This window comes from Heyndrickxia ginsengihumi, from assembly GCF_011008565.1.
Taxonomy (GTDB): Bacteria; Bacillota; Bacilli; order Bacillales; family Bacillaceae_C; genus Weizmannia; species Weizmannia ginsengihumi.
Genome location: NZ_JAAIWK010000006.1, coordinates 1 through 57,671, shown reverse-complemented (window position 1 = coordinate 57,671; position 57,671 = coordinate 1). Strand labels below are relative to the sequence as shown.

The 57,671-nt window shown below is 34.9% G+C and carries 49 protein-coding genes, 1 tRNA gene, 2 pseudogenes and 1 riboswitch (1 of these 53 running past the window's edge); of the genes and pseudogenes, 29 read left to right on the top strand and 23 right to left on the bottom strand.

The window, feature by feature from the left end:
• A protein-coding gene (locus G4D61_RS05875) for a PTS sugar transporter subunit IIC (protein WP_163173467.1) crosses the window boundary here: on the bottom strand, positions 1-875 show its 5' portion. It extends 163 nt beyond the left edge of the window; only the first 875 of its 1,038 coding nucleotides appear in the window; its start codon is at positions 873-875; its stop codon lies beyond the left edge, outside the window.
• A gap of 313 nt (positions 876-1,188) precedes the next feature.
• Here G4D61_RS05875 and G4D61_RS05870 point away from each other — a divergent pair, with 313 nt between their 5' ends.
• Together G4D61_RS05870 and rlmN are read left to right on the top strand one after the other, a co-directional pair.
• On the top strand, positions 1,189-1,929 hold the full coding sequence (locus tag G4D61_RS05870; RefSeq protein ID WP_163173465.1) for an SDR family oxidoreductase: 741 nt from the start codon (positions 1,189-1,191) through the stop codon (positions 1,927-1,929).
• A 172-nt stretch (positions 1,930-2,101) separates the two neighbouring features.
• Positions 2,102-3,163, top strand: coding sequence for a dual-specificity RNA methyltransferase RlmN (gene rlmN, locus G4D61_RS05865; protein ID WP_163173463.1), 1,062 nt, complete (start codon positions 2,102-2,104; stop codon positions 3,161-3,163).
• A 49-nt stretch (positions 3,164-3,212) separates the two neighbouring features.
• Here the strand turns inward: rlmN and G4D61_RS05860 are convergent, their stop codons facing one another.
• Together G4D61_RS05860 and G4D61_RS05855 are read right to left on the bottom strand one after the other, a co-directional pair.
• A complete protein-coding gene (locus G4D61_RS05860) occupies positions 3,213-4,406 on the bottom strand; it encodes a purine nucleoside transport protein NupG (protein ID WP_025731612.1) in 1,194 nt (397 codons plus the stop codon).
• A gap of 143 nt (positions 4,407-4,549) precedes the next feature.
• Positions 4,550-4,652, bottom strand: a riboswitch (purine riboswitch).
• A gap of 218 nt (positions 4,653-4,870) precedes the next feature.
• Complete coding sequence (locus G4D61_RS05855; protein ID WP_025731611.1) at positions 4,871-5,839, bottom strand: DMT family transporter; 969 nt, start codon at positions 5,837-5,839, stop codon at positions 4,871-4,873.
• Between the two features lie 536 nt (positions 5,840-6,375).
• Here G4D61_RS05855 and G4D61_RS05850 point away from each other — a divergent pair.
• From G4D61_RS05850 to G4D61_RS05825, 6 genes are read left to right on the top strand one after another with little or no spacing between them, the layout of a single operon-like run.
• A complete protein-coding gene (locus G4D61_RS05850; protein ID WP_025731610.1) occupies positions 6,376-8,421 on the top strand; it encodes a BglG family transcription antiterminator in 2,046 nt (681 codons plus the stop codon).
• A gap of 33 nt (positions 8,422-8,454) precedes the next feature.
• Positions 8,455-8,910, top strand: coding sequence for a PTS sugar transporter subunit IIA (locus G4D61_RS05845; RefSeq protein WP_025731609.1), 456 nt, complete (start codon positions 8,455-8,457; stop codon positions 8,908-8,910).
• Positions 8,911-8,934: 24 nt separating this feature from the next.
• Entirely contained in the window at positions 8,935-9,216 is a 282-nt protein-coding gene (locus G4D61_RS05840; protein WP_025731608.1) for a PTS sugar transporter subunit IIB, read from the top strand.
• A 53-nt stretch (positions 9,217-9,269) separates the two neighbouring features.
• On the top strand, positions 9,270-10,541 hold the full coding sequence (locus G4D61_RS05835) for a PTS galactitol transporter subunit IIC (protein WP_163173461.1): 1,272 nt from the start codon (positions 9,270-9,272) through the stop codon (positions 10,539-10,541).
• A gap of 25 nt (positions 10,542-10,566) precedes the next feature.
• On the top strand, positions 10,567-11,613 hold the full coding sequence (locus tag G4D61_RS05830; protein ID WP_025731606.1) for a galactitol-1-phosphate 5-dehydrogenase: 1,047 nt from the start codon (positions 10,567-10,569) through the stop codon (positions 11,611-11,613).
• A gap of 10 nt (positions 11,614-11,623) precedes the next feature.
• The gene (locus tag G4D61_RS05825; protein WP_025731605.1) at positions 11,624-12,655 is read left to right on the top strand and encodes a zinc-binding dehydrogenase; all 1,032 of its coding nucleotides are present in this window, start codon (positions 11,624-11,626) and stop codon (positions 12,653-12,655) included.
• Positions 12,656-12,727: 72 nt separating this feature from the next.
• Here G4D61_RS05825 and G4D61_RS05820 read toward each other — a convergent pair.
• From G4D61_RS05820 to G4D61_RS05810, 3 genes and pseudogenes are all read right to left on the bottom strand, one after another.
• Positions 12,728-13,606: pseudogene (locus G4D61_RS05820) on the bottom strand (IS3 family transposase); the annotation flags it as partial.
• Between the two features lie 95 nt (positions 13,607-13,701).
• Positions 13,702-13,839: pseudogene (locus G4D61_RS18455) on the bottom strand (hypothetical protein); the annotation flags it as partial.
• 217 nt (positions 13,840-14,056) lie between these two features.
• Positions 14,057-14,953 (bottom strand): DMT family transporter, encoded by an 897-nt coding sequence (locus G4D61_RS05810; protein ID WP_025730759.1) that lies wholly within the window; start codon positions 14,951-14,953, stop codon positions 14,057-14,059.
• A 204-nt stretch (positions 14,954-15,157) separates the two neighbouring features.
• Here G4D61_RS05810 and G4D61_RS05805 point away from each other — a divergent pair, with 204 nt between their 5' ends.
• The 4 genes from G4D61_RS05805 (at position 15,158) to G4D61_RS05790 (ending at position 19,319) form a co-directional block, all read left to right on the top strand.
• Positions 15,158-15,334, top strand: a complete 177-nt coding sequence (locus tag G4D61_RS05805) for a Rieske (2Fe-2S) protein (protein WP_205603218.1) — start codon at positions 15,158-15,160, stop codon at positions 15,332-15,334.
• A 171-nt stretch (positions 15,335-15,505) separates the two neighbouring features.
• Positions 15,506-16,558 carry a 2,3-butanediol dehydrogenase gene (locus G4D61_RS05800; RefSeq protein ID WP_025730756.1) on the top strand — a complete coding sequence of 351 codons (1,053 nt, stop codon included), beginning with the start codon at positions 15,506-15,508 and terminating at the stop codon, positions 16,556-16,558.
• Between the two features lie 385 nt (positions 16,559-16,943).
• Positions 16,944-18,296, top strand: coding sequence for a sialate O-acetylesterase (locus G4D61_RS05795; protein WP_163173459.1), 1,353 nt, complete (start codon positions 16,944-16,946; stop codon positions 18,294-18,296).
• A 183-nt stretch (positions 18,297-18,479) separates the two neighbouring features.
• A complete protein-coding gene (locus G4D61_RS05790) occupies positions 18,480-19,319 on the top strand; it encodes a formate/nitrite transporter family protein (protein WP_163173523.1) in 840 nt (279 codons plus the stop codon).
• A gap of 94 nt (positions 19,320-19,413) precedes the next feature.
• On the opposite strand, the gene G4D61_RS05785 is transcribed toward G4D61_RS05790, so the two are convergent.
• From G4D61_RS05785 to G4D61_RS05775, 3 genes are read right to left on the bottom strand one after another with little or no spacing between them, the layout of a single operon-like run.
• Positions 19,414-20,151 (bottom strand): amino acid ABC transporter ATP-binding protein, encoded by a 738-nt coding sequence (locus G4D61_RS05785; protein WP_025730750.1) that lies wholly within the window; start codon positions 20,149-20,151, stop codon positions 19,414-19,416.
• 48 nt (positions 20,152-20,199) lie between these two features.
• The gene (locus G4D61_RS05780; RefSeq protein WP_025730748.1) at positions 20,200-20,895 is read right to left on the bottom strand and encodes an amino acid ABC transporter permease; all 696 of its coding nucleotides are present in this window, start codon (positions 20,893-20,895) and stop codon (positions 20,200-20,202) included.
• Positions 20,882-21,685 carry an amino acid ABC transporter substrate-binding protein gene (locus tag G4D61_RS05775; RefSeq protein ID WP_025730746.1) on the bottom strand — a complete coding sequence of 268 codons (804 nt, stop codon included), beginning with the start codon at positions 21,683-21,685 and terminating at the stop codon, positions 20,882-20,884. The genes G4D61_RS05780 and G4D61_RS05775 overlap by 14 nt, the downstream gene beginning before the upstream one ends.
• Before the next feature lie 237 nt (positions 21,686-21,922).
• On the opposite strand from G4D61_RS05775, the gene G4D61_RS05770 reads away from it, so the two are divergent.
• Entirely contained in the window at positions 21,923-22,852 is a 930-nt protein-coding gene (locus G4D61_RS05770; protein ID WP_163173457.1) for a manganese-dependent inorganic pyrophosphatase, read from the top strand.
• A gap of 339 nt (positions 22,853-23,191) precedes the next feature.
• On the opposite strand, the gene G4D61_RS05765 is transcribed toward G4D61_RS05770, so the two are convergent.
• Complete coding sequence (locus G4D61_RS05765; RefSeq protein WP_025730742.1) at positions 23,192-23,815, bottom strand: MarC family protein; 624 nt, start codon at positions 23,813-23,815, stop codon at positions 23,192-23,194.
• A gap of 892 nt (positions 23,816-24,707) precedes the next feature.
• Here G4D61_RS05765 and G4D61_RS05760 point away from each other — a divergent pair.
• The 11 genes from G4D61_RS05760 (at position 24,708) to G4D61_RS05710 (ending at position 36,856) form a co-directional block, all read left to right on the top strand.
• The gene (locus G4D61_RS05760) at positions 24,708-24,935 is read left to right on the top strand and encodes a transposase (protein WP_025730741.1); all 228 of its coding nucleotides are present in this window, start codon (positions 24,708-24,710) and stop codon (positions 24,933-24,935) included.
• Between the two features lie 1,441 nt (positions 24,936-26,376).
• Entirely contained in the window at positions 26,377-26,922 is a 546-nt protein-coding gene (locus G4D61_RS05755) for an NADPH-dependent FMN reductase (protein ID WP_163173455.1), read from the top strand.
• Positions 26,923-27,213: 291 nt separating this feature from the next.
• Positions 27,214-27,287: transfer RNA gene (locus tag G4D61_RS05750), tRNA-Gly, on the top strand.
• A gap of 202 nt (positions 27,288-27,489) precedes the next feature.
• Positions 27,490-28,635, top strand: a complete 1,146-nt coding sequence (queG, locus tag G4D61_RS05745) for a tRNA epoxyqueuosine(34) reductase QueG (RefSeq protein WP_163173453.1) — start codon at positions 27,490-27,492, stop codon at positions 28,633-28,635.
• 60 nt (positions 28,636-28,695) lie between these two features.
• Positions 28,696-29,574 carry an amidase domain-containing protein gene (locus G4D61_RS05740; RefSeq protein WP_025730735.1) on the top strand — a complete coding sequence of 293 codons (879 nt, stop codon included), beginning with the start codon at positions 28,696-28,698 and terminating at the stop codon, positions 29,572-29,574.
• A gap of 33 nt (positions 29,575-29,607) precedes the next feature.
• Positions 29,608-30,081, top strand: a complete 474-nt coding sequence (trmL, locus tag G4D61_RS05735) for a tRNA (uridine(34)/cytosine(34)/5-carboxymethylaminomethyluridine(34)-2'-O)-methyltransferase TrmL (protein WP_025730733.1) — start codon at positions 29,608-29,610, stop codon at positions 30,079-30,081.
• Positions 30,082-30,345: 264 nt separating this feature from the next.
• A complete protein-coding gene (locus G4D61_RS05730; protein ID WP_025730731.1) occupies positions 30,346-32,241 on the top strand; it encodes an ATP-dependent protease PrkA in 1,896 nt (631 codons plus the stop codon).
• 269 nt (positions 32,242-32,510) lie between these two features.
• Entirely contained in the window at positions 32,511-33,680 is a 1,170-nt protein-coding gene (yhbH, locus tag G4D61_RS05725) for a sporulation protein YhbH (RefSeq protein ID WP_025730729.1), read from the top strand.
• Between the two features lie 530 nt (positions 33,681-34,210).
• Complete coding sequence (locus G4D61_RS05720) at positions 34,211-35,134, top strand: ABC transporter ATP-binding protein (RefSeq protein WP_025730727.1); 924 nt, start codon at positions 34,211-34,213, stop codon at positions 35,132-35,134.
• An 18-nt stretch (positions 35,135-35,152) separates the two neighbouring features.
• The gene (locus tag G4D61_RS05715; protein ID WP_163173451.1) at positions 35,153-36,298 is read left to right on the top strand and encodes an ABC transporter permease; all 1,146 of its coding nucleotides are present in this window, start codon (positions 35,153-35,155) and stop codon (positions 36,296-36,298) included.
• Positions 36,299-36,322: 24 nt separating this feature from the next.
• Positions 36,323-36,856 (top strand): HD domain-containing protein, encoded by a 534-nt coding sequence (locus G4D61_RS05710; protein ID WP_025730725.1) that lies wholly within the window; start codon positions 36,323-36,325, stop codon positions 36,854-36,856.
• Positions 36,857-36,866: 10 nt separating this feature from the next.
• Here the strand turns inward: G4D61_RS05710 and G4D61_RS05705 are convergent, their stop codons facing one another.
• The 4 genes from G4D61_RS05705 to nadB all read right to left on the bottom strand — a co-directional run bounded on the left by G4D61_RS05705 (position 36,867) and on the right by nadB (position 41,753).
• Positions 36,867-38,132, bottom strand: coding sequence for a right-handed parallel beta-helix repeat-containing protein (locus G4D61_RS05705; protein ID WP_025730724.1), 1,266 nt, complete (start codon positions 38,130-38,132; stop codon positions 36,867-36,869).
• A 99-nt stretch (positions 38,133-38,231) separates the two neighbouring features.
• Positions 38,232-39,338 (bottom strand): quinolinate synthase NadA, encoded by a 1,107-nt coding sequence (gene nadA / locus G4D61_RS05700; protein ID WP_025730722.1) that lies wholly within the window; start codon positions 39,336-39,338, stop codon positions 38,232-38,234.
• An 11-nt stretch (positions 39,339-39,349) separates the two neighbouring features.
• Entirely contained in the window at positions 39,350-40,186 is an 837-nt protein-coding gene (gene nadC, locus G4D61_RS05695; RefSeq protein WP_025730720.1) for a carboxylating nicotinate-nucleotide diphosphorylase, read from the bottom strand.
• Positions 40,155-41,753 carry an L-aspartate oxidase gene (gene nadB / locus G4D61_RS05690; protein WP_035355617.1) on the bottom strand — a complete coding sequence of 533 codons (1,599 nt, stop codon included), beginning with the start codon at positions 41,751-41,753 and terminating at the stop codon, positions 40,155-40,157. Before nadB ends, nadC begins: the two co-directional genes overlap by 32 nt.
• A 98-nt stretch (positions 41,754-41,851) precedes the next feature.
• On the opposite strand from nadB, the gene G4D61_RS05685 reads away from it, so the two are divergent.
• Together G4D61_RS05685 and G4D61_RS05680 are read left to right on the top strand one after the other, a co-directional pair.
• A complete protein-coding gene (locus G4D61_RS05685; RefSeq protein WP_025730716.1) occupies positions 41,852-42,976 on the top strand; it encodes an IscS subfamily cysteine desulfurase in 1,125 nt (374 codons plus the stop codon).
• 93 nt (positions 42,977-43,069) lie between these two features.
• The gene (locus tag G4D61_RS05680) at positions 43,070-45,217 is read left to right on the top strand and encodes a YhgE/Pip domain-containing protein (protein WP_025730714.1); all 2,148 of its coding nucleotides are present in this window, start codon (positions 43,070-43,072) and stop codon (positions 45,215-45,217) included.
• Between the two features lie 687 nt (positions 45,218-45,904).
• Here G4D61_RS05680 and G4D61_RS05675 read toward each other — a convergent pair.
• The 3 genes from G4D61_RS05675 to G4D61_RS05665 all read right to left on the bottom strand — a co-directional run bounded on the left by G4D61_RS05675 (position 45,905) and on the right by G4D61_RS05665 (position 49,100).
• A complete protein-coding gene (locus G4D61_RS05675) occupies positions 45,905-47,203 on the bottom strand; it encodes an NCS2 family permease (protein WP_025730712.1) in 1,299 nt (432 codons plus the stop codon).
• A 262-nt stretch (positions 47,204-47,465) separates the two neighbouring features.
• Positions 47,466-48,467 carry an inorganic phosphate transporter gene (locus G4D61_RS05670; RefSeq protein ID WP_025730710.1) on the bottom strand — a complete coding sequence of 334 codons (1,002 nt, stop codon included), beginning with the start codon at positions 48,465-48,467 and terminating at the stop codon, positions 47,466-47,468.
• 12 nt (positions 48,468-48,479) lie between these two features.
• Positions 48,480-49,100 carry a DUF47 domain-containing protein gene (locus G4D61_RS05665; protein ID WP_025730708.1) on the bottom strand — a complete coding sequence of 207 codons (621 nt, stop codon included), beginning with the start codon at positions 49,098-49,100 and terminating at the stop codon, positions 48,480-48,482.
• 314 nt (positions 49,101-49,414) lie between these two features.
• Between G4D61_RS05665 and G4D61_RS05660 the strand changes: the two genes are divergently transcribed.
• Together G4D61_RS05660 and G4D61_RS05655 are read left to right on the top strand one after the other, a co-directional pair.
• A complete protein-coding gene (locus G4D61_RS05660; RefSeq protein WP_025730706.1) occupies positions 49,415-50,245 on the top strand; it encodes an aldo/keto reductase in 831 nt (276 codons plus the stop codon).
• 438 nt (positions 50,246-50,683) lie between these two features.
• Positions 50,684-51,073, top strand: coding sequence for a DUF5365 family protein (locus tag G4D61_RS05655; RefSeq protein ID WP_025730703.1), 390 nt, complete (start codon positions 50,684-50,686; stop codon positions 51,071-51,073).
• Between the two features lie 57 nt (positions 51,074-51,130).
• Here the strand turns inward: G4D61_RS05655 and G4D61_RS05650 are convergent, their stop codons facing one another.
• From G4D61_RS05650 to G4D61_RS05640, 3 genes are all read right to left on the bottom strand, one after another.
• The gene (locus tag G4D61_RS05650) at positions 51,131-51,610 is read right to left on the bottom strand and encodes a thioredoxin family protein (protein ID WP_025730702.1); all 480 of its coding nucleotides are present in this window, start codon (positions 51,608-51,610) and stop codon (positions 51,131-51,133) included.
• Between the two features lie 21 nt (positions 51,611-51,631).
• Positions 51,632-52,060, bottom strand: coding sequence for a disulfide oxidoreductase (locus G4D61_RS05645; protein ID WP_025730700.1), 429 nt, complete (start codon positions 52,058-52,060; stop codon positions 51,632-51,634).
• 110 nt (positions 52,061-52,170) lie between these two features.
• The gene (locus tag G4D61_RS05640; protein ID WP_025730699.1) at positions 52,171-52,422 is read right to left on the bottom strand and encodes a YhdB family protein; all 252 of its coding nucleotides are present in this window, start codon (positions 52,420-52,422) and stop codon (positions 52,171-52,173) included.
• A 416-nt stretch (positions 52,423-52,838) separates the two neighbouring features.
• Here G4D61_RS05640 and G4D61_RS05635 point away from each other — a divergent pair, with 416 nt between their 5' ends.
• Entirely contained in the window at positions 52,839-54,248 is a 1,410-nt protein-coding gene (locus G4D61_RS05635) for a SpoVR family protein (protein ID WP_025730698.1), read from the top strand.
• A 63-nt stretch (positions 54,249-54,311) separates the two neighbouring features.
• On the opposite strand, the gene G4D61_RS05630 is transcribed toward G4D61_RS05635, so the two are convergent.
• The 3 genes from G4D61_RS05630 to corA all read right to left on the bottom strand — a co-directional run bounded on the left by G4D61_RS05630 (position 54,312) and on the right by corA (position 57,331).
• A complete protein-coding gene (locus G4D61_RS05630) occupies positions 54,312-55,292 on the bottom strand; it encodes an acyltransferase family protein (protein ID WP_025730696.1) in 981 nt (326 codons plus the stop codon).
• 282 nt (positions 55,293-55,574) lie between these two features.
• Positions 55,575-56,279, bottom strand: a complete 705-nt coding sequence (locus G4D61_RS05625) for an SGNH/GDSL hydrolase family protein (protein WP_025730694.1) — start codon at positions 56,277-56,279, stop codon at positions 55,575-55,577.
• A 101-nt stretch (positions 56,280-56,380) separates the two neighbouring features.
• Complete coding sequence (gene corA / locus G4D61_RS05620; RefSeq protein ID WP_163173449.1) at positions 56,381-57,331, bottom strand: magnesium/cobalt transporter CorA; 951 nt, start codon at positions 57,329-57,331, stop codon at positions 56,381-56,383.
• Between the last annotated feature and the right edge of the window lie 340 nt (positions 57,332-57,671).

Below are 57,671 nucleotides of genomic sequence, written 5' to 3'. Positions count from 1 at the left end.
TTTAATGGTCCGACTAAACCTGATAATCCAAAGCCAGCGCTGTAAGGCGTACCTTTAATATTTAATAGGCCAGCGAGAGCTCCGAGGATAGCTGCAGTAATTAACATAGGGACGGCAATTTTTGGCTTCATAAAAAAGTTTCTCATTTGAATCTTCGGTGAACCTAACACATGTGCTAAGGCAGTCCCAAGCGAATTGGCTTTATAACTGGCAATTGCTAATCCTACGCCTGCAGCACAAATTCCGAGATTAGCTGCACCTGATCCAATACCTGAAAGCATGATCACCGTAGCCACCCCAACTGTCGAGATCGGCGAAAGAATAATGACACAAAAGATAACAGAGATGATAGCCCCCATTACAATCGGTTGTAAGGCTGTTACATGTGAAACAACAATCCCTATAAATCCTGTACCAGTTCTAACAAATGGCAAAATTGAATAACCGATTAAACCGGGTATTAAAATACTTAATGTCGGCATTAATAGTGTAGAGTAAGATTTTAAACGGTTTCCAATTAGCTTAATAAATAATACTGTTAGGGCAGTGGTAATTCCTGTATTGATAACGATTCCAATACCGTTCAGAGCAAATAATCCATCGGCGGTCTTTTGAATATTCCCGCTTCCTACCATAGCAGCTATCCCTAAACTTGCTATTTGGATAGGAGTAAATTTAAAAGTGATTCCAACCATTACTCCGATCATAACCGGCAATAAACTCATTACAATGACGGTAATATCTAATATGGGCTTTAAAATTGGAAAATGTGGTATTAATAGTTTGAGCACTTCTCCAAGGAGAGCATTAGGGATTAATGACGCGACAATGCCAATACTCATTCCTGTTAACAACTTGTTGAAGAATTCTTTCATTTCGTTGGCTCCTATCTTCTATTTTGTGAAGATTATATTAAACATTCAGAAAATAGTCAACAATTTTTTTAATGCTTTACCGCAAACATGTAAAAAAGTGACGATTCATTTAAGTTGGCCCGGTTTTATGAATAAGATATAATTTTTAAAATGAGATAAAAGTTTAGTTTCTATGAAACTACATAGGAAGGTTTAAATATTTTCAATTTGTAAATCATAGTCATTTGTTAGTGAAAAACACGACCTTCGTGAAAGGGCTAGAAATTATGCTAGCAGGGAAAGTATATTTATGCTAAAAAAAGGAGTGATTGAAATGGGTTCATTAGATGGAAAGATTGCAATTGTAACAGGGGCTTCACGTGGCATTGGCCGTGTGATCGCTTTGAAATTGGCGTCACTTGGTGTCCAAGTTGTTGTTAATTATAGCCAGAGCAGTGATAAGGCAAATGAGGTTGTCGCACAGATTGAGGAACAAGGCGGGGCTGCGATTGCCATTCAAGCAGATATCGGCCGCATTTCAGAAATTGAAAAGTTATTTTCAGAAACGATAAACCGGTTTGGAAAAGTTGATATATTAATCAATAATGCAGGACGTATTCTTTATAAAGCGATAGCAGATGTAACCGAAGAAGAATTTGATACGTTATTTGCTGTGAATGTAAAGGGTACTTATTTTGCAATACAGCAGGCGATGAAATATATGGAAAACGGTGGACGCATTATTAATTTTTCTACATCTGTAAACGGTCAAATGTTCCCGACTTACAGCGTTTATTCTGGAACGAAAGGGGCAGTCGAACAGTTCACAAGACAATTAGCAAAAGAGTTTGGTCCAAAGCAAATTACGATCAATACTGTTGCCCCTGGTCCAGTAAATACTGAGTTGTTCAGCGCCGATAAAACTCCAGAACAGATAGAGGCACTTAGTAAGATGAATGCCTTTGGAAGAATAGGTGAACCTGAAGACATCGCTAATGTTGTCGCATTACTTGTAAGTGAACAGTCGCAATGGATTACTGGTCAAACGATTCGCGTGAATGGTGGCTTCATCTAATATAAATATGTTTTTCTTCTTATTAGTATAATTTTGCTATGTGCAGATGATGTGAAAAATTAATATCACAATGAATACAAGAGCTAGAAATAATAACCGTTGGAAATTCGTCGTCGATTCAGTTAAAATAGATCTTATGAGTATGAGTAAGTTTGAAGAGAGAGGGTTATGAATGAATAAAGAATCCATTTACGGATTGACAATAGATGAATTAGCGGCATGGATGATCGAGCACGGTCAGAAGAAGTTTCGAGCACAACAAGTATGGGAATGGTTGTACAAGAAGCGTGTTACACATTTTGAGGAAATGAGTAATGTGAATAAAGAATGCCTTCAATTATTGGATGAGCATTTTTATATTCATACGTTGAAGCAAGTAGTTAAACAAGAGTCAAAAGACGGCACTATTAAATTTTTATTCCGATTAAAAGATGGCAATTTAATTGAAACGGTACTAATGAGACAACATTATGGTTTATCCGTATGTGTTACAACCCAGGTTGGCTGTAATATTGGCTGTTCTTTCTGTGCAAGTGGATTATTAAGAAAGAATCGTGATTTAGTGAGCGGTGAGATTGTTGAACAAGTCATGTATGTTCAAAAACATTTAGATGAAGTTGGAAAAGACGAACGGGTAAGCCATATTGTTGTAATGGGGATTGGTGAACCATTTGATAACTTCGAAAATCTTGTGAAGTTTTTAAGAGTGGTGAATTCACCAAAAGGACTTGCTATTGGTGCAAGACATATTACAGTATCGACAAGTGGACTTGCTCATAAAATATATGAGTTCGCTGATCTTGACTTACAAGTGAATTTAGCAATCTCTTTACATGCGCCAAATAATGAGCTTAGAACAAAAATTATGAAGATCAACCGGGCATTCCCATTAGAAAAATTAATGCCTGCGATTGATTATTATTTAGAAAAAACGAATCGAAGAATTACATTCGAATATATTTTATTAAAGGATGTAAACGATCATAAAGAAGAAGCATTGCAACTTGCGAAATTGCTTCAAAATAAACGTCATTTAACTTATGTAAATTTAATTCCATATAATCCTGTAAATGAGCATATTCAATATGAAAGAAGCGAGCAAGCATCAATTATGGAATTTTATGATACGTTGAAAAAGAACGGAATCAATTGTGTTGTTCGTCAGGAACATGGAACAGATATTGATGCAGCATGTGGTCAGCTGCGCAGTAAACAGATTAAAAAAGCTAACTAAAAAAATAAGAAGGAGCTTGGATGCCAAGCTCCTTCTTATTTTTTGCACTTTACCAAACAAATAGTCCAACAATCATGGCGCTTAATAAAGATACAGCCATTCCACTCACTAATAGCTTCCACACATTTTTACCAATAATCCCGGAACTTTCTTCGCCAAAAATAGATTCATATGTGCCATAGATCATACCTACAGTACTAAAGTTAGCAAATGAAGTTAAAAACGTTACAGCAACGGCAGTAGTATGTGGTGCCATCGTTTTTAGATGTGTTTTTAAATCCATCATCGCAACAAATTCGTTTGTCGATATTTTAATTCCCATCAATGAAGCAACGTACATTGCATCGTGACCACCTAAACCGAGCAAGAAAGCAAATGGGCTAAAAATAATGCCAAATATTTTTTGTATTGTTAATCCATGAACAATAAAGCCTAAAATTCCATTTAAGCATGTTGTTATCGCAACATAACCAATAACCATGGCTAAAATGACGATGACCATCTTGATACCAACGAGCATACTGTTTGAAATAGTTGAAAAGAAGTCTTTCTTTTCTTCTTTTGGTGGAACATACACAATATCTTCTTCTTTGCTAATTTCAACAGGGTTTAAAATACTTGCGATGAGCAGTGCGTTTAAACAGTTTAAAGGAATAGCAGCAAATACATAGTCAGCAGGGACCATCGTTAAGTATGAACCAATGATGGAACCGCTAATGCTGCTCATACTCATAATTCCGAAAGTAAGCAGACGATTGCCTTTTAGTACTTTCAATTGCTGACGGATGACGGCAAGCGCCTCAGTATTGCCAAGAAACATCATTTGAATCGAGAAAAAGCTTTCTAATTTAGGCAAACCAGAAACTTTTGAAATTACCCAGCCCACTTTGTCAATAATCCAAGTCATAATGCCAAAGTAAGATAAGATATCGAAAAAAGTAACGATAAAGATGATAGGCATTAAAGCACTAAAAAAGAAATCAACTTGTTGATTCGCCATGACAGAAGGGAAGGCAAATGAAATTCCTGCATCTGCACACGAAACTAGCCATTTAAAAAAGGAGGCAATTTTATTAATAGTCCATGTTCCTACTGGTGTTGCAAGCATAAACCACGTTATTAGTAATTCAACGATAAAAAGACTAAGAATAGAACGCCATTTCACTTTTCTTTTTGCAGGTGAGCAAAGAAAGACAAGACCGCTAACGATGAGCACACCTAATATATTTAATATAAAATACATGTCATCTACTCCTACATTCATTTTTTCATAAATAAGAAACCCTTATTTTTCCATACCTTCAGTCTCGAGACAGAAAGCATGAAAAAATAAGGGTTTCATGAAATGAGATGAATTTCCTAATGGACATTCACTACTTCTATTCTTATCTTTTCATACTTCCTTGTAGTCTGACATTTTAACGGCTGTCAGGTAGAGACTATCAGGCCATGTAACTGATATTATACAAGGATAGTTATTTATGATCATTTTTTCTTTGGATAATGATCATTTTATACTAATAGATAAACTGAAACAATGCATAAATACAATGTTATAATATTGTTATTTATCCCAAAAGTAAAATAAATTACAAATTTAAATAATATACAAAAATAATGATTATAAAAGATTTAAAAACAGTGTTTTTAGAAAAGGACATTAAAAAAAGTCTTTCTCATTGTAAAAGAAAGACTAAGCGGATGTTATTAAGCACTGATTTCTTGGGTGCTCGATTGTTCACTTTTATGAGAGAAATAACTGTGTAAAATCATGCCAACCATAATGACGAACATTCCACCCCAAGACAAAAGCGATGGAAGCGGAGCAGAAAGCAGTACTAATTCACCAATAACAGAAAATAATACTTCCATAGATTGCGTCGCTTCAACAGCAGCAAGCTTCTGCATATTTCCTTTAACTAAATCAGTTGCTCTAAAAAATAGTACAGTGGCAATCACCCCTGAACAAATGGCAACGATAAAAGATTGAAAGGTTTGTTGCCTACTCGGTGCTCCTGTAGTAAATAGACCGTATAAAGACAATAGCAGCCAAAATGGTAAGCTCGCTAACGTCATCCCAAGTACACGTTGAAAAGTATCTAAGCGTTCACCGCACAAATCCATCATTTTACGATTGCCAAGTGGATAGGCAAAGGAAGCAATGATAACAGGCAATACTCCAAGTATGACATTTTGTATAGATAGGTGATTTGCTTGTTCGAGCTGGATAATGACAATACCTAGCACAATAATAACAGACATGAACAATCCTCTAATTGGCAATCTTTCTCGAACTTGTATTGGTCCATTCGTAGTTACAATTGTTTTTGAGAAAAAGGGGACGAGCAATGAACCAGATATGATTGTAATTTGCCAAGTACCTGCTATAAGCCATCCTGGGGCAAATGTAGCAGCAAAACATAAAGGTGCATAAAAAAGTACGAATCCTACAAAGCTCCAACATAACCAGGACAAAGGTTTCTCTTTCATAATCTTTAATAAAGCCAAGAAATTTTTTCTGGAGATCACGATAAGAATAAGAAATGGAACCATAAATATATATCTTAAAGATGCACTCCAAATCCAACTTCCTCCTGATAATTCCATTGCCCGATTAAGAATAAAAGTAAATGCGAAGAAGAAGGCAGCACAAATTCCTAAAAGTATTGGACGCAAGTGTTATTCACCTCGATTCATTTGTTATGTAAAAAGGCTTTCAAAAATGTTTTTATTAGTAAGGCGGCATTATTGTTTGTGAATCAATGATGATTGATTGAACCTGTTCAATGCTTGAAATCTTTCCCGAATTTGGGCTTTCGTTGATATCTAAAAGCAGTTTATGAAACATCTGATCTTTTGCAATTAAATTTTTTCATCTTTTATAAGAAGTTGCTTGAACAGAAAGAGCGAGACCCTCATATGAATGGGAACCTGCATGTGTGAAGACGTCGAAGCGGCTTCGCATTCGCCCGCAGGAAGCGAGCATCCTGGAGCGAAATTCAACTACTCCTTATGAAACCAGTGTTTATAGAACCAATATAACGTATTTATTTCGTAATTTCAAAAATAATTTTAAGATTCTGTATATATAATGAACTTTATATATTTTTCATCATCATGTTGAACAATTGCAAGACGATAAATGAATATGAAAGCGTGTTCATTTAGCGGATGGCGATTGATATACTAATAACAAACAAGGGGGATCTAATATGTATCTTGATGAGAGGAGTAATTTGCTATTACAAGAAGTCATAGGCAATCCTGAAATTTCACATGCAAGTTTAGAAGAGAAATATCAGCTCAGCAGAAGACAAGTAGGCTATAGCTTCAAAAAAGTCAACGATTGGCTAAGCGAAAATAATTATCCGACTATTAAAAGAACAAAGAGCGGCAAGTTTATAGTAAACCCAATCCTAATTGAATTGTTTGCGGAAAAAGTAGATATTTCAACTAGGAACTATATTCTATCAGAGAGAGAAAGGTCACAGTTTATTTTACTTATGATTTTAAGCAGTGATGAACAATTGTCGTTGTATCATTTTACATCGGCATTAAATGTAAGCAAAAATACAGTATTAAGGGATATAAAGTATGCCCAAAACATCGTTCACAAATATGATCTCGAAATTGTTTATTCAAGATTAAATGGATATGATCTTTCAGGGAATGAATGGAATGTTCGCAAACTTATGATTGATATATTGCATTCCATTTTCATTATCCATCATGACGAAGGGTATATTCACCATTTAACAGATTTATCGAAATATGAAATTGCCAATTGTAAACAGCGACTTGAGGAAGTTGAAAATCGTTTAGCACTAAAGTTTAGCGATGAGCGGATCAAAATACTCCCCTATGTTATTGCAATTTTATTAAAAAGAATAAGTAAAGGAAAATGGATTACCGATTCTTATCATATTGACTATGAGGAGCTCTCAGATACGAAAGAATTTGAGGCAACAGAGATCTTGATTCAAAACGTAGAACGTATTCCTAAAGTAGAGCGTTTATTTATCACACTCCAATTACTTACAGCAAATACATTGGAGGCCAACTTTTTAACTAAAAATGAACTTTCACACTTCATAGATGCACTGAGAGCAAGCTTGGATTTGTTTGAAAAAATAGCATGTGTCTATTTATTGGATAAAGAAAGCTTGTTAAAACGATTAATTTTGCACATGAAACCAGCTTATTATCGGATTAAGTATCACTTAACAACTGAGTATTCAATGCTTGAAAAAGTTCTCGATGAATTTAAGCCGATTCACTACATTGTGAAAGATTCAATAAAACCATTAGAAGAATATATAGGAACGAAAATACCTGAAAATGAAATGAGGTTTATTTCAATCATTATTGGGAGTCATTTAATTAATCATAGTGAGAGGATCCAGAAAAAGAAAAAAGCTGTAGTCGTATGCCCTAATGGGATTTCTATTTCTAACTTAATGGAAAGTAGTTTGAAAGAGTTATTCCCAGAATTATATTTTTATCGTGTTATGTCCATTAGAGAATTTGAAAAGAAAAATTTAGATATTGATATTGTATTTTCTCCAGTTCCACTTCAAACAGATAAGCAGCTATTTCTTGTAGATCGTTTTATTGCAGATTTTGATAAGTTTCAATTAAGGCAAAGGGTAATAAAAGAACTGTTTAACTTAAATTCCCCCATTATCAATGTAAATGAAATTATTCATATTGTTGAGAAATATTCAAAGATAGAGGAAAAGCAGCAACTAATAGGTGCCTTAGAAAATTATTTTTCAGTTCAAGAAACAACCAATTTGGAAAAAAAGCAAAACTATCATTTATCTGACTTAATCACCCCTGAGAGAATCGTTTTCAGAGACACAATTACCAGCTGGGAGGAAGCTATTAAAGCGGCATCTGAACCATTATTACATGGAGGATGTATTACAGAACATTATATTCAAAAAATGATCCAACAATATCCAGCCATTTCTCCTCACATTGTATTACGAATGAACATCGCTATTCCGCATGCCAGTCCAGAAGATGGAGTGAACAAAATCGGAATGAGTTTATTAAAAATTAATGATGGTATCTTATTAGATGATCGTCAAAGAGTACATGTTATTGTCGTCATAGCTGCCGTTGATAAAAACGAGCATTTTCAAGCATTAATGCAGCTTATGAAGCTGGCAGAAAGTTCGAAAGATATCGAGAAGATCATTCAGATGGAAGAAAAGGATGAAGTTCATAGACTTATTAATTATTATTCTCACTAATTTACTTTCATCGTGTTTTACGGAGGGATTTTAATGTCTTTAGAGGATTTTTTAGATGATGATTTCATTAAAATTGGTCTTGATTGTGTTAATCAGGATCAATTATTTCAAACATTATATCAGGAAGCATATTCAAAAGGCTATGTTAGCAAACAATTTTTAGAAAAAATAAAAGAAAGAGAGGAGAGTTTTCCTACAGGACTAAGTATAAATAATTATAATGTTGCAATTCCCCACACAGATCCAGAATATGTCTTTAAACAATTTATTGCCATTACGACGTTAAAAAGACCGATCCCATTTCAATTAATGGACGATCGTTCTAAAAAGGTAAATGTAAAAATTGTCATCCTTTTAGGTTTAAATGAGCCACATGATCAATTGAACGTTCTTCAACAGCTTATCCAAATGATACAGGATGAGAAAAAAATAGAACAAATTGCTTCTTCCACATCTGTTAAAGAAATACGTCATCTATTTATTCAATAATAAAAAATATGAGGAGTGTTGAAAATGAAAAAATATACGATTATCGTAGCATGCGGAGCTGGAATTGCAACGTCAACAGTAGTTTGTGAAAGAGTGGAAAAATTATTAAAAGAAAATAATGTGAATGCTGAAGTAGTGCAATGTAAAATTTCTGAAGTCGCATCTCGTCAAGAAGGAGCAGATTTAATTATTTCTACTACCATTTTACCGACAACATATAACATACCTTCTTTAATAGCTACATCCTATATTACTGGCATAGGGATGGAAGCTTTAGATAAAAAAATTCTTGCGCATCTTAAATAATTAGCTGCTCTCGTTCATTTGAAAAACTTAAAAGTGTCAATTGGAGGTAAAGTATGGATAAATTATTATCTTCTATACAGTATGTACTAAATCTGGGACCCACTGTTATTTTACCAATCGCGATCATCATTATCGGAGTTATTTTTAGAACAGGGTTTAAGAAAGCGCTTAAATCAGGTATTACAATCGGCATTGGCTTTGTCGGTATTAATTTAGTAATTGGTTTATTAGTAGATAACTTAGGTCCTGCTGCACAAAAAATGGTGGAGAGATTTGGACTGCATTTAACAGTGATTGATACTGGATGGCCTTCTGCTGCGGCATTGTCATGGGCATCACCAGTTGCAGCTATATTAATACCAATTTGTTTAATCGTTAACATTCTACTAATCTTATTGAAATTAACTAAAACACTCGATATTGATATTTGGAATTACTGGCATTTTATTGCTGCCGGAGCAACCGGATATATTATCACGGGAAGCTGGTGGTTTGCGATATTGTGCGCAATCATTTATGAAGTTGCAGTGTTGTTCGTCGCAGATAAAACAGCTCCTATGGTTCAAAAATTTTATGGATTAGAAGGGATTTCCCTGCCGACAGGTTCTACAGCAGCATTTGGACCTATCGGGATGCTTGTTGGTTGGTTAGTTGCAAAGATTCCAGGTATTAGAAAACTGCATGCTGATCCAGAAAGTATTCAAAAGCGTTTTGGCATTTTCGGGGAGCCGATGATGATGGGAATCATTTTAGGACTCATTATTGGGATATTAGCTGGCTATGATGTTGGGAAAGTTTTGCAAATTGGCATCTCAATGGGGGCTGTTATGTTGCTCATGCCCCGAATGGTAAAAATTTTGATGGAGGGCTTAATTCCGATTTCAGAAGCTGCTAGAACTTTTCTCCAAAAACGTTATGGCGATCGGGAGCTTTATATCGGATTAGATGCAGCATTATCTGTTGGGCACCCTTCTGTAATGGCAACTGCACTATTACTTGTTCCAATTACATTATTTTTAGCAGTCATTTTACCCGGCAATAAAGTATTACCTTTTGGTGATTTATCAACGATCCCGTTTTATATTGCATTCGTTGTTGGCTCGCGGAAAGGGAATATTATTCATTCATTAATAGCGGGTACGATCATGATTGCGTTAGCACTTTATATGGCAACAGATTTTGCAACAGTTCATACTGCTATGATGTCAGGTGCTAAATTCAATATGCCAAAAGGGGCAACACAAATTTCTAGTTTAGATCTAGGCGGGAATTTATTCAATTGGCTTATTTTAAAGTTTGCAGAAATATGTCATGCCATTTTCTAATTTAAAACAAATTAGGAGGAAACATATGAAGGCAGCTGTTTTATATGAAAAAAATCATATTGTATATAAGGATATGGAAATAAGAAAATGTCAACCAGATGAAGTAAAGGTAAAAGTAATGGCAGCGGGTATTTGCGGATCAGATACACATAAAATGATCCAAAAATGGAAATATGACTTACCGGCAATAATGGGGCATGAATTTTCAGGCTATGTTGTAGAAAAAGGGAGTAAAGTAACAGATGTGAATATTGGTGAACGTGTTGTCGGTATTCCATTTTTACCATGTCGTAAATGCGAATATTGTTTGCGGGGACAATATTCATTATGTGATCATTACGGAATGATTGGCTCGAAATCATATGGTGCGTTTGCTGAATTTGTCAACATAAAGGCTACAAATATATTATCAATAGGGAATATGGATTTCGAAGATGCTGCAATGATTGAACCATCGGCTGTGGCGCTTCATGGGGTACTAAATATAAGACCGCAAATAGGTGATGTAGTTGCTGTATTTGGTGTTGGAACGATAGGAATGTTAGTCATTCAATGGCTAAAGATTGCTGGTGTTAAAGAAATCATTGCAATTGATATATCAGATAAAAAATTACAGGACGCAGTTAAAATTGGCTGTGAAAAGGTGATTAATCCGTTAAAAGAAGACTTAGTGGCGAAAATTCACCAATATACAAATGAAATGGGGGTTGATATTGCCCTTGAGTGTGCTGGCTCAAAAGTTACTCAGGAGCAATGTTTATTAGTGACTCGGAAACAAGGAAAGGTAGGGTACTTAGGAATTGCATACTCGGATGTGACACTTTCAGAAAAAGCGTTCGAAAATATTTTTAGAAAGGAACTGATATTAAAGGGGTTTTGGAATTGTTATTCATCACCTTTTCCCGGGAAAGAATGGTCGAATACGATCGAATTTGCTAAGGCAGGAAAAATTAAGTTAAAAGACTTTATTTCTCATAGATTTGCATTAAGGGATACACAATATGCTTTCAATATGATGATCGAACGTCAAGAGGAGTACAACAAAGTAATGATAATTCCAAACAAGGAGTGAATGGTGATTAATGAGATCAGTCATGAAAGTTGAACAAGGATACGATCATATGATGGTAAAAAACATTCCTGAACCCCAAGTAAAACATGATTTAGTGAAAATTAAGGTGGCATATACTGGAATTTGCGGTTCAGATATCCATACGTTTAAAGGTGAATATAAAAATTTTAGACCCCCCTTAGTATTAGGACATGAATTTTCGGGTGTTATCGTTGAAGTTGGAAAAGATGTGAAAACGGTGAAAGTTGGGGATCGGGTTACAAGTGAAACGACTTTTACTACATGTGGAAAGTGTCAATATTGTTTAGAAAAAGATTACAATCTTTGCTCAGAGCGAAAAGGGATTGGTACACAAGTAAATGGAAGTTTAGCTGAATTTGTTATTTCAAGAGAGGAAAGTATTCATGTCCTTCCTGATGAAGTGAGCCTGCTTGCAGCTGCATTAACTGAGCCATTAGCATGCTGTGTCCATGCAGCACTGGAAAAGACGACGATCAGGAAAGATGATACGGTTTTAATTTTTGGTCCAGGTCCAATTGGTCTATTATTATTACAAGTTGTAAAATCTCAAGGTGCATTTGTGATGATGGCAGGAATTACAAAAGATAGAAAAAGACTAGAATTGGCAAAATTGTTAGGTGCAGATATTGTAATAGACAGTTTGGAAGAGGATATAGAAAGAATTGTATTAGAACATACTAATGGTTATGGTGTAGATCGAGCTTTTGAATGCTCCGGGGCTGTTCCTGCCTTAAATCAAGGACTACCATTGGTAAGAAAAAAAGGTACATTTGTTCAAGTTGGTATTTTCGCCAACAAATTAAATGCATTGGATCAAGAATCTATTATTCAACGCGAAATCCAATATATCGGCTCTCGCTCTCAAAAGCCCAGTTCTTGGCATATTGCTTTGCAACTTTTAAAAAATGGGGAGATCGCAGTGGAAGAAATGATTACAAAGATTGTTCCATTTGATAGATGGAGAGAAGGATTTGAAGCGGCGTTAGCTGGCAGTGAAATTAAAGTAATGATTGAATCATAATATAAAAAACCAGCGAATCATTGAACTTACCCAGCTATATAAGACACATATAAGACACATATAAAACACCTTTTAGGCTGCCTTATTCCCAAATTCTTTTGGAGTGAGGTAGCCTAAGTTTTCTTGAATTTTTCCCTCATTATAGTGGTACATATAATTATCAATTTTCTTTACAACGTTAAAATTAGTTAGCGAATTAAATTTACAATACTGAAATTCTTCCGTTTTTAAATTAGAATGAAATGATTCAATAACTGCATTATCCCAACAATTTCCTCTTCTAGACATACTGCTAATTAAATGATGTTCATTTACGTAATCTTGAAAAGTATACGAAGTATACACACTGCCCTGATCAGAGTGAAGGATAATACCCTCAGGATAATTCCGCTTATTTAAAGCCTCCTCCAACGTATCAATTATTAAAGGGGTTTGTTGGTGAGGATAACTCTTGTAGGCGACGATTTCATTGTTGTATAAATCTATTATTGTTGATAGATACATAGTTTCACTACCGTATTGAATATATGTTATATCCGTTACCCATTTTTCATTGGGTTTCCTCGCATTAAAATCACGGTTAAGAATATTGGGCGCAATAACTTCGCTTTTTCCTTGTGATTTCCATTTACGCTTTGGTTTCACCCTACACTGCAAATGATGTTTTTGCATAATCTTTTGCACTCTATTTCGATTTAAACTTATGTGATATTTATGTTTTAACATGGCTTTAATCTTTCGATGACCATTCCGATAATTTGTCGCTTTACAAATTTCAATGATTAAATCCTCGTGCTCATTTTTATAATCTTCCTGCTCTTTCAACCAACGATAATAGGTGGAACGAGGAATTCCTAAAACGTTCAAGATAGCCGTAACAGTGTACTTTTTACGCATTTTCTCAACTAATTGTACGATTACTCTTTTATCAACTCCTTTTTCATGGCTAAATACTTTTTTAAGATTTCATTCTTCATTTTTAAATGTGTTAATTGATTATTCATTCGCTCCTCTTTACTGGCGAATTCTGGACCATGACCAAATGTTTACTGTTTGCCAATAGGTTGATCAAACCGATAAATCTCGCCATCTCTATACCATTTCATCCACGTTTTAATCTGAGAAGTATTTCTTATCCCATACTTCTCCATAATCTCTTTATTAGTCAATTTACCTTCAATTTTATCTCTGACTACCGCCTATTTTGTTTCTCCTGAATATACGTTTTTTTCCATGCAAAAACACCCCCGATAAATGTACTGTTTACAGTGTAACACTTAGGAGGTGTTTTATATTGTCTTATTTTTTTAGGTTAGTCCATCATAGCGAAGATGATTTGCTGATTTTTTCTTCGTTTCCCTATAAAATGATGAAAGAAAATAGCTATTCAAGGCCAGAAAATTATGAATCTATTTGGGCTTCTATCCCTTTTTGTTTAAATTTTATATTTACAAAACAAATACTCGTTACAATAAATAATAATCCAATGACTAATTTAATGGTGATAGATTCATGGAGAAAAATGGAACTCGCAATAATTGAAATTAATGGGATGAGAAATGTATAAGAGCCAACTTTACTTGCCTCTCCTGATCCAACAAGTGTGAAAAAGGCAAGCCAGCCAAAGGCAATAACAAAAATTGAGATAAATAATAGATTTGAAACGAATGGGATATTCCATTGAATGCTAGACCAGTTTTCCATATTTGAGCCAACACATAGTAAAAAGATACCACCAATAATAAGTTGGAGCGAAACCATCCATATTGAATCAACAGCATTGCCTATCTTTTTGATAAAAATTGTTCCAAGTCCCCAGCCGACTGCTGAGCCGAGGGCAAAAAGAATTCCTATTGATGAAATATTTCCTGAAAGACCGCCAGCGCTTATGATGGCTACACCGATAAAACCTAGTATTAACCCAATAATTTTTAATTTGTACATCGATTCTCCAAGCCATAACCAAGAAAAAATTCCTAGTAATACTGGCTGAATAAATACAATTGCTGAAAATAATCCTGCAGGCATATATCCAAGACCTACCGTTTGCAGCCCATAAAAAAGAACGATATTAAGAAATGCAGAAATGAAATAAAAATACCAAGTCTTTTTGAATTGCAGCTGCTTTATTCTAGGCAGCGCAAAAAAGAGTAAGATGACTCCGCCGAGAAGTGTCCGAATACCAGCAAAAAGAACTGGTGGTGTATAATTTAGGGCAATTTTCGACAACGGCCAATTGACTCCCCATAAAAGCACAAGAAATCCAAGCAGTAATGCTGCTCTTGTTCGTGAAAGCATTATTGAACCCTCCTCGATGAAATTAGTACTTTACAATCATACGTTATTTATATAAATATTCAACTGATTTGCTTCAAGAAAGATTAAGCGTTTGTTATGATGCTTTCTCTTTACCCTTTCAAGCATTTCAAATGGTTTTGTGTTAGCTTTATTTGTGATTTGACGGAATATTTAAAATACTTTTTTGCCATAAGATGTATAAATTTGAATGCAAGGGACGAGGTTTTAGCAGAAGGGATGATCAGCGGAGCGTATGTTTTCTGCCCGATGCATGATTGGAAGATCAACGTTGTGGATGGAAAAGGGCAAGATCCTGATACTGGCTGTGTTAAGACATATAAAACCGAAGTCGTAGATGGTGATGTCTTTATTGTTTTATAAGCGAAATCGAAGGAAGTCAGTGTGATCGAAAGCAATTTCTTTTTCGTAAAGAGATTGCTTTTTAATGGATTATTAACAAAATGTTCATATTTCTATACATATAGTTATTTTCTTATAATTCTAAAATGTTATAATGTAAGGGTATTCATAACAGTCAGAGGGGTTGGTAAAATGAAAGCAGCATTATGGTACAACCAAAAAGATATTAGAATTGAAGATATACCTGAACCGGTTATTCAGCCTGGAACGGTAAAGATTGAAGTAAAATGGGCAGGGATTTGCGGTACAGATCTCCATGAATATTTAGCAGGTCCGATTTTTATTCCGAAAGAAACGCCACATCCATTGACAAATGAAGTTGCTCCAGTCGTACTAGGGCATGAATATGCGGGTGTTGTAACTGAAGTAGGTGAAGGGGTAGAACATTTAGCGGTTGGAGATCGCGTCTGTGTGGAGCCGATTTATGCTTGCGGCAAATGTCCACAATGTAAAGCTGGCCGCTACAATGAATGTCCAAATCTTGGTTTCCATGGTTTAGCAGGTGGTGGCGGAGGTTTCTCCGAATATACAGTTTTTGATGCGGAAAAAGTATTTAAAATTCCCGATGAAATGACGTTTGAACAAGGTGCACTTGTAGAACCAACGGCGGTTGCTGTACACGCAGTACGTCAAAGCAAGCTAAAAGCCGGTGATAGAATTGCTGTTTTTGGGGCAGGCCCAATTGGACTGTTAACTGTTTTAGCCGCTAAAGCAGGTGGAGCAAGTGAGATTTATGTTGTTGAATTATCTGAGGAAAGAAAACAAATTGCAAGAGAATTAGGTGTAACAGCGGTCATTGATCCTCGTGAAACCGATGCTGTACAAGAAATAAACCGCTTAACAAATGGTGGAGTTGATATTGCATTTGAAGTAACAGGAGTAGATGTTGTTTTAAATAATGCAATTGAAAGCACTGTTTATGGCGGACAAACAGTGATTGTTAGTGTATGGGAAGGAAAGGCAAATATTTTACCAAATATGCTCGTACTTGCAGAACGTGAGATTAAAGGAATACTTGCCTATCGTGATATTTTTCCAGCGGTAATAAAACTCATTTCTAGCGGGCAAATACCTGCAGAAAAATTAATAACGAAAAAAATCAAATTAGATGATCTTGTTGAAGAAGGATTCGAAGCACTTGTACGTGAAAAAAATCATGTCAAAATTTTAATTCAGCCAAACTAATTTTTTCTACCCGTGTTAACCTATTTGGTAGCACGGGGTTTTTTTATAAAGGTTGTATTTATGAACAGCTTCAGTCATAGCTAAAAGATCGTTGATGGCTATGTGCATTTCATTTGATCCATTCCGAATTTAATGTCTAGGTGATATAAAAGAGAGATCTTTATGACATAAAGCTATATCTATAGAAGCAGAGCAGATCATAGGAGAGGAGTAGAAGATGAAAACACTGAATAAAGTCGCAAATATTTTTTCGGATGGAATGGTTTTACAACGACATCAAGAAGTTCCTGTATTTGGTACCGGAGCAGACGGAACGCATATCCGAGTGTAATTTGCTGAAAAGGAATATACAACAATTGTGAAGAATGGTAATTGGTGCGTGTGGATGGATCCCCAAGAAGGTGGTGTACGATCCGATTTAATCATTACATATGGTTCTGAGCAAGAAGTCATTCACTCTGTTCAAATCGGAGATGTTTATTTATTGGCAGGCCAATCGAATATTGAGTTTAAACTTTCTGAAGACCGCGACTTCTGTCAAGAAAAAGAGTCTATGAACAACATGGATGTCTACTATTATAATGTTCCAAAAATTATTTACGAAGATGAACAGGCACAAGTACCGAGAGAAATTCAAAAGAATAAGTGGGAGAAACTGTCTTCAGAAAACTGCGGTGATGTATCAGCAGTAGGCTTTTATTTTGTAAAACAGCTTGTTTCTTATATGAACCATGTGCCAATTGGTCTTGTTTCTATGAATAAAGGGGGAACATCCGCATCTTGCTGGCAATCGATTGATGCGCTAAAATCCGATTTTGAAGTGTATGGAACATATGTATTACCGCACAAAGAAGCGGTTAAGGATCAGACAGATGAGGAAGAAGAAAGATTATTACAACAATTTGAAGAAAAAGTTGAAAAGTACTTACAAACGAGAAAAGAGTTTGTAAGAACTCATCCACAATTATCTATTGCAGAAGTTAAAGAAATTATTGGCCACACGCCATGGCCACCGCCTAAAACAAGAAAAGGACTTCTTCGACCAGCAGGTTTATTTGAAACAATGTTGAAAAAAATTATACCATTTTCGATTAGGGGGATTATATGGTATCAAGGGGAAGAGGATGCTCAGTACCATCAAGTGTACGATAAATTGCTGTACAATTTAATAAAGGAGTGGAGAAAGCTTTTTTATCAAGAACAATTGCCATTTTATGTGATTCAGCTCCCTGCCTATGATGAAGCTGAAAAAGATACATGGGCATTCCTGCGTGAACAACAGCGAATGGTAACATCAAAGGAGCCGTTTTCTTTTTTTATTACAACTTTTGATACAGGTGAAGCCCATGCTATCCATCCTGCTTCCAAAAACATCATTGGCACACGGGCTGCCAATCTCGTATTAAGTCATAGTTACAAAAAAGATGAAAAAGGATATGCACCGGAAATGAAAACGATTGAAGTGAACGATCATGAGGTGATCATCACATATAAGTATGTTAAGACTTGGAGCGTAAAGGGAAAACCAGTTTGTACACTAGTTGACACCAAAGGGAATAAAGTTGAACGACGAATAAATGTAGCCAATAATCAGCAATTGCGAATCAATATTGAGGAATCAACAAGCTACATTTCATATTGCTTTGAAAATTTTTCGCATCCAACCATTTTTAATGAAGAACATCTCCCAATTCCAGCATTTAAAATGAATATCCGCGAACAGTGTAGGAGTACGTGAAGACCTATAGTTGGTTCTAGCAAATGGTTCAAACTATAGGTTTGATTGTAATGAAGAAAAAGTGTTTAGATATTGTGAAAAAGTTCACAAAATATCCATATGCAAATTGGAGAAGTCGATATATGATAATAAAGGATTAGTTATGTGAATGAATTCACAAAAAACACGGAGATGGTGAGTATTATGAATGAAGCTGTTCAGTCTGTTATCGGTATGGCTAAAAGTAAAAAAAGGATTTTAGAGAACTCTCTTTTACAATATGTAACACGAGCGGCTCTTGCAAGTATTTTTATTGGATTTGCCATTATTCTTTGTTATCGTCTTGCTGAGCCTTTTTTTGATGTGAAATCTCCTGGCACTTCATTTATGAGTGCAATATTTTTTGGTGCTGCCCTTGTCCTTATTATGTTTGGTGGGGGAGAGCTGTTCACTGGCAATACGATGATCTTTACGATGAGTACACTAAAAAAAGAAACGACATGGAAAGACACCGTTTCAAACTGGATTACATGTTATGCTGGAAACATTATTGGTGCTGTAATATTTGCAGTCTTCATTCATTATTCTGGCTTGTTTTCAGAAAAAGACTCTAGTAAGCTATTAATGAGTGTTGTAAGTACAAAGGTGAGTTTAACAACAACGCAAATGTTGATTCGGGCAATATTATGTAATTGGTTAGTTTGTTTAGCTTTTTGGATTCCTTTAAATGTAAAGGGAGATGGCGCGAAAATTGCTTCAATGATGCTTCTTGTCTTTGGTTTTGTTATTTCGGGCTATGAACATAGTATTGCCAATATGGTATTGTTTGCTCTTTCTCTTTCTGTATCGCACCCGGATACAATTACTATGGCCGGAATTGCCCATAATTTAATTACCGTTACAATTGGAAATATGATTGGTGGCGGTCTGTTTGTTGGCGGACTATACGCCTTTTTAACTTCAAAGAAAAAGGAGAAAGCACCCGTTCTTTTACTTGAAAAAAGAGAAGCCAGTAAAGCAGAAATAGCTGCTGAATCTAAATAAAGTGCAACAACATCAACATCGTTAAAATAAAAATGGTTTCCAGCATTATGACGAGCATGCTGGAAACCATTTTTATTAAGGCTTTTTTTCGTAATTAATCATGAAGAAGTTGAAGGAATTGTTTTGTTCGTTGTTCTTTAGGGGCTGTGAAAATCTCGTCAGGAGTCCCTTTTTCGATCACAATTCCTTGATCCATAAATATCACTTCGTCTGCGGCTTCTTTTGCAAAGCGCATTTCATGTGTAACAACAACCATTGTCATTCCTTCGTTTGCAAGTTCTTTCATGACATTTAATACTTCACCAACAAGCTCTGGATCTAATGCAGACGTTGGCTCATCAAATAGCATTAATTCAGGTTCCATTGCTAAAGCGCGAGCAATTCCAACCCGTTGTTGCTGCCCACCAGATAATTGAAATGGGTACTTATCTTTTTGCTCAAGCAGGCCAACTTTTTGTAGCAGTTTTTCTGCTTTTTGAATAGCTTCGTTTTTTGCCTGCTTTTTTACAACAATCGGCCCCTCTGTTACATTCTCGAGGGCTGTTTTGTGCGGAAAGAGGTTGTATTGTTGAAAAACCATACCTGACTCCCTGCGTAATGCAGCAATCTCTTTTTTAGAGACGGATTTAGAAAAGTCAATGCTTACTTTGCCAATTTGAATATTTCCTGCTGATGGAATTTCAAGGGCGTTAAGGCAACGGAGAAAGGTCGTTTTCCCTGAACCTGAAGGACCAATAATCACGATAACCTTCCCTTTTTCAATCGTCATATCAATTCCTTTTAATACTTCATGTTGATTAAAACGTTTGTGTAGATTATGAATCGTAATCATACGATAGTTCATACTCCTTTATAAAAGCTGTAAACAAAATTAAGCTTATTAATGGGTAACGTACTTTTCAAAATGGTTCTCTAATCTTTGCTGGATTAATGAGAGAATGAAACAAATAATCCAATAAAGCAGTCCTGCTTCTGTATATAATAGTAAAAATTCATATGTGGTAGCAGCAATTTCTTGCGCCTTTCTAAACATCTCAGTTACTAAAATAAGTGAAGCAAGTGAAGTATCCTTCACCAAGCTAATGAAAGTATTAGAGAGTGGCGGGATTGATACGCGAACCGCCTGCGGTAAAATAATTCTTCGTAAAATTTGTGAATAATTCATGTTAATCGAATAGCCTGCTTCCCATTGTCCTTTTGGAATGGAAAGAATCGCTGCTCGAACAATTTCTGATGCATAAGCACCAATATTTAATGAAAATCCGATGATCGCGGCTGGGAACGGATTGATTGTAACGTTAATGGAAGGCAATCCGTAGAAAATAATAAATAATTGCACTAATAATGGAGTTCCACGAATAATCGATACATAAAAACGAGCTAACCATTGGAGCGGTTTAATATTGGATATTCTTGCAAGTGCCGTTAAAAGTGCAAGGATGATACCAATACAGAATGTAATTAATGTCAGTGGCAGCGTATAATACAAAGCTCCCTTCAACATAGGAAGAAGGGAACTTTCAGCAATGTGGATGTAACGATTAGGATCTTGAATTTCTATATTATTTAGATACATCTTCACCAAACCATTTCTTAGAAATTTTTGTTAAAGTACCGTCTTTTCTCATATCATCCAAAGCTTTATTAACTTCATCAACAAGTTTGCCTGAACCTTTGCGGAACATAAAGGCACTCTTTGAAGCATCGCCGCTTTTAGCTACTGTTTTAATTGGAGCATTTGGCTTTTGTTTTTTGTAATCAAGATAAGATAACGAATCATTTAACGTAGCATCTACTCGATTAGATGATAGCAATTGAATAGCTTGTTCAAAACCATCAATACTTACAATTGTTGCTCCGTATTGTTTCGCCATTTTTCCGTAATTACTTGTTAATGTTTGAGCCGCTTTTTTTCCTTTTAGATCTTTAAATGAATGAATGTCTTTATTATTTTTGTTAACAATTACAACAGCACTAGAAACAGTATATGGTTTAGAAAAATCATATTTTTTCTGACGGTCGGGTTGAATTCCTACTTGGTTTGCAATCATATCAAATCGTTTTGAGTTTAATCCTGCAAACATAGAATCCCATTGCGTTTCTTTAAATTGTGTTTTTAGACCAAGACGTTTTGCTACTTCTTTTGCAACATCTATATCATAACCAGTTAATTTTCCGCTTTTATCGTGGAAAGTGAATGGAGCATAAGTTCCTTCCGTACCGATTACAAGTACGCCTTTATCTTTGATTTTACTGTAAAGATCTGATTTTGATGATTTGTTTTTGTCTGATGATTGGCCATTGCCACAAGCCGCTAAAACAACGACAAGCGTTGCAATCGCAAACCATTTTAAATATTTTTTCATCATTATCCCCCAATTTCTATAAAAATACTTTGGTATAGATAATATAAAGTTTTTATCCACCATTTTGTATTGTAACCGAAGAAATAAAATTCATCCACTAAAAAGATACAGGATTCCTTTTGTCCTTTAATGAAAGAATGTTTTGACGAGTGATTACATTACAAGTTAAAATATTGCAGAGAATGTTTTATAATGGAAGCAGCAACAAATGAAAATCTTTTGATAAGGAGCATGAACATGGAAAAAATTCTTGTTTTTGGACACAAAAACCCAGATACAGATGCAATTTGCTCTGCAATTGCGTATGCTGAACTAAAGGCAAAATTGGGATTTGAAACAGAGGCTGTACGTTTAGGGGATGTAAACGGTGAAACACAATATGCGTTAGATACATTTAAAATTGACGCACCGCGTTTCGTAGAGTCAGTTGCGAACGAAGTGAAACAAGTAATTTTAGTAGATCATAACGAACGTCAACAAAGCGCAAATGATATTGATGATGTCCGTGTATTAGAAGTAGTAGACCATCACCGTATTGCTAATTTTGAAACGAATGATCCTCTATACTATCGTGCAGAACCTGTTGGATGTACAGCAACGATTTTAAATAAGTTGTACAAAGAAAACGGTGTAGAGATTCGTAAAGAAATTGCTGGATTAATGCTATCTGCAATTATTTCTGACTCATTGTTATTTAAATCACCTACTTGCACTGATGAAGACGTAGCAGCTGCGAAAGAATTAGCTGAAATTGCGGGTGTTGATGCAAATACATATGGTTTAGAAATGCTTAAAGCAGGTGCGGACCTTAGCGAAAAAACAACAGAACAATTGGTTACTTTAGATGCAAAAGAATTTGACATGGCTGGTCATAAAGTTGAAATTGCTCAAGTGAACGCTGTTGATACGAATGATGTACTTGCTCGTCAAAGCGAACTTGAACAAGTCATCCAAGCTACAATTGATACAAAAGGATTAGATCTTTTTCTATTTGTTGTAACAGATATTTTAACAAACGATTCTGTTGGACTAGCCCTTGGAAAATCAGCTGATGTTGTTGAAAAAGCTTATAATGTAAAACTTGAAAACAATACTGCTACTCTAAAAGGCGTCGTATCTCGTAAAAAACAAATCGTACCTGTATTAACAGAAGCTTTTAATGGATAATGTTTAACTGATTGGGCAGGGAGAATGTCTGCTCTCAGAGATAGAAAAGCCAAGAGACTGGGACAAGACTTTAAAAGTGGTTAACTAAAGACGAACATTGCACAAATCGGCTCCAGAAAGCGAAAGATATTTCCGAAGCGGGGGAAAAGCGCAATATTCGGGGATTCTTTAGTTAATATACTTTCGTCCCAGTCTCTTTCCTGTTTTTAGCTGACATCCAAACCGGACATGTTTTGTTTATAGAAGCATTCACTAGAACTTCTGCGGAAAGCTTAGGGAGGAACGCAAAATTAAAAAAGATAGTCGGCAGTTTAAGAGGGAGGAGAATCTATCCTTTTTTTATAATTTTGGAAATAGGCCGTGAATACCGCTAGCTATCATTTGAACGGCCATAACTGCTAATATTAAGCCCATTAGCCTTGTAATAACATTTAGTCCCCCTTGACCAATTTTTGAAATGATAGAAGATGAGAAATAAAACAATAGAAATGTTAGGGCAAGGACAACAGTATACCCAATGACAACACTTAATAAATGAATCGGTGCATGTGAAGAAGAGTGGGCCATCACAGTAGCAATTGTACCAGGTCCAGCAAGTATTGGAAGTGCAAGAGGTGTAATGGAAATATCCTCTTTTTCATAAGCCTCTTTTTGTTCTGCAGCCTCCGGACTTTGTGCTTTTGAGGTTTTTGCGTGCAGTAGGTTAAAGGCAATCCCGAAAATTAAAATACCTCCAGCAATACGGAAAGCATGGATTGTTATGCCAAATAAATTAAATAAGACATTTCCTAAAACTAAAAAAACGGTCAAAATAATGAAAGAAACGATTACTGCCTTTTTAGCTGTTTGCCGTTTTTCTTTAATACTATAGTGATTTGTAAGTGATATAAAAATTGGAATGTTTCCAAGCGGGTTCATAACCGCAAAAAAACTAAAGCCTAGTTTTAAAATATATGCAATCATGGTTTCACATCCTTATACTTGTAGAATACCCCATTCAAGAAAAATGAAACCGACAAACTCATGCCTTTATGGATCGTGACAATGCAGTACTGTTCTTTAATTGGATGCCAATGCTGAATGTGTCCTCAGCCCCGATTAATACATCAGTTACTTTGGGCTAATTCCTTTTGTTTGAAAATCAAATTTTTTATACCGTTTTAATCATGATTACATTGTTATTCTACTCATATTCTTTTCACTATTTTTATGGTCGTATTTTTTATGGTTATATTATCGATTAATGATCTTTAAAATTAATAATTAAAAACAAGTGAGATAACTTTACTCCCTTATTTAAGAAAAATCTTTACCACGAATATCACAACATAGATACAAACTAGCATGAATCCCACGATACTAAGGAACCTAAATCATGGAAATTAATTGATGTTAAATATACCACTGACAACAATAGAGCAATAATATCCGATGAATCAAATCTTTTCATATGCTATAATGATGGATAGATAAGGGGGCATTGCCACTTATCCCTATTTTCGGTTGCCCTTAATTCTATCAATCATTCTTTTTTCAACGGCTATCGTTTCCAAGCATGTAATATTCACATTTTCATTAATTGTAATAAAAGATGCATCCATTAATGAATTCTGGCTTATCATATGTCTGATCGCATCACATTGGACATCGCAACATAGACAATCTATAAACTGATGAACAGCAAGAAAGGTACCATCCATGAAGATGCCTTTATCCACTCGGGCCAGGGTTGCCATTTTATATGGATGTGGAAGCTAAAGGAGCAACGTGATTTAAATCAATATTTTGAGCGATATCCCCCTTTAAAGCGATTATTCAGTCGTTTCGCAGAGCAATTGAAACGAAAAATTTGGACATGTTTTTACAATGGCTTCGTGAACAATTATCAAATAAAAAAATCCTTATTATTTATTATGCATTTAGATTACAGAGTGATCTTCAAGCAGTAAAGAATGCTTTTTTATCCCCGTACAGTAACGGCTTGTTTGAAGGACAAATCAATCGTTTAAGAACAATTAAACGGATGATATATGGAAGAGAAGGATTAGTCATTTTAGAAAAACGAGTTCTTTTTAGATTTTAAATGTTATTTTAAAAAACATTTAAAAATGATACTACCTCTATAAGCAAATTCATCAAAAATACGTAAAAATCACATATTATCCACTATATGTAAATCCATTTGATAAATTATATTTGAATGAAATAAAAACGACCCCAAACAAGGCCGTTTTTATTTTTTGTACGCTTTATTAAAACCAATGCTAAATAATATTGTCGGACGGTTCCACCTTCTTGTCTTTATGAAAGGAGGTGAGCCCAGCATGAAGAGCCACAAGCATAAATACAAGACCACATCAACTACCATAATTTAGTGCCACAATCCTGCATTAATGCGCTTTCACGAGGAATCGTAGAGGCAATCAAGCATTACCTTCATTGGTAGTAACCTGAAGGCAAAGCCTAACTCGTATCACCACCACACAACGGTACGTCCGACTTTAAATTATGGGACTGAGTGAAGGGCTCTTGCCTTCTTAATAAAGCAAAAGGAACTCCCGGCCACACACCTAAAGAGTTCCCAAAATCGTTTTCCCAGACATGAAGAACAAAAACGATAACCACATCATTTATAATTATGTCTGTTTCTACTTAAAGTATACCAAAATTTTAGAGCCTGTAAACAAATAAAAATGATGCGAGACCTTTATTTCTCACATCATCCTATGTATTCTATCCAAGTACCAGTTCTATATTGATAAACGTCTCCTAATCCTCATATCCTTACAAATAGCATCCCAACCAATATATTTTCGTAAACATTCAGGTTTCGCCTATCATTTCTATCCCATCATAATATTTATATGCTACACCCGACATATCATTGCAATTTTCAAATACCTCATATTATCCATTTCCTCGATTGCATTCATGAAATTTTCTGCAATCCCCTACTCAATAATTAATACAGAACAAATTCTACATGTGCAAAAGAAAGAGGTGGTGGTTTGACTAATTTCGTTTTTACGTGTAAATGCTCCTTCTTTTAAAACATCAAAATGCTTTTATATCTAGATCACGTAAAATGATATTCAGCGATATTCATACGCATTTCTTCATTTGCGTCCCCGATTTCTCTACGTACGTTTTCTCAAAAGGAACAAAAATAACAATGAACATTGCCACAATCATAATAATAAAAGAAGTACGATTTTTAATTTATGGAATCTTCTTTATTTTATTCAATAAAAACGATATTTTACGGGCTTATTTAACATAAAGCCTGTGCTTTCAATTGATTTAGTAGCACTAAAAGAGTGCATCATCTTTGCGAACATTGCAACATTGTCTCTAGAGAGAGGTGTTTCTTTAGAAAGAGCGATTAAAATAGTTACATTGGTTTTAAGTGATCTATATCTACCTAGTCATTATATAAAATGAAACAGAAAATGGTTGACAAATAAACAATTACAAATATATACTTGATTACATAAAGTAACTCAATGAGAAAAGGAGTATTTACAATGAAACAAATTGTCGCTTTAGTTGGAAGTATCCGCAAAGATTCTATTCATATGAATTTGGTGAAGCATTTGAAAGAACGTTATAAAGATCGTTTAAATATTGAAATATTAGATTTAAAACAACTACCATTTTACGATCAGGATATTGAACTTGAACCGCCCCAATCTGTTGTGGCGTTTAAAAAAGCAGTGAAAGAAGCTGACGGTGTAATTATTGCAACTCCAGAATATAATTGGTCGTTCTCCGGAGTTTTGAAAAACGCCCTTGATTGGTTATCAAGAGTAGAGCGCGAAATGACTGGTAAACCTACAATGCTTCTTGGTGCAAGTCCTGGTATTATGGGGACGATAAGGGCACAATTGCAATTGCGTCAAGTATTAGCAAGTCCAGGCATTCAAGCCCGTGTATTACCGCCTTCCCAAAACGAAGTTGTTATTACACAAGCGTTTGAAAAATTTGATGAAGCAGGAAAACTAATAGATCAATCAACGATTGAGTTTTTAGATAAAGTAATTGGAAACTTCGAAGAATTTATCGAAGAATAGAAGATGGGCTGGGACAAAACTCAAAAGTGGTTAGCTAAAGACGAACATTGTACAAATTAGTTCCAGAAGGCATCGGTGAGGCCTCGCAGTGCATTAGCATGCGGGCTCACCAGCCGCCTGCGGAAAGCAAAGGATATTTCCGGAGCAGGGTTGGAGCGCAATATTCGGGATTTTTTTAGTTACTATCCTTTTGTCCCAGCCTTAGTTATATAAAACATTTTTTTATATAACTATTTACAAAGCGTAAATTATTTTATATAATATAAATGTGCTTGAGAGACAAGTACTTATGCGGGTGTAGTTTAGTGGTAAAACTACAGCCTTCCAAGCTGTTGTCGTGGGTTCGATTCCCATCACCCGCTCCATTATACATAACAAATTTAACGCAGTGTTTCGTTCATTTCAGAATGAAGTATTGCGTTTTTTTATTGTTTGTTTGATATAATCTAACGATATTGTTGATACAATCTCGAGTTAACTTTTTTCTGTGAACGATTTGTTTCACAATTGACCTGAAGAACTACAATTATTTAATAAATGAATTAAACCGCTATGAGAGGTGAGAGAATGGACATCACGAAGCTAAAAAAAGAAGTTATTGCCTTTAGTCAATTAATCGGTATAGACAAAATTGGTTTCACAACAGCAGATCCTTTCACAGAAATGAAACAGCGGTTAATACGTCAGCAACAATTAAATTACCAATCAGGGTTTGAAGAGAAAGATATTGAAAAACGAGTGAATCCATCACTGATTTTTGATGGTCCACAATCTATTATCGCCATTGCACTTGCATACCCTGCAAAAATTGAAAATCCTCCTAAAGGAGTGAAGGGTGACCGTCGAGGCGTGTTCTGTAAAGCCTCTTGGGGGCAAGATTATCATCATATTCTGAAAGAGAAACTTCAGCAGCTAGAGACTTTTATTAAAGAGAAGGTAGAAGGTGCCCGGTGCAAATCAATGGTCGATACAGGTGAACTAGTAGATCGGGCTGTTGCTGAAAGAGCTGGTATTGGCTGGAGTGGGAAAAATTGTTCCATTATTACTCCTGAATTTGGTTCATACGTGTATCTTGGGGAAATGATTACCAATATTCCGTTTGACCCGGATGTGCCAATGGAAGATCAATGTGGTGAATGCCGAAAATGTTTAGATGTTTGTCCAACTGGTGCCCTTGTGCGACCGGGACAGTTAAATGCAAAACGATGTATTGCTTTTATTACACAAACAAAAGGCTTTGTTGATGATGAATTTAAAGAAAAAATCGGAAATCGGCTTTATGGATGTGATTCATGTCAAACCATTTGTCCAAAAAATAAAGGAATTGACTTTCACTTTCATGAGGAAATGGAGCCAGATCCGGAAATTGCCAAACCAAAATTAACGCCGCTTTTAAAGATCAGTAACAGAGAATTTAAGGAAGTATTCGGGCACGTATCAGGTTCATGGCGTGGTAAAAAGCCTATTCAAAGAAATGCGATTATTGCTTTAGCTCATTTTAAAGAGAAAAGTGCAGTGCCAGATCTAATTAAAGTGTTGCGGGAAGATTCTCGGCCTGTGATGCGGGGAACTGCTGCCTGGGCTTTAGGGAAAATAGGCGGAGAAGAGGCTAAAGTTGCACTAGAAGTAGCAGAATTAAGGGAAGAAGACTCTGAAGCTTTACAAGAAATTCGCAAAGGTTTGGCATTTTTTAAAGAAAACACCGCCGATTAAGGAATTGACTATTATAGACATTCCTTCCGACATATAGTGATAGGGGAAGGAGGGATTGCCTTGAAGGAGCAAATTCAAGCTCATTTAAAGAATCGAATTGAACAATTTTTTCATCGCGAGACTGACACATTTCCTGACGTTGAAATAAAGAAAGAGTTATTTGCACGCAGAAAAGCTGATTTGATAAAAGTAAAAGCCGATGCACAAGTTCTTCATATAAGCAGAGAAGGAAAGCACTGTTTTATTGAATATCAGGCCCATATGCAATATTTAATTAAACAAAAAGAACAATACTATATAGAAGAAAATGTTGAAAATAGAAAGGCTTCCTTTTATAATAATCGTTTATATGAGGATCAGGAAATGATAATGGAGTATCCCCTGTTTCAACGAGACGAAAGCAATGAGTCACTATTTGATGAACGTTCAGATGATACGCGCTTAGCGTTTGTTTATGACCGTATGAAAGCAGTACAATATGCGGAACGTTGGTGGAATGAATTTAATCCAGCCTACAAAAAGTTCACAGATGATTGTACCAATTTTATTTCGCAATGTCTTCACGCCGGTGGTGCACCGATGAGAGGTTATCCTAATCGCAGTCAAGGGTGGTGGATGCGGAATAATAATTGGAGCTATAGTTGGGCTGTCGCAAATTCATTAAAAACTTATTTATCTTATTCAAAAACGGGCTTACGTACAAATCAAGTTTCCTCTCCTGAAGAGTTAAAATTAGGAGATGTCATTTGTTATGACTTTCAAGGGGATGGGCGTTTTGATCATAATACGATGATAACAGGATTTGACGTATACGGAATGCCGCTTGTTAACGCGCATACATCGAATAGTAGAAAACGGTATTGGTCCTATGAAGATTCTTCGGCTTATACTCCAAATATTCAATATAAGTTTTTTTCTATTCAAGATGACCGCTCATAAAACATGCTATAATATGCTTGAGGTGACAAAATTTTGAGTTTACATGTCGTATTATATCAACCAGAAATTCCAGCCAATACTGGAAATATTGCACGAACTTGCGCAGGTACCGATACTGCTTTGCACTTAATCCGGCCACTAGGATTTTCAACAGATGATAAGATGCTAAAAAGAGCGGGATTAGACTATTGGAAACATGTGAATATTTTTTATTATGATTCATTAGACGAATTTTTTGAAAAACACGCCGGTGGAGAATTTTACTTTATTGAAACATTTGGAGAAAAGGCCTTTACGAATTTTGATTTTAGCGATAGCGAGAAAGATATTTATTTTATGTTTGGCCGTGAGACAACGGGCCTGCCGATGGAATTAATTGAACAGCATAAAGATCATTGTTTGCGAATTCCAATGACGAATAAAGTTCGATCTCTTAATCTTTCTAATACAGCCGCAATATTAGTATACGAAGCATTGAGACAACAAGGATATCCGAATTTGAAATAGAATGTTATGAGCAGATGTACATCTTACAATAGATGTTATGTCTGCTCTTTTTTATTACTTTGAAGGCTTTCGTTTTCTCCATCTTATCTATTTAACGAAATAATTTAGCAAAAATTCCTCCCTTTTGAAAATCGATCACACCTCGATTTACAAACACTTTTATTTGATTTCCGCATTGAAGTTGTCTCTTTTATTCATGTTCACCTGCTTGGGAGCATATCATATAGAAACGTCTCTTCAAAAGATGACAAGGGGAGGTTCTAAATGGATATTCTAAAAAAGCTGGAAAACTATCGTGAAGAAGAGGAAAAATTAAAGTGGGAAGGTACTTTTGCTGATTACTTAGACTTGTTGAAAGAGAAACCATGGGTGGCTCAATCCGCACATTCTCGTGTTTACAATATGATTAAAGACGCTGGTATAGAAGAAGTAGACGGAGTCAAAAAGTATCGTTTTTTTAGTCATCAATTATTTGGATTAGAAGAGGCGCTTGAGAAATTAGTAGAAGAATATTTTCATCCTGCAGCTAAACGGCTAGATGTTAGAAAGCGTGTATTGCTATTAATGGGTCCTGTTAGTGGCGGTAAATCAACATTAGTTACGATGTTAAAAAGGGGATTAGAGGCTTATACACGGTCAGATAAAGGCGCTGTTTATGCGATCAAAGGATGCCCGATGCATGAAGATCCGCTTCATCTAATACCACAACATTTACGTGCAGATTTTTATGATGAATATGGAATTCGCATTGAAGGAAATTTATCACCGCTAAACACGTTAAGATTGGAAGAAGAATATGGCGGCAGAATTGAAGATGTCTTAGTTGAAAGAATTTTCTTCTCTGAAGATAAACGTACTGGCATTGGAACATTTAGTCCATCAGATCCAAAATCACAAGATATTGCAGACTTAACGGGTAGTATAGATTTTTCAACGATTGCAGAATTCGGTTCAGAATCGGATCCACGCGCATATCGTTTTGATGGTGAACTGAATAAAGCCAATCGTGGTTTAATGGAATTTCAAGAAATGTTAAAATGTGACGAAAAATTTCTCTGGCATTTACTATCATTGACGCAAGAGGGCAATTTTAAAGCAGGAAGATTTGCGTTGATTAGTGCAGATGAATTGATTGTTGCTCATACGAATGAAACAGAGTATCGTTCATTCATTTCTAATAAGAAAAATGAAGCTTTACATTCTCGTATTATCGTGATGCCTGTACCATACAATTTAAAGGTCTCAGAGGAAGAAAAAATCTATGAAAAAATGATTCGTGAGAGTGATGTTGCAGATGTGCACATTGCACCGCATACATTGAAAGTGGCTGCAATGTTTACGATTTTAACGAGATTAAGGGAGCCGAAACGTGCGGATATTGATCTCTTGAAAAAGATGAGATTATATGATGGAAAAACAGTAGAAGGCTACAATTCACAAGATATTAAAGACTTGAAAAACGAATATCAGGATGAAGGAATGTTTGGAATTGATCCGCGTTACGTCATTAACCGTATTTCTTCAACGATTATCCGTAAAGAGATTAAAAGTATCAATGCTTTAGATGTCTTACGGTCATTAAAAGATGGGCTTGATCAACATCCTTCTATAACAGAAGAATTAAAGGAAAAATATTTGAACTTCATTTCGTTGGCACGAAAGGAGTACGATGAAATTGCCAAAAAAGAAGTTCAAAAGGCATTTGTTTACTCGTATGAGGAATCGGCTAAAACATTGCTAGATAATTATCTTGATAATGTTGAAGCTTATTGCAATAAAGTAAAACTTCGTGATCCGCTTACTGGCGAAGAAATCAATCCAGATGAAAAATTAATGCGTTCGATTGAGGAACAAATTGGTATCTCTGAAAATGCAAAAAAAGCATTCCGTGAAGAGATTTTGATTCGCATTTCAGCGTATGCTCGTAAAGGGAAACGTTTTGATTACTATTCGCATGATAGACTTCGTGAAGCAATACAGAAAAAGCTGTTTGCTGATTTGAAAGATGTAGTTAAAATTACAACTTCTACAAAAACACCAGATGAACAACAACTGAAGAAAATTAATGAAGTTGTAGCACGACTCATTGATGAGCATGGTTATAATTCAACTTCTGCCAATGAACTTTTACGCTATGTTGGAAGCTTACTCAATCGATAATATGAATCGGTTTGCGGGTTAGGTTCTTAAATGAGCCTACCCTTTTTCATATCAATTCTCGTCCTAAAAATGAAAAAATTTAGGAAAAAAGATTGTTTTCCACAATTACTGTCAATCATTTAGAAAGTTTGCATAAAATGAAGTAATTCACGTAATAAGAAGACATTCATTTTGAAAGCCAAGATAATGTATGCAGGATTTTTCATTTTGGTGACTATTTGCTTGAAAAGTAGGTGCAGTTTCTAGGTTTAAGATCGAGGAGGAGTTATATGGAAAAGTCAGGCCAAAAGCATTTTGTAATTTCAGAGGAAGATTGGTCTCTCCATCGCAAAGGACATGATGATCAAGTTCGTCACCAAGAAAAAGTCCAAGAAGCTATTCGAAATCATCTACCAGATTTGATCACAGAAGAGAGTATTATCATGTCAGATGGCCGTGATGTTGTAAAAATTCCAATTCGCTCATTAGATGAATATAAAATCCGTTATAACTATGATAAAAATAAACATGTTGGCCAAGGAAATGGAGATAGCCAAGTCGGTGACGTCGTAGCAAGGGACGGAGCACCAGAACCTGCTGCTGGTACAGGGCAAGGAGCTGGCGACCAGCCTGGGGAAGATTTTTACGAAGCAGAAGTATCTATGATGGATATTCAAGAAGCTTTATTTAGTCAACTTGAACTGCCAAATTTACAAAAGAAAGAACGAGATGAAAATATTGTAGAAGATATTGAGTTTAATGATATTCGCAAAACAGGTTTGATGGGAAATATTGATAAAAAACGCACGATGATGTCTGCTTTCAAACGCAATGCGATGAAAGGCAAACCAAGTTTTCATCCAATTGTTCCAGAGGATTTAAAATTCCGTACATGGAATGAGATCGAAAAGCCAGAGTCAAAAGCAGTTGTATTAGCAATGATGGATACAAGCGGAAGTATGGGGATTTGGGAAAAGTATATGGCGCGCAGTTTTTTCTTTTGGATGACCCGATTTTTACGGACAAAATATGAGACTGTTGAAATTGAATTTATCGCCCACCATACAGAGGCAAAAGTTGTTTCTGAGCAAGATTTCTTTTCGAAGGGAGAGAGCGGAGGAACGATTTGTTCATCTGCTTATCGAAAAGCATTAAGCCTAATTGAACAGAAATATGATCCGTATCGATATAATATTTATCCTTTCCACTTTTCTGACGGAGATAATCTTACTTCTGATAACGCTAGATGTGTGAAACTTGTGGAAGAGATTATGAAAGTTTCCAATATGTTCGGCTATGGAGAAGTGAACCAGTACAACCGTCACTCCACGTTAATGACTGCCTATAAAAATATTAAAGATGAGAAATTTCAATATTATATTCTTAAGCATAAAAATGACGTATTCAATGCGATGAAGAGCTTTTTTAAAAGGGATGAAAATACAAAGACATATGCGTGATCTTATAAAGCCAGACATAACAGCGAATCTTATATAGATGGTATAAAGCATTTAAGTTATCAATCTATATAGTGCAATGCAGTGTCTGGCCTTTTTATGGCCTTTTCAGGCGATCAATGGACATGCCTCTTCTTAAAAGCTTTTTAGACTTATGATTAACAATCAAATTTCAACTCCTTTTTGTAAAGAAGAGGATTGGAGCGGGAGGATGCGAGAATCCTGTGGGAAAAACGGAATCCGATGAGATCCCGCAGGTGTGAAGCGCCGAGGAGGCTCAGCATTCGACCGCACGGAAAGCGAGCATACTCACAGTTCCTTTTTATAACGTATAAGCAAACAAATATTTTTTAATCGTTATAACAATCATTTTCAAATACATTTTTTTTGAAATATTACAGGTATAAAATAGATGTTATACAGCATCTATTTTTTATTTTGTGAAAATGCAGTTTAATTGTGAATCTATTCATATCTTTATTCGTATATAAAAAAGTAAGTGTTAGAACTATTGCAATTATAGGAGGAAGCTGATGGGAAATGTATTAGAGATTCACGAGCTGAGAAAAAAATATAGTGGGAAAGCGGCATTGGATCACGTAAGTTTTTCTGTAAAACAAGGGACATGCTTTGGACTATTGGGACCAAATGGAGCGGGAAAGTCAACTACTATGAAAATTTTAACAGGAATCATAAAAGCTGATAGTGGAAGCGCGACTGTGTTAGATATGGATATTATAAAGCAGCGTACAGAGGTGCAAAAAAATGTGGGCTACGTGCCGCAGGAAATCACTTTGTATGATAAATTATCGGCATATGATAACTTGCTTTTTTTTGGAGAAATGTATGGTGTTAAGGGAAATGTGTTAAAAGAAAGGATTAAGGCTGTATTAATACAAACAGGTCTTTTAGACCGTGCTAAAGATACGATTAAAAGCTTTTCCGGAGGAATGAAGCGGAGAATCAATATTGCAGCTGCGTTATTGCATGAACCGAAATTATTAATTTTAGATGAACCGACAGTTGGAATTGATCCGCAATCCCGTAACCATATTTTTGAAATGATTCGCCAGCTGAAAAAAGAGGGAATTTCCATTATTTATTCCACTCACTATATGGAAGAGGTGGAGGCTTTATGTGATGATATTGCAATTATTGATCAAGGAAGAGTGATCGCACAAGGCAATTTGGATGAATTGTTAACACAATATGGACAAAAGGCTGTTTATTTAGAAACACGAATAAATATTGAAGATCCATCGATATTTAAGTATGTAACAAAGTATACAAAGAAGCATAATGGATGGATTCTAGAAACAGCTTATCCGTTAGAAACAATGGAGGATATTTTACAGGAAGCAAAACAGCAGAATATGGAAATTATTGGATTAGAGATTATGAAGCCATCTTTAGAAACGGTATTTTTATCTTTAACAGGAACGAGTTTGAGAGATTAAAGAAAAGGGGGGAACAAGATGAAAAGCATGGTAATGAAAGAACTAAAATTAATGGTCAAAGAAAAGGGAAACTTATTTTATCTAATTTTAATGCCAGTATTGTTTATCATCATTTTCGGTTCTATTTTTAATCACACTGATTCGTCAATAACGATTCATGTAAAAGATGAGGATCGATCTGCAGTATCTAAAGCATTAATTAAGCAACTTGATAAAATGAAAGGTTTTGAAGTCAAAACAAATAATCAACAAACAGAGAACAAGCAAATTGCTCAAATTAAAAGCGGAAAATTAACTTCGTTAGTTGTTATACCGAAAGGATTTGGAGATACATTAAAAACAGGGAATGGCCAAGCGAACATTCATTTTTATCAAGATGCGGCATCTGTAAGTTCAACGTCACCAATTGAAGCAGTGCTACAAAATGTAGCGAATCAATATCGTGAACAAAAACTCGTGACAACACTTATTCATGAGGGGAATAATAAAAAAGAGGCAGAAAAGATTTTACAGCCGCCAATGGAGATACATAGTATTACAGAAAATTCGAAACATGTAGATATGGTCTCACAAATTGTTCCAGGCTATACTGTTATGTTTGTGTTTTTTATTATGATTTCAATGGTCAGACGGTTTTTCCAGGAAAAAGAATCGGGCATGATTTCTCGGCTGCGCGGTACACCAATGAAATCTTATGAATATTTACTCGGTATGTGGATCCCGCCATTCATTACAGTTCTAGTGCAATGTACGGTTCTTTTAGGTTTTGGTTATGTGTTTTATCATTTACATTTAGGGAATATATTTGCCATCTCTTTAATTGTCCTTTGTTTAGCTTTTTGTGGGACGGGAATTGGTCTGGCTTTATCTTTAATATCAAGAAGTGAAAATCAAGGGATAGGTTACACGCAACTAATTTCTTTAGGAGGAGCAATCGTAGCAGGGCTATGGTTTCCATCAGACATGCTGCCGAAAATTGCCCAGACGGTAGGATATTTTACACCGCAATATTGGGCGCTTCACGGTCTTCAAGATATTATGGTCCATAATGCCAGTATCGGAGATCTTTGGAAATCATTTCTTGTCTTGCTGTTGTTTGGATGTATTGGCTTTATCATTGCAATAGTCAGATTTAAACCATTTTTGAAATCGGCAAGTCATTAATAATAAGTGAAAGGAGAATGTTATTTGGATATTGTTGAGCATGCTATTCAGTTTGCGACAAAAGCACACGACGGTCAATACCGAAAAGGCTCGGATATTCCGTATATTACGCATCCATTTGCAGTTGCGATGTTACTGCGATCAGAAGGATGCCCGGATGAGGTAGTTGCCGCAGGGCTTTTACATGATACGGTGGAAGACACAAATGTAACATTGGAGGATATAAAGATCAATTTTGGAGATACGGTTGCACATATTGTAGAAGGGTGCTCAGAACCAAATAAATCATTATCGTGGGAAGAACGAAAACGGCATACGATTCAATACTTGAAAACGGCTGATCAAAGCGTTCGATTAGTTGCATGTGCTGACAAGTTTCACAATCTCCGTTCCATTCGAGATGATCTTGAACATAATGGGGAAGAAGTATGGAAAAAATTTAAGCGAGGAAGAAGGCAACAAGAATGGTATTACAAAAATATTGTTACAAGCTTAGAACAAGGTCCATCATTTCCTTTGTTAGAAAAACTGCGAAAGGAAATTGAGCTAGTATTTTAAAAGACTGAGTTTAAAAAAGGTCTCCTGTCGTAAATAAGTACATGATACGATGGAGACCTGCCTGTAACATATGATTTTTCAAATAGATTTTTTGTGGATGATCGAAGACATTATATTTATGATTGATTCTAATGAAATTTTCATTTGTATGGATTGTTTTGTTGGTCATCAGCGCTTTTATATTGTTCTTCGTTAAACGGTTATAAGTGATCGCATATTGAGATCCGGGACCGCTGTTTTTCCAAGCCATAAACTGAATAGGACGGGATACATTTTCAATTACATTATGTTGAAATGTTGGATTTATAGCTCCGCTTGCTAAAATCGCACGAAAAATCCCTTTTCTATTTGCAACATTTGTTATCGTATTATTTTCAATCGTTGCATTCGACCAGTTCATAACGCGAATGGCATCATTTCTCATATGGTCGATTTTATTATTGCGTATCATAATATGGTCATGAAACTTACCGCCTGAATATTTATGCGTACCAATCGAGCGATCAAGATTGGAGAAAGTATTGTTTGCAATCGTAATGTAACGATTCGCTGTCTTATCGAATGTACTCCATTGTTGGCTCCATCCTCTTGTTGAACGGTCGGGTGTATCTAAGTTTATAGCTTCTTTATTTTTATTCGCAGATGCAATTGAATTTCTAAAAACATTATTTGTAATAGAGGCATGATTAGTTGCATCCATTTCAATAAAATGTCCTGAATACATATTTTGAAAATGAATATTGTTGATTTTAATATTTTCGTTATGACCAGCAATAATCGCAATACCGTCTTTTTTGAACTTCATATCTATCGTCGCATTTCCTTTTCCTATGAATGCGATATTTTTTTCACCAGTATACTTTCCGTAAACATTTTTTTTAGCAGCGCGAGAAGGACGGACAAGCTGGAAAATAGAATGAGACGGTATGAGGGTTTTAATACCTGTTTTATTTCCTTTTATAATTTTAACGCCGTCATTTAAAATAATTGTGACGTTTGACGGGACATACAGTGTATTTGAAATAGTATACGTACCTTTTGTTAATATAAGGGTACCGCCTTGTGTTTCTTCTAAATGTTCTAAGTAAGAACGCAGTGAATAATATTGTTTTGTATATGCATTATAAGTATGATAATGCGTATAGTGATTTTCGTATGGTTCACTATTAGGAGAAAGTGTAAACGTCTGATTTGTGGCGGCAAAGGAAAGAGAAGGGGAAATAAAATAGAATCCCAATATACATATGATAAAAAAGAGTATATATTTTTTATTCATTTTCATTCCCCCTTGCAAAACTTTGTGTTTTTTATTATACCCGTCTTAATAAAATGAACACAGTTTTTTATAGAGAAAATTTTTTCCTATTATAAAATGTTATGCTCTTTTTAACATCCGTTCCAACGCTAAAATGGCTTCGTTTGCTGTTGTATCATCCACTTTAATAATATTTGTTTCCTTTCCTTCAACGATATTTTCTAGAGACCAAAGCAGATGAGGGAGGTCAATTCGATTCATTGTCAAGCATGGACACATCATTGGATTTAAAGAAATAATTTTTTTATCTGGATGGTCGTTAATAATACGCTGAACTAAATTCATTTCGGTTCCAATTGCCCATTCACTTCCAGATGGCGCTTTTTCGATTTCTTCGATAATATATTTTGTAGATCCACTTTTATCTGCTAGCTCGACTACTTCATGGTTACATTCTGGATGGACAATAATGTTCATATTAGGATGATGTTTCCGTACAAATTCAATATTTTTTGCCGTAAAGTGTTCATGGACAGAGCAATGTCCTTTCCATAAGATAACTTTAATCTTTTCTAATGGTCCTTCATACAAAAGTTCATGTTGGATTGGATCCCATACGGCCATGTCTTCTAGACGAATGCCTAAATCATAAGCAGTATTTCTTCCTAAATGTTGATCAGGTAAAAATAATATTCTTTCTTTTTGGGTAAAAGCCCATTTAACCATTTGGTTGGCATTTGATGATGTAACAGTTGCACCGCCGTTGCGTCCTACAAATGCTTTAATTGCAGCTGTTGAATTGACATAAGTAAGCGGAAGAATCGTGTCCCCGAATAACTGCTGTAATGTATTCCATGCTCGTTCTGTTTGATGAATATTTGCCATATCTGCCATTGAGCAGCCTGCTCTCATATCCGGTAAAATAACTGTTTGATCTTCAGATGTTAATATATCAGCTGTTTCAGCCATAAAATGGACGCCACAGAAAACAATATAAGATGCATCGCGATTTTTTGCAGATATTTGTGCAAGCTGCAAGGAATCACCTGCTGCATCAGCAAATTGATATACTTCTTCTTTCTGATAGTGATGGCAAGGAATGAATAATTTGCTGCCTAATTGAGATTTTATTTCCTTTATTCTATTTTCCATTTCTTCCTGTGAAAGGGAATAGTATTTTTCTGGAAGAATATGATCGACTGTTTGTAATGTTTGCAAAAAGCTCATAACCGTTCCTCCTAATTGTTTTGTACAATTGCACTAATATCGAGCGCTTTAACCGAATGCGTTAAAAATCCTAAAGAAATCCAATCAACACCTGTCTGAGCATAATCATTAATATTATTTAATGTGATTCCGCCTGATGCTTCTGTTGCAATGTGAGAAGGGACAAGAGAAATCCATGCTTTTATTTCTTCAGGAGTCCGATTATCAAACATAATAATATCTACATTTGCGTCAATGGCCTCTAATAATTGTTCTTTCGTTTCAATTTCTACTTCGATTTTTACAGTGTGGCCGATATGTTCCTTTACTGTGCGAATAGCATTTTCGATACTCCCTGCAAATGCAATATGATTGTCTTTAAGCATGACAGCATCATATAAACCTCTTCGATGATTAAAACCACCGCCACATTTTACAGCGTATTTTTCAAGCATACGTAATCCTGGAGTTGTTTTCCTAGTATCACAAATTTTTGCTGCTGTTCCTTCCGTTTGCAGTACGGCTTCATTTGTGATCGTGGCAATTCCGGACATTCTTTGAATGAGATTTAACACAACTCGTTCTGTCGCTAATAAGTTTGCTATTGGACCTTGTATTTCTGCTAAAGTATCCCCTTTATAAATAGGTTCCCCGTCGTTTAAGAAGACACGAACATTGATGTTTTCATTCATGAGATGAAAGCCCTCTTCAATGATGGACTTGCCACAAAAGATTCCATCTGCTTTTGCAATAAAAGTTAATACTCCTTGCTGTTCAGGAGGAAATATAAACTCGCTATTGATATCTCCATCGCCAATATCTTCTATCAAAAATTGTTTAAGCATGGAGTGTAACTTGATGTTGTTCATGAAAACCGCTCCTTATTTCAATTTCTTTGTTGATCGAGTGTACAATATGCTTTCCTTTCCAATTATCCAGTTCCTTATGGAAGTCCGTTCTGATATGGGCTCCTCTAGATTCTGTTCGCATTAATGCCGCTTTTGTAATGAGATAACTATTCGTGAACATCGTAATTTTTTCTATTTCATCTTTCGATAACTGATCAAGTGGGCAATCAAAAAATGACGTAACATTTAAATGGCAAAGCCAGTCTAAATGGTGCTTTAATGTTGATTGTTCGCGAATGATACCAACATTCTCTAACATGTTTTGCTTTAGTTCTTGTATAGATAAGTTTGCTAAGGCTTGCTGTGTAAGTGGTTTATCATGTTTTTTATCTTGATCTTGATTATCGGCAACCGTATAACAATCGGACTGATTAATAAACTGGGCCACTCTTTTTCCGAAAACAAGTCCTTCTAATAATGAATTACTTGCCAAGCGATTTGCGCCGTGAACACCGCTGCAAGCTACTTCCCCAATAGCATATAGACCTTGAACAGTCGTTCTCCCATAACAATCTATTAAAATACCTCCCATGAAAAAATGGCTTCCAGGTGCAATAGGGATGAGACCGTTTTCTAAATTGATGCCACTTTCTTCACATAAACGTGTGATCGTTGGAAATTTTTTTTGAAAGTCTTTTATTTGTTTAATATTTAAATAGACGTTTTTATGTTGTTTTAATGTTTGAAAGATTTGCTGTGCCACGATATGTCTAGGTGCTAAATCTTTCAAGGGGTGAATATGTTTCATAATTTCTGTACCATTTTCATCTATTAAAATGCCACCTTCACCGCGAACGGCTTCAGAAACAAGTCCTTTTGCTTTGCCATTGACAAATAAGAGTGTTGGATGAAATTGGATAAACTCTAAATCTACTAGTTCAGCACCTGCACGATACGCCATTGCAATGCCATCGCCAATCAATTCAGCATGGTTGGATGTATATGGGTATAGGCTGCCAATGCCTCCTGTTGCTAGGACAATATGCCGGCCAAAATATTTTTTTATATCGTCATTTTCTGTCTTTGTCTTTACACCAACTACTTTGTGGTGGTCCTTTGCTAAAATTAATTCATAGGCGAGCTCGTTTTCGACAATCGTAACATGAGCGCCGAGCTGCTGAAATAAATGTTCCATTACAAACTTCCCTGTTGCGTCACCACCGCAATGTACAATTCTTTTATGGTGGTGCGCACCTTCTAATCCTAAAGCGATTTCTCCATTTTTATGTCTATCAATTAATAAACCATTTTCTATTAATTCTTGAACAGCTACAGAACCTTCTTTCACAAGCTTTTCCACTTCTTGATAAGAATGATGATATCTTCCTGCACTTAAAGTATCCTCAATATGTGATTGATAATCATCTTTGTCTGATATAACAGCGGCAATGCCACCTTGTGCCTTATAAGAATTACTAATGTTTTTTAATGACTTTGTGATAATGATCACATTCATATGGTTTTGAAGATGAGTTGCTAACTGTAAGGCAGCAATTCCGCTTCCGATGATAATGACATTTTCACTCATTGTTCTCCTCCTGAGTTTTTGAGTTTACATCTGTCTTGACACCTATATTTACATAAAATTAAACTATTTACAAGTACTTTTTTAAATGGGGGACGAATATGTATTACTTCGATTATGCAGCAACAACAAGAATGGGAGAAAGAGCATTAGAAGCGTATATAGAAACAGCAAAACATTTTTATGGGAATAGCGAAAGCCTTCATGATATTGGTTCAAATGCTCATGAGGTTGTAGAAAAAGGTAGGAAGTTTTTAGAAGAATTTTTACAAGTACCTGCGCATAGCATTTATTTTACTTCTGGCGGAACAGAAGGAAATTTACTTTCAATCATTTCATTAGCAAAAGGAGCAAGTAAAAAAGGAAAACATATTATTTCATCAATGGCGGAGCATACTTCTGTTCATTCTGCTTTATCTTACTTAGAGGAAAATGGTTACGAAATTACTAAAATCCCGTTTTTAAATAATGGGACGGTTGATTTAGAACAGCTAAAGAAGGCGGTAAGACCGGACACGATTTTAGTAACAATCCAGCACGTCAATCAAGAAATAGGTACTATACAGCCGATAAAAGAAATTTCGAATATGATTAGAGGCGAAAAGATTCTTTTTCATACAGATTGTGTTCAATCATTTGGAAAAATCGATGTTAAGTCTATCATTCCTTACGTGGACAGCATTACAATTTCTTCACACAAAGTTTATGGACCTAAAGGTGTAGGTGCAGTGTATATGAATCCGTCATCTATATGGAAACCTGTCTTTCCAGGTCTGACCCATGAGAATGGATTTCGCGGGGGGACTGTAAATATTCCGGGAATTATTAGTTTTATTGTCGCTGTGGAAGAAGTGCCGTCTAGCGACCATTTGAAACGCGACTGGGAATTGAGGAAAGCATTTCAAGATATTGTTCGTGATGCAATGATGTTTATTGAGGGAGAAGCAGAATCACAATTGCCATCCATTATTGGTGGGATGATATCTCATATTGAAGGACAGCTCGTTATGCTTGAATGTAATAAGCGTGGATTTGCCATTTCCACTGGAAGTGCTTGCCAAGAGGGGCAAGAGGGCGGGGTAAAAGCAGTTGAGGCAATCGGTTATTCTAGCAGTGCTGTTAATCAATTTTTTAGAATATCTTTTGGCAAACATACAACTGAGGAAGAAATCATTTATTTAGGAAAGACAATAAAGGAGATCGCCTATCAGTATAATAAGAAATAAATCGATGTACGATTAGATCAATCATTCACTCTGCCAAATATTATGGTTTTAATAGGGGAAAATAACCATAATCATATTGCAGGGGTTGATTAAGTGAAGAGGATTTTGCAAATATATCGAACGGATATACATCATATTGTAACAAATTGGGCGGCTCTTTTAATGATATTCGCTTTAATCATTCTCCCATCTTTTTACGCATGGTTTAATATAAAAGCATCTTGGGATCCATATGGGAATACGAAAGGAATAAAGGTTGCGGTTGTTAATCATGATAAAGGTTATAAGGTAAATGGGAAAGCCATTAATGTTGGAAATGAGCTAGTTCAAATGTTAAAACAGAATCATAAATTAGGGTGGACGTTCGTCTCGGAAAAAGATGCAATTCATGGTGTGAAAACGGGAAAATATTATGCCAGTATTTCGGTACCGCCAGATTTTTCGAAAGATTTAGCTTCGATCACAACTCAGCATCAGACTAAACCGAGCATTGAATATATAGTAAATGAAAAAATTAATGCAGTTGCCCCGAAAATGACTTCATCTGGGGCTTCTTCAATAGTAGAAAATATTAGTTCGGAATTTGTCAAAACAGTAAGTAAAGCGATTTTTTCCATTTTTAATAAACTAGGCATTGAACTTCAACAAGATTTACCAGATATAGAGAATTTCAAAATGTGGGTCTTTAAGTTAGAACACGATATTCCTGTTATTAATCGGCTTGTCAATACTGCCGATAAAGATATAAAGGAAGCAGATAGTATTGTAAAAAAAACCCAAGGAGCAATGCCAACAGTATCGAGAATTGTATCACATGGACAAACAGTTTCAAATGAGTTAACAACATTTTTTACTGATATAAATAATAAATTAAATAATGTTGAGCCAATTGTCCGAGATCAATTAATGATGCTTGCTATAACAGCAAGTGATGTAAGTCAATTTGTAAATGGGGTACAAACGAATAATTGGTCGATCACAGATATAGAGGAGTCAGCTAATCGTCATAATATTCAATTGCAGCAAGGGATTAGCATCATTAAGCAACTGCAAACATTGCTTGCAAATATTGATCAAATGAATGGGAACAATACACTTAACGTGCTGAATAATCAATTTTCAAATATAAAAACACAGCTTCAAAAAGATATTGATGTAAATAATCAACTATTAAATGTTTTACAGAATAATGAGCAACTGTCAGATAGTCAAAGAAGAAATTTATCTGAACAAGCAAATGAAGTAGCAAGCAATTTGCATCATATAGTCAATCAATATGATACAACTTTTGCTCCAGCAATTCGGAAAGCAATCACACAAGCAGAAAGAGATAATGCTGATGCAAATAGATTATTAACTGCTACACATCTAACAATTCCACGAGTGGAGAGTATTCTAAATGACACGGAAAATGGCTTAATGTTTGGTAAGAGAGAAATCAAGAATATCAAAGCCCATTTGCCGACTGTTGAACAAAAGGTGGTACAGTTAGCAAAGAAAATTCGTACGTTTGAAAAGGAAGAAAACATCAATCAATTAATCGCTTTATTAAAAAATAATGTAGAGGAAAAAAGTGATTTTTTGAAGCAACCAGTAGTATTAAAAGAAAAAACATTTTTTTATGTGCCAAATTATGGTTCAGGAATGACGCCTTTTTATACCGTGCTCTCTTTTTGGGTAGGTGCAATGCTTCTCGTATCATTAGTTTCAGTTGAACTACATGATGAAGTCCATTTAAAAAGTGTGCAGATCTATTTAGGAAGACTTTTATTATTTTTAACAATCGCCATATTACAATCGGCCATCGTTACGATTGGTGATATATTTCTGCTCAATGTATATGTAAAGGAGAAGCTATGGTTTATTTTATTTGGAGCTGGTATTAGCTTGCTGTTTATGTTCATTGTATACACACTCGTATCAGTATTTGGCAATATAGGAAAAGCCTTTGGAATTATTTTATTAGTTTTACAAATCTCCGCTTCTAGCGGTACATTTCCAATTGAAGTAACACCGGCATTTTTTCAGCGCATTCATCCATTTCTGCCATTTTCATATGCGATTAGTTTGATGAGAGAAGCGCTTGGTGGCATGTTAAAGGAGACTGTACAAACAGATTTATTTAGATTATTGGTATTTGCACTGACCACTGCTGCAATTGGAATTGGTCTGAAAAAACCACTCAAAGCATTCATAGAGAAGTTCGTGAAAAAGGCGAAGATGAGTAAGCTTTTTGAATAGCATCCACTAGAGTAAAAAGCTACGAAAGATTTTATTTTTTATGTTTGCACAATGCTTATGGCAAAAGGAAAACCCAATCATTTAGTGGACTATTACAAATTAAAAATGCAACCTCAGAGAAGCCACATAAGGTCGCGATTATCGTGTGTATCAATAAATTTCTGAAAGTGACGTTTCAAGCTACTGACATACGGCATACTTTACGATTATGAGTCCGCACTACCAGCTCAGAAATCGTAATCGAGTTTATATTCTCTATAACATACTGACCTTTCGAAAAAATCGTGAGGTCTTTTCGTCATGCGAAAATTTAGCTTTAGTTAGGAGAGGGACCTCTCCTAACTAAAAAAGAAATTACTGAAAGATATTTGACTAATCGTCAGAAAGTATATAACTGAAGAGAACCCGAATATTGTGCTCCAAACCCGCTCAGGAATATACTTTGACTTTGCTTTCCAGAGCTGATTTGTGCAATGTTCATCTTTCGCTAACCATTTCTGAGTTTTGTCCTAGCTTCTTTTAAGCTTACACTAATCAATTTCTTTTCACTTTATGGCAACGAAAGTATACATCGCTCGCTCGTGAAAAGCGAGTAGTAAGCGGTGAAGAACCACTATCTTTCTAAAATAAAAAAACTGCCGATAAACTCGGCAGCTTGAGCGTCAAAGCGGTTAAAGGTTTATCATTCTATTGTAAAAAGGCTAATTGAATAAAGAAAAGAACAGCAAATAAATAAACGAGAGGATGAACTTGTTTCCATTTTCCTTTTACAATTTTTAAAATTGGATACGAAATAAAGCCTAACGCAATTCCTGTTGATATACTGCTTGTCAATGGCATCGCCAAAATAATTAAAAACGCTGGAAATGCTTCATCAATTTCATTCCATTTAATATCAGCAATGCTGCCGATCATCATACTTCCAACAATAATTAATGCAGGAGCTGTAATAGCAGATAATCCTGCAACTGCGCCTACTAACGGACTAAAGAAAGCAGAAATGATGAACAGAATGGCTACTGTTAAAGTTGTTAATCCAGTTCGTCCACCAGCAGCAACTCCTGATGAAGATTCAATATAAGCACTTGTTGGACTTGTCCCAAAAAGTGAACCGATTGTAGTAGCGATAGAGTCAGCAAGCAACGCTTGACGAGCACGTGGAAGTTTGTTGCCCTTCATTAAGCCCGCTTGTTTTGCGACGGCGATCATAGTTCCTGTTGTGTCAAAAATAGTTACAAGCAAGAATGAAAAAACAACCGCATACAAACTATGTTGAAACACATCTATAAATGCATGGATCGGATGATTCACTACAATCCCTTCAGATAGATGAGGGATGGATACAAAACCTTTCTTAAAGGATAATTGCCCAGTAAAGAAAGCGACGATTCCTGTTACAATCATACCGATAAATAGTGCACCATTTATGTTCAAAGCCAAACAGATAAGTGTTACAGCTAATCCGATGATTGTAAGTTCTGCAGAAATAGAGTGCAATTCACCTAATTTCACTAAATTGCTTTTATCAGCAACGATAATGCCGGAGCTGCGAAGACCGATAAAGGCTATAAATAAACCGATTCCTGCCGTAATAGCAGAGCGTAAATTATCAGGAATAGCTTCAATTAATTTTTCACGAAAAGCAGTTAAAGATAAAATAACGAAAATTATCCCTGCAACAAATACAGTGCCAAAAGCTGTTACATAGTTAATGTCACCATGTGTGCCAACAACTGAGAACGCGAAATAAGCATTTAATCCCATACCAGGGGCAACAGCGATCGGATAATTTGCACATAAGGCCATCCATAAAGTACCAATAACAGTACCGATAATAGTAGCCATAAAGACTTGATCAAATGGAACGCCAGCACTTGAAAGGATCGCTGGATTTACCACAATCACATAAACCATTGTCAGAAATGTTGTGATCCCTGATAAAATTTCCGTTTTCATCGTTGTTCCATTTTCAGTAAGTTTAAACATGAGGTTACCTCCAAAATACGAACGTTTTAAAAACACATATTATATAATATTCGTTTAAAAGCTGTATCGCAACCTTTTTTTGAAAAAAATTAACAAATTCATACAAAGTTCGACAATTTTTGTACGAACTGAAGAACGATACATTGTAATTAAAGAACTGTCTATCTTAAGTTTCAACTTTTATGTAAGCTTTCATTCATGATAATGGCAAGCAATACATAAAAATAGAGCAATCTGATAAGATTTGCTCTATTTTTATGTATTAAAATATTAGATTTAAGATCGAAAAGATGACAGCAGAAAGGATTGCTGAGATGGGGAGAGTAATGATCCAAGTAATAATCATTCTCTTTGCAGTGTCCCATTTAACCCCTTTAACTCTGTGACTTGTGCCGACACCTAGTATAGATGAGGATATAACATGCGTAGTACTTACAGGTAGATGAACATAAGTTGCACCAAAAATGATAAAGGCGGAACTTAAATCAGCGGCAACTCCATTTATAGGGCGGATTTTCATAATATTTCCACCGACTGTTTTAATAATTCTCCAGCCTCCAATGGAAGTTCCCATTCCCATTGCAATCGCACAGCATAATTGTACCCAAAATGGTATACCAGCGTTAGCAGACAAATATTGACCAGACATTAATGCCATTGTAATAATCCCCATTGATTTTTGCGCATCATTCGTTCCATGTGTATAAGATTGAAGTGCAGCTGTAAAAATCTGTATTATTCTAAATCGTTTATTTGTCTTACTTAAGTTAAAGTTTTTAAAAGCCACCTTAAAAATACTATACAAAATAAAACCAATAGCAAAGGCAAGAATTGGTGATATTACAAGACCTTCAATAATATTTAAAAAACCATGATATTTTATGATGCTAAATCCTGCAGATGCGATAGCAGCACCGGCAACAGAACCAATAATAGCATGTGAAGAGCTACTTGGAATTCCGAAATACCATGTAATTAAGTTCCATAAAATAGCTGAAATTAAAGCAGATAAAATGACAATATGACCATTTGGAATGGTAAATGGATCTACAATATCTTTTGTTATTGTTTTTGCAACCCCTGTAAATGAAATGGCACCGAGAAAGTTCATAGTAGCCGCTATAATAATAGCATGACGAGGCTTAAGTGCTTTTGTTGACACAGAAGTTGCAATTGCATTTGCTGTATCATGAAAGCCATTAATAAAGTCAAAAGCAAGGGCGCAAAATACGATCAAAATTGTGATAATCAAAACGCTACTCATTATACAGACTCCTTAAGCATTTTTCATAATAATCGTTTCAAGAATGTTCGCAACTGATTGACAATAATCTGCAACATCTTCTAAATTTTCGTAAAGATCTTTATATTTGATAAGGCGAATTGGATCTTTTTCGTTTTTAAAAAGGTTAATAAGAGATTTTCTTAAAATATCATCGCATTTAGATTCGTATTCTTTAATTTTTATCGCATGAGGACGAATCTTATCAAGCTTTTTCGTGAAGACAATATCAATTGCTATTTCAATTTCTTCAACACATTTTTGAATCATGTTAACGAACTCAATCATAAAATTGTCTGCGCTTGTAATATTATACATTTCGAATAGACTGGAACAGCCTTCAATTCCATCTAGTACATCGTCAAGACTGTTTGTTAATGTGAGGAGATCTTCGCGTTCAATTGGAGTAATAAATGCATCATTTAATTCCAAAATCATATCATGTACAAGTGTGTCTCCACTTGTCTCATATTCCTTCATCTTATTTGCAAAGGTTTTTAAATCATCGGAATTTTGAAGTTTATAATCTACAAAATAATTTGTGGCTTCACAGAGGTTTGACGAAATTTTCCCTAGTAAAACAGCAAATTTATCTTTTTTATTTTTAAATACCATTTTTTAGCCCCCTATAGACTTAAATTATCAAACGACTTTATTTTATCTGATTTTACAAGAATATAAAAGAAGAATGTCGAAAATTTTTTTATTTATCCTTATTTATATGTTTTCTCAACATAAAATCATTAAACATACATTTTTTACATAATTTCATTTTGGGGAAGTACCAGGGCACATGTTACAATTATCAAAATAATTAAGCAATGTGTTAAAATATATAATATAAGTTACTACTTCCAAAGAAGTTTTGATTATTTTTTATTGTTGAAGGAAAAAAGCTTGAAATCATTAAAAATTGGAAGGTGAGATAAATGGTAAAGAGTTTTCATGACAAAAAAACATTACATAATGGTGTGCAAATTCCGTATGTTGGTTTAGGTGTATATAAAATGGAGGATAAGCGTGAAGCGATGCAGTCTGTTCTATATGCGTTGCAGTCAGGATACCGCTTAATTGACACGGCAAGTTTTTACCAAAATGAAGATAGCGTTGGGGAGGCGATTAAACAGTCAAGCATTCCGCGTGAAGAGTTATTCATAACAACAAAAGTGTGGAATGATGAACAGGGTTATGATTCAACTTTAAAAGCTTTTGAAAGAAGCTTAAAACAATTAAATATGGATTACATCGATTTATATTTGATACATTGGCCTCGACCAGATACATATTTAGAAACGTGGAAAGCATTAGAAAGACTTTATGATGAGGGAGTAGTTAAAGCGATAGGTGTTAGTAATTTTAAAGAACATCATTTAGAAACTTTATTTGCTCATGCGAATGAAAAACCGGTTATTAACCAAGTAGAATTACATCCATATTTAACGCAAAAGCCATTAATCCGTTTTTGTACTGAGCATGAAATCGCAATAGAAGCATGGTCACCAATTGCAAGAGGGCGCTTACTTAACCATGAACTTATTACGCAATTGGCTGAGAAATATGAAAAAAGCCCGGCACAAATTATTTTAAGATGGCATCTACAAAATGATGTTATTATTATTCCTAAGTCTGTTCATGAAAGTCGAATAGAGGAGAATAAGGATTTATTTGCTTTTACATTAACTAGCGAGGATATGAAGCAAATTGATCAATTAAATGAAGACCACCGCTTTGGTAAAGACCCAGATCATTTTGATTGGTAAACATTAAATGTGAGTTGCAACATGCATCTTACTGCTCAGTGCACAAGTTCCCTTATTGAATGTATATTCGGGGGGAGCTTTTTTATCGTACACAACCTGGGAAAGATTCTTTTCACATTTTCTTTAGATTATGCATTTGCCTGTACATTTCACTACACAAGCTGCTGACAAAGACTTCTATTAGACGGTAGTCTAAAAAGAGGCTTGGTGCTTGCCCGTGATAAGCTTTGGAGAACTGCTATCTATTTTATTTAAAAAGGCTACTTCTTTGTCACAATCAAAAGAGATGGTAATAGGCCCCACATGTAATAAGCAATATTGCGAAAATGCTTCATACAAGGTTGGTCACATTTACCATGATTTTATTGAATCTAAATATGTTAATCTTAAGTCAATGATATTAGATTCGTTAAGTTTCAAGTAAAGGGTGAAGTGTTTGTGAAAGTAGCATTTGCATCTACGGAAGATCAAATTGAAAAAATTGAGGAATTGGTCCAATATATGTATCAAGAAGTGTTTCCTACATACTTTACTGATAGACAGATTTTGGACTACAAATCAAAAAAAGTATTATATCTTGCTAATAATCCTTTCAAGCAAGTAAATACGTTAAAAGACGGCTATCAAATTATTTCTAGCCTGCAAACCATTATCTCGATTTTAGAGTTAAAAAGAGATTCGCATCATTACGAGCAACTTTTTCAATTTAATAAATATTTTTTAGAACAATATGATATATATTTTCCATTCGAATATGAACAGTTCACTAGGAAAACACGTATGTCTATTAGTATGTTTGAAAAGGCAGCAAATGATTTGTTAATTTAGCATGTTAAAAAGGAGTCAACATGGACATTGTCTATGCTGACTCCTTTTTTATTATGTTTATTTAACATGTTTATTGAACCATTGTTTAAATTCTGCTTTTGTATGTTCTCCAACAATCCTTGCATCTTCAACCCCATTTTTGTAGTGGATGATCGTTGGTGTTGCTTCAATTTTATATTGATCCCAACCATCATCAAATTCATACAAATTAAACTCCTTAAGATCAATGCCCATTTTTTTAGCAAGGGGCACAACAATTGGTGATGTTCTTTTACAATGTGGGCATGTCGGGCTGAAAAAATAGACAGTCACATCTTTTTTATCTTGCAACTTAGATTTTAATTCATTTGGTAAAATAATGTTTTGATACAATGGATCATCCAACTGGTCTTTTGTTTCTGGTTTTAATTCATTTACACTTTTGGCTTTTGCATAAGGATTATGTGTTGTATTTTTACTTTGTTGATATTTCGTAATAAATGCTATACCAGCAAATAAAACAACAATAATTGCTAAAAATATAATAACTTTTTTCATTTTATTAATACCTCCGAGTGATCATTGCTCAGCCCTTGTCCATTTCCAAACTAATACGCTTGATATAAAAATTAAGATAAAGGCGATAAGTGCTAAAAAAGGAATCGTAATAAAACCAAACCAATTTATATATTCCGCAGTACATGGGATTCGTCCGCATGCTGGTGCATGGTTTGTTAATAAAGATATCTTTTGTAGACTATAATGATAAAACGATACACATATTCCGATACAAGATAAAACAGCTGTATATAAAGATAATTTATATTCCTTTCTCACAACGGAAATGCCGATCAAAATAGTCATTGGGTACATTAAAATCCTCTGATACCAGCATAATTCACAGGGCTCATAACCTCTAATTTGTGAAAAATATAAGCTACCTGCCATTGCAATTACTGAAACAGTCCATGCGAAAAACCATAAATGTTCAATTTTTTTTAATTGCATATAGACCCTCCTGAAATCCTTTATTAAATTATAAGATTGATTCAGGGGGAAAGTAAAATGAAATTATCGTAACAAAAAATACAAAAGCTAAGGGAATGACCCCTTAGCAATTAACTTGTGAAATAATTTGGCTCAGAGATGCCTTCCTGTACCATTTCATTAGCATGATCTATATAACGAAACAATGAGTAGAGTCGGCGTTCAATAATCGAATAATCATGTGAAAAATAGTATGCGTGTAATACTTGTTCAATTTTCTTCGAGAGAAAATGATCTTTTGTCCGCACCATTAAAATTAGCAAATTGTCCCATTGAGACCGATGGGTGTAATATAATGCACGATCATAATCAAGGGGATTCATCAATAACCCTCCTTTATCTCATTCATATCACTAATGAGATTGGTTTAAAGAATGAAGCTCCTTACAAACGGATATATTTATCCATTCACCTTTTAAGTAGGTGTATCTTTAGTGTATGTTGTTTCACTTGTTTTGCTCACAGAAAAACTTGGTGTTTCAGTATGTTGTTAGGATTGGAAAATTACCTAAAAGAAGGAATGAATAAAACATAACTAATAAACCGTAACATGAAAGATTCAATCTTTTTTGTTGGTTAACATCGTTTTAAAGTTATTTGAGCGGAAATCAATGCTCTTCATTTAGAGAAAACATTTTAAAAAAAGTAAAAATCCCCTAATTACTTCATCTTTTTTTTCTTAACATCATACATTTAGATAAAAGGCAATATGTTCGTCTTATTAGGGGAGGAGAGTTATATGAGTGGTCATGATGATTTGCAATATGCTATCGAGGAAATTACAGAAATTGCAAGCGGATTTGGTCTTGATTTTTACCCAATGAGGTATGAAATCTGCCCAGCTGAAATTATTTATACATTTGGTGCGTATGGAATGCCTACAAGGTTTTCCCATTGGAGCTTTGGAAAGCAATTTCATAAAATGAAGCTGCAATATGACTTAGGTTTAAGTAAAATTTATGAGCTTGTTATTAACTCTGATCCATGTTATGCATTTTTATTAGATTCTAATTCACTTATTCAAAATAAGATGATTGTTGCCCATGTTTTAGCACATTGCGACTTTTTTAAAAATAATGTTCGCTTTCAAAACACAAAGAGAGAAATGGTGGAAAGCATGACTGCAACAGCTGAAAGGATTCGAGCTTACGAAAATAAATATGGAAAAAAGGAAGTTGAACAGTTTCTTGATGCCGTGTTAGCAATTGAGGAACATATAGATCCATCTCTCATGAGATCGAAATTAAATTGGAATATTGAAGATGATAGCAATGTGGAGGAAGAAGCAAGTCCTTTGCAAACTCCATATGATGATTTGTGGTCATTAGATGAGAAAAAAGTTGAACCAGCAGTAAAGAAGAAGACGAAAAAATTTCCACCAAGGCCAGAAAAAGACATTGTATTATTTATTGAACATTACAGCCGAGAATTAACAGAATGGCAGCGCGATATCATGACAATGCTTCGAGAAGAAATGCTCTATTTTTGGCCGCAATTAGAAACAAAAATTATGAATGAAGGCTGGGCTTCTTATTGGCATCAGCGCATTATGAGAGAACTTGATCTTACAACGAGCGAAGCAATCGAATATGCGAAATTAAATGCTGGGGTTGTCCAGCCTTCTCGTACAGGGATCAATCCGTACTATTTAGGGATTAAAATATTTGAAGATATTGAAGAACGTTGGAATCATCCAACGGAAGAGATGAAAAAAAGAGGCGTTAAAGAAGGAACAGGACGTGAAAAACTATTTGAAGTTCGTGAAATCGAATCAGATATTTCTTTTTTGCGAAATTATTTAACAAAAGATTTAGTAACCCGGGAAGACATGTATTTATTTCAAAAGCAAGGCCGCGATTATAAAATTGTAGATAAACAATGGACAGAAGTTCGTGATCAACTTGTAGGAATGCGGGTAAATGGAGGATTTCCTTATTTAACTGTTGTCGACGGGGATTATCAAAAATATGGGGAATTGTATATTAAACATTGGTATGAAGGCATTGAATTGGATTTGAAATATTTAGAAAAAGTGTTGCCCTATCTTTATCAACTATGGGGCAGAAAGGTCCATATTGAGACAGTTGTGGAAGATAAAATGATGTTATTTTCGTATGACGGAAAAACGGTTCAACGAAATCGACTTTAAACAATCAATAATGTTTAAAAAAACAAGCAGGGACTAAAAATCCCTGCCTATTTTTTATCATCCTTAAAGTCGTAATTCTATAATTGGACGCGTGTATTTTTTTGTAAAATAGCTTCCTAAAATGAGACATATTGATAAAGAAATAATTAATAATAATAAATAGTTACTTGAAATCCAGTCGTGTATGCTATCAGGGGCAAAAGTATCGATGCTTTTAATAATAAAGCCATGTAATAAATATACATATAATGTTCTTTGACCAATTACAGTTAGCTTAAATCCTTTCTCTGGTATGAGGAAAAGAAAACCGATAATAATGATGGTTGTAGCTACATACTGCCCGGCACGAAGGAAGCCGTCATGAAAGTCCTTTACACCCATTCCAGCATAAGATGTATCACCTAATAACCAAGGAATAGCATCTTTCGGAAAGGATACACTTAGTAAAACTGTAATCATTAAAATCGCTAAACCGATCGTTTTCGTATATTTAATTGATCTTAATTTCTTTAAATGTTTAGGCTCTAACAAAAATCCAAGCAGAAAATATGGGAAGAATACAAAAGTCCTTGATAAACTTAGGTAACTTCCAGCATTATCCCAATAGCCAATGGCAATGCCAATTAGTGAAGCAACTATTAAGCCGATCCAACGGAAACGGGCAAAAATAAATAAAAGAATATTCCAGAAAAACAGACTTAATAAGAACCATAATGACCAATGCGGTTCAAAAAAATTAATCGTAAACTTTGTTTCCACACCTGTATAGTAATAATAGATGGAGTATATGAATTGAAAAATCAAATACGGAACTAATATTTTTTTAATTGCTTTAATGATGTAACCTTTTTTTTGAAATCCTTTTGAAAAATATCCTGAAATTAAAATAAATGCAGGCATATGGAATAAAAATATAACAGTATATAAAGTAAATAAAACTCCGTCATTATTTTTATACGGGCTAATTAAGTGACCAAACACAACTAAAAAAATTAACACGAATTTGGCATTATCAAAATAAAGATTTCTGCCACTGGATGACATAAAAAAATGACCTCCCATTAATTAATATTTAACTTCATGTAAAAAGACCTCAAAATAGCTATTATTTTCTATTGTACTCTTGAAATATTACAAGAAAGTAATATTTCCTTTAAATAAAGATGAAAATAAATGGAAAATTACTAATAAAAATACAATTAAATGGAAATTTGTTATAAATAAAAAGACCTCTCCTTTTTAGGGTTGGTCTGTTCGTACAATATTATACGTTTAAAGAAAGAAATGGTAAAAGAGGCAATTTTTTAAAAATATCGCTTTCCTTTTTTATTGTTGCTTAAGTATTTTATCTTCAAAAATAACAGAAAAAAAATCCTCAAATATTTTTTTCCCCATTACGCTATATCCCGTTGATGTTAAATGAATGCCATCATCACTAATAAGTTCCTTTAAATCACCAGCCTTTTTTAAAGCGGTTCGGACATCAATCGAAGGAATGTTTATATTTTTAATTAAATCTTTAATACGGCGGTTATATAGACCATGCCAATGTTCAATTCCTCCGGTTTTACTGATCCAGTGAGCAATTTCTGAACCATGTCTTTGGCTTATTGTATGGTAATATCGTTTAGGATCTAACGGAGGCAGTGTAAGCAGGATCGGTACAATTCCTTTTTCATTTATTTCTTTTACCATTTCTCTTATATTATTTAAGTATCTTTCAAGCGGAACAATTGGTTTATGTTCTTCATAGGGGCGAGCAGCAACTTCATCCCATTTAAAATTACAATCGTTACCGCCAATACAGATGATAACTGCATCAGGCTGTTCTTTAAAAACATCTTTTTCTAATCGCTTTAATAATAAATCTGAATTATCATTAAAAACTCCTTTGTTTAAGACTACTGTATTTTGCTTTGTTGAACAAAGACTGTTTAGAATGGAAGGATAGTTTTCTTTTACAATGCGGAGTCTGCCTTTTATATATGAAACACCGCGTGTAATACTATCGCCAAAACATACAATTTTCAAATCTGTTTCCCCCTTTGTAAAGAGTCTAAAAAGTCGGAATCGTTATTCCTTGTTATTGTAAACCCAATCGGTAGGATACGACAAGTTTCTGCTTTTTTGTGTTATTTAAACCAGCCTTTTTTAATAAACCAGTAGGTCATACCAGCGCCAATTATGAACATGACAAATAAACAGGCAATATAGCCATACTTCCATGATAACTCTGGCATATATTTAAAATTCATCCCATAAACGCCTACAATAAAAGTAAGCGGCATAAAAATGGTTGTAAACACAGTTAAAATTTTCATCACTCGATTCATTTGATAAGAGTTTAAAGAAATATAGCTATCGCGAATATCCGCAGTTAGTTCACGATTGGCTTCAACGAGTACTGAAAGTTTTAATAAATGATCATGTATATCTGAGAAATAGGCGAGCCGCTTATGGATTCCCTCTAAACGATGAGAGTTGAGCATTCTGTATACTAAATCTGTCATTGGTGAAATCGTGTGCCATAATGAAAGCAATTCGTGTCTTGTTTTATAGAGGCTGTCAAGTAATTTCTCCATTGTTTCATGCTTCGAATGGTTTTCAATATCGTTTAAACGATCTTCAATTTTGTATATATATGGGAAATAATTATCCACGATATTATCTAATATTTGGTAAAAAATGAGTGCTGTATCATATTGTTTCAGTTTTTGGGAAGATTCAATGGTTGTCCACACTTTATTGATTTCTTCTGATTTTGAATAATGAAAAGTGGTGATGAAGCGCTCACTTAAAAAAATATTAATTTCTTCTTTTTTTAAATGCTTGTGAGCAATACTTTGTATGACAAAAAATGAATGATCTTCATAATAATCTAATTTTGGTCTTTGTAATTTATGTATACAGTCCTCAATTGCGAGCGGATGGTACTGAAGGGGCGTTCGTAACTTTGACACCTCATCTTCGCTCGGTCTATCAAAATCAATCCAATACCATTTCATATTGGCGGAAGGAATATCATCAATATTAGAAAGTTTGATTAACTTATTTTCTTTTGTTACGCCAATGATTCGTATCATCGAATCACTTCCTTTCACTGTATGAATAATAATATAAAAAGATAATTTTAGTTGTATTGTACAGTTAATAAAAGATAACAGCAAAGAGCTTTTAAATAGACTACTTTCGTAAACTTTGTTGTTTTTAAAAGGGAGTGGTTGATTTCCGCTCCAGGATGCTCGCTTTCCGCGGGCGGAAGCTGAGCCTCCTCGGCGCTTCACGCCTGTGGGGTCTCATCGATTCCGCTCATCCCGCAGGAGGCTCGCATCCTTCCGCTTCAATCAACTGTTTTTCTAACAAGTAAAGCATTTAAAAAATTAGTTTTTGCTTATAAGGCTGTTTGTGTAAACTTTGTTGTTT

Coding starts and splice junctions, on each gene's coding strand:
- G4D61_RS05870 (WP_163173465.1), top strand. CDS start 1,189: ATGGGTTCATTAGATGGAAAGATTGCAATTGTAACAGGGGCTTCACGT.
- rlmN (WP_163173463.1), top strand. CDS start 2,102: ATGAATAAAGAATCCATTTACGGATTGACAATAGATGAATTAGCGGCA.
- G4D61_RS05860 (WP_025731612.1), bottom strand. CDS start 4,406: ATGTATTTTATATTAAATATATTAGGTGTGCTCATCGTTAGCGGTCTT.
- G4D61_RS05850 (WP_025731610.1), top strand. CDS start 6,376: ATGTATCTTGATGAGAGGAGTAATTTGCTATTACAAGAAGTCATAGGC.
- G4D61_RS05845 (WP_025731609.1), top strand. CDS start 8,455: ATGTCTTTAGAGGATTTTTTAGATGATGATTTCATTAAAATTGGTCTT.
- G4D61_RS05840 (WP_025731608.1), top strand. CDS start 8,935: ATGAAAAAATATACGATTATCGTAGCATGCGGAGCTGGAATTGCAACG.
- G4D61_RS05835 (WP_163173461.1), top strand. CDS start 9,270: ATGGATAAATTATTATCTTCTATACAGTATGTACTAAATCTGGGACCC.
- G4D61_RS05830 (WP_025731606.1), top strand. CDS start 10,567: ATGAAGGCAGCTGTTTTATATGAAAAAAATCATATTGTATATAAGGAT.
- G4D61_RS05825 (WP_025731605.1), top strand. CDS start 11,624: ATGAGATCAGTCATGAAAGTTGAACAAGGATACGATCATATGATGGTA.
- G4D61_RS05810 (WP_025730759.1), bottom strand. CDS start 14,953: ATGCTTTCACGAACAAGAGCAGCATTACTGCTTGGATTTCTTGTGCTT.
- G4D61_RS05800 (WP_025730756.1), top strand. CDS start 15,506: ATGAAAGCAGCATTATGGTACAACCAAAAAGATATTAGAATTGAAGAT.
- G4D61_RS05795 (WP_163173459.1), top strand. CDS start 16,944: ATGGATCCCCAAGAAGGTGGTGTACGATCCGATTTAATCATTACATAT.
- G4D61_RS05790 (WP_163173523.1), top strand. CDS start 18,480: ATGAATGAAGCTGTTCAGTCTGTTATCGGTATGGCTAAAAGTAAAAAA.
- G4D61_RS05785 (WP_025730750.1), bottom strand. CDS start 20,151: ATGATTACGATTCATAATCTACACAAACGTTTTAATCAACATGAAGTA.
- G4D61_RS05780 (WP_025730748.1), bottom strand. CDS start 20,895: ATGTATCTAAATAATATAGAAATTCAAGATCCTAATCGTTACATCCAC.
- G4D61_RS05775 (WP_025730746.1), bottom strand. CDS start 21,685: ATGAAAAAATATTTAAAATGGTTTGCGATTGCAACGCTTGTCGTTGTT.
- G4D61_RS05770 (WP_163173457.1), top strand. CDS start 21,923: ATGGAAAAAATTCTTGTTTTTGGACACAAAAACCCAGATACAGATGCA.
- G4D61_RS05765 (WP_025730742.1), bottom strand. CDS start 23,815: ATGATTGCATATATTTTAAAACTAGGCTTTAGTTTTTTTGCGGTTATG.
- G4D61_RS05760 (WP_025730741.1), top strand. CDS start 24,708: ATGTTTTTACAATGGCTTCGTGAACAATTATCAAATAAAAAAATCCTT.
- G4D61_RS05755 (WP_163173455.1), top strand. CDS start 26,377: ATGAAACAAATTGTCGCTTTAGTTGGAAGTATCCGCAAAGATTCTATT.
- queG (WP_163173453.1), top strand. CDS start 27,490: ATGGACATCACGAAGCTAAAAAAAGAAGTTATTGCCTTTAGTCAATTA.
- G4D61_RS05730 (WP_025730731.1), top strand. CDS start 30,346: ATGGATATTCTAAAAAAGCTGGAAAACTATCGTGAAGAAGAGGAAAAA.
- yhbH (WP_025730729.1), top strand. CDS start 32,511: ATGGAAAAGTCAGGCCAAAAGCATTTTGTAATTTCAGAGGAAGATTGG.
- G4D61_RS05720 (WP_025730727.1), top strand. CDS start 34,211: ATGGGAAATGTATTAGAGATTCACGAGCTGAGAAAAAAATATAGTGGG.
- G4D61_RS05715 (WP_163173451.1), top strand. CDS start 35,153: ATGAAAAGCATGGTAATGAAAGAACTAAAATTAATGGTCAAAGAAAAG.
- G4D61_RS05705 (WP_025730724.1), bottom strand. CDS start 38,132: ATGAATAAAAAATATATACTCTTTTTTATCATATGTATATTGGGATTC.
- nadA (WP_025730722.1), bottom strand. CDS start 39,338: ATGAGCTTTTTGCAAACATTACAAACAGTCGATCATATTCTTCCAGAA.
- nadC (WP_025730720.1), bottom strand. CDS start 40,186: ATGAACAACATCAAGTTACACTCCATGCTTAAACAATTTTTGATAGAA.
- nadB (WP_035355617.1), bottom strand. CDS start 41,753: ATGAGTGAAAATGTCATTATCATCGGAAGCGGAATTGCTGCCTTACAG.
- G4D61_RS05685 (WP_025730716.1), top strand. CDS start 41,852: ATGTATTACTTCGATTATGCAGCAACAACAAGAATGGGAGAAAGAGCA.
- G4D61_RS05675 (WP_025730712.1), bottom strand. CDS start 47,203: ATGTTTAAACTTACTGAAAATGGAACAACGATGAAAACGGAAATTTTA.
- G4D61_RS05670 (WP_025730710.1), bottom strand. CDS start 48,467: ATGAGTAGCGTTTTGATTATCACAATTTTGATCGTATTTTGCGCCCTT.
- G4D61_RS05665 (WP_025730708.1), bottom strand. CDS start 49,100: ATGGTATTTAAAAATAAAAAAGATAAATTTGCTGTTTTACTAGGGAAA.
- G4D61_RS05660 (WP_025730706.1), top strand. CDS start 49,415: ATGGTAAAGAGTTTTCATGACAAAAAAACATTACATAATGGTGTGCAA.
- G4D61_RS05650 (WP_025730702.1), bottom strand. CDS start 51,610: ATGAAAAAAGTTATTATATTTTTAGCAATTATTGTTGTTTTATTTGCT.
- G4D61_RS05645 (WP_025730700.1), bottom strand. CDS start 52,060: ATGCAATTAAAAAAAATTGAACATTTATGGTTTTTCGCATGGACTGTT.
- G4D61_RS05640 (WP_025730699.1), bottom strand. CDS start 52,422: ATGAATCCCCTTGATTATGATCGTGCATTATATTACACCCATCGGTCT.
- G4D61_RS05635 (WP_025730698.1), top strand. CDS start 52,839: ATGAGTGGTCATGATGATTTGCAATATGCTATCGAGGAAATTACAGAA.
- G4D61_RS05630 (WP_025730696.1), bottom strand. CDS start 55,292: ATGTCATCCAGTGGCAGAAATCTTTATTTTGATAATGCCAAATTCGTG.
- corA (WP_163173449.1), bottom strand. CDS start 57,331: ATGATACGAATCATTGGCGTAACAAAAGAAAATAAGTTAATCAAACTT.